Source organism: Streptomyces sp. NPDC001493 (assembly GCF_053597235.1).
Window position 1 is genome coordinate 171,387 of record NZ_JBSFHV010000013.1, and the last position, 57,671, is coordinate 229,057.

A 57,671-nucleotide genomic window follows, 5' to 3' on the forward strand; every position below is an offset into this window, starting at 1 on the left:
GCGGGCGACGACCTGGCCCGCGCCTTCGAGGGCGACCGCGAGACCCGCGCCCGGGCGCTCACCACCTGCTCCACCTCACCGGGGCCGCGCACCGGGGCCCTGGTCATCGACGCTCCCGGCTGGCTCGAATGCGCCCTGCGCGAGAGCCGCCGCTTCGGCGGCCACACCCTGCTCATCGGCGAGGTGCTGAGCACCGGCGGCCACCGCAGGCGGCCCCCGCTGGTCGCGCTCGACGGAGCCATGAGGGCCCTGGGCGGGGTCTGACCCCGCCTGTCCGACGCGGATCGTCGGACACCGCCCGGCTGAGGGTTGTCGCGCAATGCCTGGTGGGTGCGCGACGACAGCTACGGCACCTCGCCGCGTTGTCGGAACGTCCGCATACATCCAGTATGCGGACGCCCCTCCGCCTTGCGATGCACCGCATCTGACGCCGCGCACTGATCCACCACGCATTGCGGGACAACCCGTACCCCACGAACCCGTCCGCACCGCGTGACGGCCGACACCAAGGAGAACCGGTGAAATTCGGAATCTGGCTGGACTTCCGCAACCCCGAGCGCTGGCGGCAGCCCTGGGAGCAGGTGTACGAGGAGACCGTCGATCTGGCGGTCTCCGCCGAGGAGCTGGGCTTTGAATCGGTGTGGCTCTCCGAGCACCACCTGACGGCGGACGGCTATCTGCCCTCCCTCTTCCCCGCGCTGGCCGCCATCGCCGCCCGCACCCGGCAGGTCCGCCTCGGCACCGCCATGGTCCTGGCGAGCCTGGTCCACCCGCTGCGGCTCGCCGAGGACGCCGCCGTCACCGACCTGCTCTCCGGCGGCCGCCTCGAACTCGGACTCGCCCCCGGCTACCGCGAGGAGGAGTTCGCGGCGCTCGGCGTGGAGCGCGCCCACCGCGGCGCCCGCACCGAGGAGGCGGTGGGCATCCTCCGCAAGGCCTGGACCGGGAAGCCGTTCGCCCACAGCGGCGAGCACTTCACCTTCGACGAGGTCACCGTCACCCCGGTCCCCGGGCGTTCGGACATCCCGCTGTGGATCGGCGGCGGCGGCAAGGCCGCGGCGCGCCGGGCCGGCCGCCACGGGCTGCGCTTCCTGCCGGACCTCGGCACTCCGCCGGAGATCCTGGAGATCTACCGCGAGACGCTGGCCGCGCACGGCCACGACCCGGCGCTCTTCCCGGTCACCGCGATCGTCACGCCCGGCGTGCACATCTGCGAGGACGCCGACGAGGGCTGGGCGGAGATCAAGGAGCACTACCACTACCTGCTCAACACCTTCCAGGAGTGGTTCGGAGCGCCCGGCATCCCCTCGGCGGACGACCTCCCCCGCGAACTCTTCCTGGTCGGACCGCCCGACCAGGTCGCCGAGGAAATCCGCGAGCGCGTCAAGCCGCTGGGCGACGTCGAGCGGGTCATCTTCTTCGGCCGGGCACCGGGCCTGCCCGCCGAACGCGCGCGCCGCTCCCTGGCCGCGTTCGCCGAGCACGTCATCCCGCAGTTCGCGTAGGACCCGGCCGCCCCCGTACCCGTACCCGTACCACCCGATCGTGAAGGAGCACCATGCCAGACATCGCCATCGTCGGAGCGGGCATCTCCGGCCTCCACCTGGCCCTGCGCCTCCAGCAGGCGGGCGTCACCACGACCCTGTATGCCGAGCGCACGTCCGAGGAGGTGGCGGCGGGCCGTCCGCTGCACCTGCCGGTACGTTTCGGCCGCACCCGGCAGCGCGAGCGCGAGCTGGGCGTGTCCCACTGGGAGGGCCGGGAGAACGGCACCTACGGGGTCAACCTCGTGGCGGAAGGTGAACCGGACATCCGCTTCCTCGGCCGGCTCGACGAGCCGGCGTCCGGGGTGGACTTCCGGGTCTACCTGCCCCGGCTGACCGCGGACTACCTGGAGCGCGGCGGGCGGGTGGAGGTGCTGAAGCCGGAGCCCGCCGAGATCGACCGGATAGCGCCCCGCCACGACCTCGTCGTGGTGGCCGCGGGCCGCGCCGCCACCGGGCTCTTCGCCCGCGACGACGCCCGCTCGCCGTACCGGACCCCGCAGCGGGTCCTGACCGCCGGGCTGCTGCGGGGCATCGCCCCCGTCGACCCCGGGCACATCCACTTCCAGGTCACCGAGGGCGGCGAGATCTTCTCCACCCGCATCCTCACCGCCGACGGCCCGGTGCACGGCGTGGTGGTCGAAGCCCTGCCCGGCGGACCGCTGGAGCGGCTCGCCGCGTTCGACCACCTCGCCGACCCGGCCGGTTTCGCCGCGGAACTCCTCGGGCTGATCGAGAAGTACGCCCCCGACCTCCGGCAGCGCATCGACGCACGGGAGTTCGCCCTGGCGAAGCCCGGGGACGCCCTCCAGGGAGGCATCACGCCGGTGGTCCGGGAGAGCTGGACCACGCTGCCCTCCGGGCGCATCGCACTGGCACTCGGCGACGCCTGGGTGGTCAACGACCCGCTGACCGGCCAGGGCGCCAACCTGGGCTCCCGCAGCGCCTTCGAGCTGGCCGACCTGATCACGGAGGGCGGGCCGCTGGACGAGGACTTCGCCCGCCGCGCCGCCGCCCGCCTGTGGCGGATCGCCGAACCGGTGGTGGGGTGGTCGAACCTCAACATCGGGCCGCCGGCGGAGCACCTCGGCCAGATCTTCGTCACCGCCACGGGGGACCAGCGGGTGGCCGACGCCTTCGTCCGCAACTTCAACGCCCCGGAGGCGATGTGGGAGGCGGTCAAGTCGCCCGAGGCGACGGCCTCCTGGCTGAAGGGGATCACCGAGGGCGAGGAGACCGGCTGACGGACCACCGGGTGGCTTCCGCCAGGAGGCCACCCGGCGGGATCGGAACCGCCCGCACCGGCCGGGTCCCGAAGGGGCCCCGCCGGGCGCGCCCGGCAGGCGGAACCGCCCGGCAAACGGAACCGCCTGGCAGGCGGAACCGCCCGGCAAGAAGAACCGCCCGGCACCGGCCCGGGCCCCGACGAGGGGCCCGGGCCGGTGGCGTCAGTCCTCCCGCCGGGCCAGTCCGAGGTGCTCCCGCAGGGTGGTGCCCTCGTAGGCGGTCCGGTAGAGGCCGCGTTCCTGGAGCGCGGGTACGAGCCGGTCCACCAGGTCGTCCACGGTTCCCGGGATGACCTGCGGGGTGATGTTGAAGCCGTCCACCACCCGCTCCCGTACGTAGTGGCCCCAGGTATCGGCGATCTCTCCCGGGGTCCCGCAGAAGATGTCGTGCCCGGGACCCACCTCCCGCACCAGCCGGCGGATGCTGAGACCGCGTTCCTCGGCCATCCGCCGCCACCGCGCGATGGTCTGCAGCTTGCCGGTGCGGTGGGCCACGGCGATGGTGCCGCGCGAGGGGTCGAGCTCCTGCTCCACGGGCTCGACGTCGGGCAGCGGCCCGTCGGGGTCGTAACCGGACAGGTCCCGGCCCCACCACTGCTCCAGGAAGGCCAGGCAACGGGGGCCGTTGTACTCCTCGGCGCGCATCCACTCGTACCGCTCCCGCGCCTCGGCCGCCGTGTCCCCGATCACCACCACCGCGCCCGGCATGACGCGCAGGGACTCCCGGTCACGGCCGTAGGCGGCCAGCCGCGCGGTGAGGTCGCGGGTGTAGGACAGGGCCTTGTCGTAGGTGGTGTTGGAGGTGAACACCACGTCGGCGTGGCGGGCCGCCAGGTCCCGGCCGCCGGGCGAGTCGCCGGCCTGGAAGAGCACCGGCGCGTCCGGACCCGTGGGCAGGGTCGGTGCCGCCGCCATCCGGACCAGGGGCGTGTCGGCGCGGACCGTTCCGATCGCGCCGGGGCGGGCCCAGGACGGGGCCTTGCCGTCGTCGGCCACGGCATCCTCGGGCCAGGCCGACCAGAGGTCCCTCGCCGCGCGCACGAACTGCTCGGCCCGGTCGTAGCGGTCCTCGTGCGCGAGCCAGCCGCCGTGCCGGAAGTTCTCGCCCGTCCAGGCGTTGTCCGTGGTGACGATGTTCCACCCGGCCCGGCCCCCGGAGAGCAGGTGGAGCGAGGCCAGCCTGCGGGACAGGTCGGCGGGCTGGTTGTAGGTGGTGTTCTGGGTGGCGACCAGGCCGATCCGGTCGGTGGCCCCGGCCAGCGCGGAGAGCAGGGTGATGGCGTCGGGCCGACCGGCCACGTCGGTCTCCAGGACGCGCCCGCGCTTCTCGCGCACGCGCAGGCCCTCGCCGAGGAAGTACGCGTCGAACAGGCCGCGTTCCAGGGTCCGCGCCACCCTCAGGAAGGTGTCGCGGTGGTGATGGGGCGCCGAATCCGGTGCCGACCACAGCAGTTGCGGGCCCACTCCGGTGTGGAACAGCCCCAGGTGCACCTGGGCGGCGGGGTCGTACCCCAGTCCGGAGGGCGGGTACTCGGTTTCCATGGTCACCTCGACGGGGTGGGAGTGGACCCGGCGGTGAACCGGTTGGCGGGCTTCGGCAGTCCGAGGGTGTCGCGCAGCAGCGCCCCGGGAGCGGGCGGGCGGACGGTCCCGCGTGCGATCAGGGCAGGCAGCACCTCGGCGGCGAGTACGGGCAGGTCGACCGCGAGCACGGCCGGGTGCAGCCGTACGCCGTCCACCGTGTGCGCCAGCGTCTCCAGGAGGTCCCTGAGGCCCTCGGCCGAACCGGTGTGGCGCAGCCGCCCGTTCCCGGGCCAGGGCGTGAAGGCGTCCAGATCGCGCAGCCGTGCGTCCGCCGGCCGCTCCGGCGTGTCCAGGACGACGTCGACGTCGGCGAAGACCAGGGGAGCGCCCTCCCGGCGGGCCCGGCCGGCCCGCTCCTCCAGGGCCGCCCGCCCGTCCGCCGCGACGAACGCGATGTCCAGCAGACCGGTGACCCCCAGGGTGTCCGCACCGGCCACCACGAGCTGGCCCTGCGGAGGGCGGGGGGTGATCAGCGGACCGACGACCGAGAAGAACTCGCCCCGGAAGCCGATGTGGTGCACCCGGTCGGCGTCCAGATAGCGGGCCGAGTCGCGGTCGGCGATGACGGCGTCGTCCTCCCAGGAGTCCCAGAGCAGCCGGGCGGCCGTGATGACCTCGGCCGTCTCCCGCCGGGTCTCCTCGGCCGTACGGGGCGGCGCGTCCACCGTGGCGAGCGCGTGCGGGTCGTCGGTCGCGCCGACCACCCAGCCGCCACGCCCCAGCGAGAGGTGGTCGAGCCCGGCCAGCTGGGTGGCGAGGTGGAACGGCTCGGTGGTGGTGACGTGCAGCGTGGGGGCGAGGCCGACGGCGCCGGTCCGGGTGGAGAGGAAGGCCGCGCGCACACCGGCTTCGATCCGCCCGGCGGCGTCCGGTGACGGGTGCGGCGCGAGCGGGCCGTCGTCGAAGGTGACGAGGGCGAATCCGGCCGACTCCGCGAGCCGGACGTCGCCGGTCAGGGTGGCGGGCGAGAGGACGGCGGACGGCGCGCCGGGAACGGCACGCCAGGCGGCGGGGTGCGCCCCGTCGCCGTCCGCTTCGAGGGCCAGATGGAGCGAGGGCGGGGGGAGAGACGGAACCACGGTGCCTCCACGGGGTGTCGTGGCAGCGCTGCCCGGACGGGCGCGCGAGGTGCCGTCCGGGCGAACCGGGGCGGTGGTGGTGTTGTTCCGCGTACCGCCGTCGTCTCACACTGCGATACGCGCCGCCCCGTGACGTCAACTCGCCTTGTGGGACTGCCCGGTTCGCCTCGTGGTACGACCGCTGGTCACCTTCCGGCGGCCGCCCCCGCCGGTTCCGGCACGAAGTCCCAGGTGGCCATCGCCATGTCCACCAGGACGTGCAGCTGGGCGCCCTCCGCGCCGTCCCGGGCCTGCACCGAGACGCCGTTGAGGAAGGTGGTGTAGAAGGCGGCGGTCCGGTCGGTGTCGGCGCCGGCCGGGAGTTCACCGGCCGCCACCGCCGCGTCCAGCCGTTCCTTGAGGACGGACTTGGTGCGGGCGCGGCAGCGCAGCGCGAAGTCGCGGACGGACTCGTGGTCGTCGGTGCAGTGGGTGGCGGCCTGGACGATCATGCAGCCGCGCGGCTTGCCCTCGGCGGTGAACTGGTCGACGCTGCGGTGCAGCAGCGCGGCCACCGCCTCGCGGGCGGTCGGCGCCGCTTCCATGGCACTGCGCGCGCTCCGCGCCTCGGTGCGCTCGTACAGGCCGATGGCCTCGCGGAAGAGCTGCTCCTTGTTGGTGAACGCCGCGTACAGACTCGGTGGGTTGATGCCCATGGCGGCGCTGAGCTCGCTGGTCGAGGCGGTCTCGTAGCCGCGCTCCCAGAACAGCAGCATGGCGGTGTGCAGAGCCGCTTCGCGATCGAACGAACGGGGACGTCCGAGCCGTGCCACGGGGCCTCCTTGACGGCTGGTCAGCCGGTCGATAGCTTTATGTAGAGGTTAGTACAGAAGTTGGATGTGTGCTGCCCGGGGCATCCGTGCGTCGTCGGAACGACGCGCCCCCTCCGTGTACGAGGCGCCCTCCGCATGAGCGGCGTCCTCGGGGTGTGAGGTGTCCTCCGCGTGTGCGGCGCCCGCTCCGACCGGTGCGCACGGCATCCCCGATCGACCATCATGACAAGGAGAGTTGTTCATGGCTATCCCGGACGAGACCTCGGCCAACGGGACATTACGGGCGACGGGGGAGGAGACCGTCCGCTGGGGGCTCCGGGCCTGGCTGATGCTCATCGTCGTCTGCGGAGCCTTCTCCCTCGACGCGCTCGACAACATCATGGTCGGCATCGCCACTCCGCAGATCAAGGCGGAGTTCGACCTGAGCAACTCCGCGGCCCAGTGGGTGGTCAGCGCCTACGTCCTCGGATTCGGCGGGTTCCTGCTGCTCGGCGGCCGGATGTCGGACCTCCTCGGCAGGCGCCGGGTCTTCCTCACCGGGCTCGTCGTGCTCATCGTCGGCTCCCTCGCCGGCGGCATCGCGAACGACGGCACCGTCGTCGTCGTGGGACGCCTCGTGATGGGCATCGGCGCCGCCCTCACCGCGCCGTCGGCCCTCTCCATCGTGGTCGGCAACTTCCCGGAAGGCCCGCAGCGCAACCGGGCCCTGGGCATCTACACCGCCTGCGGCGCCGTCGGGTACTCCATCGGCGTGGTGGTCGGCGGCTCGCTGACCCAGGTCAGCTGGCGGTGGACGTTCATCCTCTCCGTGCCGGTGGCCCTCGCCGCGCTGATCGGCGCGCTGATCCTGGTCCCCAAGGACGCCCCGCACGACGGCTCCAAGCGCCACTACGACGCCGCGGGCGCCATCACGGTCACCGCCGCCATGCTGCTGCTCGTCTACACGATCGTGCGCGCACCGGAGACCGGCTGGCTGTCCGGTGCCGCGCTGGGCGGATTCGCCGCGGCGGCCCTGCTGCTCGCCGCTTTCGCCGTCATCGAGACCCGGTCTCCCCAGCCGCTGCTCCGGCTGGGCCTGCTGCGGAACCCTTCGCTCGTGGGGGCCAGCCTCATCGCCGCCGCCATTCTCGGCACCTACATGAGCTACCAGTTCGTCGGCAGCCTCTACCTACAGTCCTACCGGGGCTGGTCGCCGCTGGAGATGGCCTTCGCCTTCCTGCCGGTCGGCCTGATGATCCTCACCTTCGCGCCGCGCGCCGGCCAGTGGCTCGGCCGCCTCGGTATCCGCCTGATGATCTTCGGTGGAATGCTCGCCTACGCGGTGGCCTTCGCGCTCTTCCTGCGAGTCGGCGCCGATTCCTCCTACTGGTACGTGGTGCTGCCCAGCATGGTGCTGATCGGCGTGGGCTTCCCGTTCGCCTTCACCGCGGCCAACGTCCAGGCGACCGCGGGCGTCGCGGAGTCCGAGCAGGGTCTGGCCGCGGGAATCCTGCAGACCGGCTACCAGGTGGGCGCCGCGGTGGTGCTCGCCGTGGTGACCGTACGCATGGGCGACGACGGGACCGGATCGGCCCGCGCCCGCGAACTCACCGGATACCACCAGGGAACCTGGGTGATCCTCGTCATCGCCGCCCTCTCCGCCCTCGCCGTCGTCGCGGCTGCCGCCTACGGGCGGCTGCGCCGCCGGGACGCCGACCCGGTCGCCGCTCCCGGTGATGCCCCGGCCGTCGCTCCCGAGGCCACCGCGGCCGAGGAGTCTCCCGCGGGAACTCCCGTCAGCTGACGGGGTGTTGCCCAATCCCCTTTCCCTGCCCAGCCGTTCGGGCAAGGGGAAGGGGATTCGGCGTGTCCCGGGGCCCACGGCACCGGAGGCCGTCCCGTGCGCCGGGAACGCCAGGAGGCCGCCCCCGCGGGGGCGGCCTCGGCGGAGCGGTTGCCCGGCGGGCGCGGGCGCTATTCCTCCAGCAGGTCGGGCTGCTCGTGGGTGATCTCGTCCCACAGCAACTGGAAGCTGAACCAACCCAGTTGACGGTCACCGAATCCGTCGCGCGCGGCCAGCGCCTGCTTGTGGTCCAGCGGCTTCGGCGTGCCGGCGGCAGCGGCCAGCAACTGCACCTGGGCCGCGCTCTCGTAGGTGAAGAACCAGTGCACCGCCTCGTCCAGCGAGCCTCCGACGGTGATCAGCCCGTGGTGGCGCAGGAGAATGGCGCGCTTGTCGCCCAGTCGCGCGGCGATGTCCTCGCCCTGGGCGACGTCGATCGAGGGCCCCTCGTACTCCTCGTAGAGAACCTGGTCCTGGTAGAAGGCCGCGGACTCCTGGTCCAGGGGCTCCAGCAGCCGGCCCAGGGAGCCCAGCGCCCGGGAGTACGGAGTATGGCCGTGCGCCGCGGCGGTGGCGTCCGGGTTGGCGCGGTGGATGGCCGAATGGATCACGAAGGCGCTCGGATTGACCCGGTGCCGTCCGCTGACCACCTGGCCGGTGCCGTCGACCAGGATCAGGTCGCGGACCTTGACCCGGCTGAACGCGACGCCGAAGGGGTTCACCCAGAACCGGTCCGGGTCCTCCGGGTCCCGCACGGAGATGTGCCCGGAAATGCCCTCGCCGTAGCCGTACTTGCCGAACAGCCGCAGGGCGGCCGCGAGGCGCTGCTTGCGGTGCCTGCGCTCGTCGTCGACGGACTCGAAGACGGGTTCGGTCGGCAGCGGCAGCCCGGTGTGGGTGTCCGCCAGATAGCCGGCCCGTTCCTGTGTCACGCTCTCGGTCATGCGTACTGCTCCTTGGGATGCGGGATGCGGGATGTGGGACGCGCAGATGTGCGGATACGCGGATGCGCGGATGCGGAAGTGACGGCGGCGAGGGGCGTCAGGGGCCTGCCGGGCGGCGCGCGGGCGCCGCGCCGGGCGGGCACGGTACGGCCGTCGGTCACGCGGCCGGAACGGAGCCGGTACGCCGCCCGGCGGCCGGGTCCTCCTGGCGGAGGACGGCGCCCGCTATGTCGACAGCGCGGTCGACCAGGGACGGCACCCCGAACGTGAAGAACAGCGAGCCCGCGGCCAGATCGCCCAGGGCGTGGATGCGACGGCTCGGTACGCCGTCGGTGACCAGCCCGCTCGTGGCCCGGTCCACGTGGAGACCGCCGCGCGGATGGGCGGTGGCCAGGCCGCGCCGGATCAGCGAGGAGACGAGCGGATCCGCCGCCGGAGGGACGCGGTGCGCCGGGGGATTCACCGCGTTGACGACGACGTCCGCACGCCGCGTGCCGCCGGCCGCGCGCACGTCGAACCCCCCGCCGGGCCGGGCGGTGATCCGCTCCAGTCCGCCGGAGAACTCCAGCAGCCCCTTGTCCGCCCGCCCCAGCAGAACCTCGGCGCTGGACGGCGGCATCGGGCAGCACAGGCTCATGATCGTGCGGTAGTGCCGGCGCAGCACGGCCGCCCGGTCCGCTTCGGGCAGCAGCGTCCAGATGTCCGGGCCGGTGTCCGGCACGGCGCGCTGGAGGATGCGCAGCCCGGGGTCGCGGTCGCGGACGGACCCGAGCTGCCTGCGGAGCCGGTCGAGGGGGTCTTCGGCCGCCACCGCGCTGATCTCCCGGTCCACCGCGGCCATCGAGGAGCCGGCGTCGGTGAGTTCGGCCTCCATCAGCGCGACCGCCTCGGCGAGGGTGCAGGTCTCGCCCCGGGCGGCCATGGAACGGAACCGTTCGGCCGTGAAGTGGCGCAGGGAGTGTTCCAGCGGCTGCTGCCGCACGCTGGGCAGCACGCCTCTTCTGGACGCCAGGACCACGGGCCCCTGATGTCCGCCCGCCGCCAGCGACAGGACCACGTCGACGGCGGTCAGGCCACTGCCCACCACCACCACGCGGTCCTGGGCGCCGATGCCGTCGAGGCGCCGTGCCACCGGATAGGGGTCGGCTACGAACCCGGGAGCACCCGCCAGCCCGTGCGGATCGGCCGGCACACCGGTCCCCACGCAGAGCACCGCGCGGTCCAGCGCGTACCGGTCCCCGGTGCTGGTGACGGCCGTCAGCGCCCCGCCGTCCGGGACGAGATCGGTCACCGCCTCGCGCACCAGGCCGATCCGGCAGCCGCGGGAGGCGAGCCGCCCGAGCGCGCCGCGGGCCGACTGCTCCAGGTAGTCCCCGTAGAGGGAGCGCGGCGGGAAGGGTATGCCGGAGAGGGGGTCGGTGTGGTCGGTGGTGTCGCCGAGGACGGCCTGGCGGGCGCTCAGCCAGCCGATGAAGTGCTCCGGGCCGTCCGCCCGGACCGTCATGTCCTCGGGCGGCGCGTTGACCCGCAGCGCGGAACTGTCGGGCTGGTAGGCCCGTCCGCGCCACAGGTGCGGCGACGGGTCGAACACCGTGACCGCTTCCGGTGCTCTTGGGCCACGGCTCAGCGAGTCGAGGAGGCACACGGCGGACGCGCCGCCCCCGATGATCCCGATTCCGGGCGGAGTGGACATGGAGATAACTCCGTTCGTCACAGTGCGTGAAGGGCATGGCGAGACGGATCGATGGCGAATCGAGCGGCAGCATGACGGGCGATCACAGCGATCACGGCGATCGCGGCGATCGGCACGATCACGGCGATCACCGGAAAAAGGGAAGCGCCGTCACGGCAATTGCGCCGGGGAAATCCCTCTGCCGATCGGGAACAGTCTCGTACGGAGGAAAGGGCGTTCCTGGCATGCGTACGCACGCGAACTGACGGGATGGCGCACATGGCCCGGGCGCTCGACGCACGGCGCCACCCCGCCCGTTCGCACGGTCAGCCCGTCGGCTGCAAAGGCGTCCTGCGCCACTCCCTCGGCGTCACGCCATAGCGGTCCCGGAAGAGCCTGCTGAAGTGCGACGCGCCGTGCATGCCCCACCGTTGCGCGATGTTGGCCACGGTCAGGTGGGCGCTGCGGGGGTTGCGCAGCTCCTCGCGGCAGCGTTCCAGACGTTCGTTGCGGATCCACTGGGCCGGGCTGGTCAGCTCCTCGTGGAAGAGTAATTGGAGGTAGCGGATGGACACGTGGTGCGCCCGGGCCAGCTGCTGCGGCGTCAGGTCCGGGTCGTCCAGACGTGCTCGCGCATGGGCCTGCACGCGGTGCAGCAGGGCACGGCGTGCCGCTGCGGGACCTCCGTCGGCGTCGGCCAGCCGCTCCCCGCACACGGCGCTGACCAGGCTGGCCACGCTGCTGCCCAACTGATCCGCCACCGGGTCGAGTTCGGTCATGTGGTGGGCTGTCGTGCGCAGCAGGCCGGCCAGCAGCGCACCGGAGCCCTCCTGGCCGGACCAGACCGCCGGCCTCAGCATGTGCTCGCCGCCTGCGGAGAGACCGAGCAGCCGGTGGTCGAACTTCACGGACATCATGTGCACGGGGTGCCTCATCCGGAGGGTGAACGGGCGCGCCGGATCGTACGAGAAGAGCCCGCCCCCGCGTGCCACCGCGCTGGTACCGCCCTGCTCGACCCGCACCTCACCGTCGAGGACACAGGTCAGGGACAGCTCGCCGGAGACCACCCCGCCGGCCCGCGAAGCGGTCAGCTCGACCGCGTGCGGTTCGGCCCTCACCGAGGCGAGCTGAACCGCCCCGAACCTGCCGGAGGTGATCGTCCCGTCGAACCCGTCCGCGCGCGACGGACGGACCTCCAGCGGGCCGCAGGTGGTGGCGACCAGCTCGGCCCAACTGTGCGCGGGCCGTTCTCCTTCGGGTTCGAGGGTGCGCAGAATCCGCACCCGGCGAGGTGGTTTCGCCCGGAGCGCGCTCATATCGTTCCTCCGCGGGAAACGGCAAATCGCCGTCGGCGCCGGGCACGGTTCTTCTGCGACGTATCCGCCACCGCGTCGAGGCGGTGAGCCGGCCGTCCGGGCCGGCCGGCCGTGGCCGTCGCGGGAGAATTGTGCAGCGTTAAAACAGTCATTGGACTGGTCATTGGATCGAGCCCCGATTCACCTTGCTCCGACAGTCACTTCAGCCTGTATAAAAACGCGGTGCAGGAGCAGAAGCCTTTCGGACATCATCGGTACGCAATGATGACACTCGGTGACCGTGCACGGCCGCGCCGGAAAGTGCCCGGCCGGGGCAAGGGAGCAGGGAGTGCGCCGTGGCCGGGTGGTCCGGCCGCCCCTGGAGAACGGCTGACGGTTCGTCACAATCGGCTATGGGAACGGATTCACAAATAGTTCATGCCGCTGTGACGGCTCCGCTGCCACTCCGTCCGCTGGGCGGACGGTCGGACAGGTGGGCACGTCAGCGCTCCTTCACCGGAGCCGGCGTGCGGGGATGTTGCGCGCGGACGAATGTCTCGTCACGCCGAGGGGCGCCGCTTCGCCCGGGGCGGCCCGGGAAAGACGCGCTTTGGGCCCCGCGCGGCACGTCGGGCTGAAACGAGGCTCTTGACCCCGGCCGGAGGGGGCCCTCGCGCCGTCCCGGGTGCACCCGCGCACGCCGGTTCTCGCGGGCGCACGCACCCCGGCCCCGCGAGCGCACGCGCTCCGGTTGCCGCGTGCGGGGCGGGCCCGCACGCGGCCGGCGGCCGACTCCCGTCAGACGGCGGGCCGTACGCCGTGCACGACCTCGTGCTGCCAGCGCTCGCGCGGCTGGAGGTGCAGCCTCCAGTAGTGCTCGGCGATGTCGTCGGGGTCGTGGTCCGTGCCGGGGACGACCCGGTTGGGTACGGTCACCGACGCGACGTGGACTCCGGCGGCCCCGTAGGCGCCGTCCAGCAGTTCGACGAGATTGCGCACCCCGAGCTTGCCGAGCGACAGGCTGATACGGGTGGGATTGGCGCGGGGCATGCCGCCGGTGATGAGGATGGTCCCGCTGCCCCGGGCGGCCATGCCGGGAGCCAGGTGCGCGGCGGCGGTCAGCGCGCCCACGACGTTCACCGCCCAGGCGTCGAGCTGTCCCTGGGCGTCGAGTTCCCCGGGCGCGTCCTGGCGGATCAACGCCGCGTTGTACACCAGGAGTTCGGTCGGCCCGTTCTCGGCGGCCGCCGTGTCCAGCGCGTCCCGCAATCCCGCCTCGTCCGTGCTGTCGGCGGTCAGCCCCAGCGCCTTCCGTCCGCTCCGTTCGAGCCGGTCGGTGACCCCCCGGACGGTCTCACGGTTCCGCGCGACCACCGTCACGGACATGCCCTCGCGGGCCAGCCGATCGGCCACCGACGCCCCGATTCCGGGCCCCGCCCCGATCACCACTGCTGCCGACATCTCTGTCCCTTCGTTCGTCCGGCGGCTGTTCCCGCACGCCGGTACGTCCGGACCGAACACCCACCGCCGGTACGCCATTCCCCCCGGGCGCGCCGGGAGTTGCGGAGCCCGACGCCTTCGGCCGGGGTGCACCGTTCGGTGCGCCGGATGTCCAACGGCTCAGGCCCTCCTACGTCACGCGAATCGCCGGTCCGATCCGGCTGTGCGGCACCTCGGTTCCGGCCGCAGGGCGAACTCCGCCTTATCTTCGTCGACTTGCTCCCGGGAGGCCCTTCGGGCGCGCTGTGCCGCGTACGAACGCCGGTGATCCGTCGCCACGTTGCGGCCGGGTGCTGAAAGACCCCACGGGGTGTCACCCGGCCCGGCCGAGGCCCGATCGTGTTCCCGCAGGGCGCCGCACACCAGGTCCGTACCGAGGCGAGATGGCGCCGGCAGTGCTGAAGGCCAGTCCCGGGCGTTGCGCCGCGCTCAGGGGACCGGAGCTGTATGTGACCCCCGGCCGGATCGATCCGTACGTGACCCCCGGCCGGATCGATCCGTACGCGGCCCCTGACCGGCCCCGGATACGGCCCCGCAGACCGGGCCACCTGCCCCGCCCGCCCGGGGTGCCCCGCTCGAAAGGGTGAACCTACCCCCGAATACGGCGTGTCCCGACATCGCAGGCAGCACGGTACGGAAGGGGCGGGTGGTGCCGTCACCTCCGCGCCGGGCGCGGGCAGCGCGGGAGCGGGCGTGAGGGGAGTGACCGTGGAACCAGTCAAGGGGAGGCCACCGGCACCGCTGCGGGACCGGGCGCGCTACCGGTTCGACCGGACACTGGCACGGTCCACCGGCACCCTGATGGGCTGGCTGGTCCTCATCTGCCTGGCCGTCGTGGTCCCGGTCAGCACGGTGCTGGTGTGGACCGACCCGGCCGCGCCCCGGACGCTGGCGGACCGGCTGACCGCGGTGTGGCGGACCAGCGCGGAGACGCTCCGCCTGGGCTCGGCCACCGGCGCCCCGCTCCGGCTCGCCCTGTCGGCCCTGCTCGGGCTGGTCGCCCTGCTCGGCGTGTCGACCCTGGTCGGGGTGGTCACCACCGGCCTCGCCGACCGCATGGCGGAGCTGAGCCGGGGCCGGTCGCGGGTCCTGGAGCACGGGCACGTCGTCGTACTCGGCTGGTCGGACCAGGCGACCACCGTGGTGAGCGAACTGGTGGCGGCCCAGGCGCCGCACCGGCCCCGGGCCGTCGTCCTGCTCGCCGACCGGGACAAGGCGGAGATGGAACGCGCGCTCGCCGCCCACCTCCCGCCGTCCGCCCGCGGACGGATCATCTGCCGCAGCGGCCCCGCGAGCGATCCCGAGGTGCTGGCTCTCGTCAGCCCGCACACCGCGAGCACCGTCCTGGTGCTGCCCTCGGGGGAACCGGCGGCGGACGCCGAGGTGCTCCGGGTCCTGCTGTCGCTGCGCGCCGTGCTTGGCGAGGACACCGAAGGACCGCCGGTGCTCGCCGCGGTGCGCGACGACCGGTACCGCGCCCCCGCCCGCCTGGCAGCGGGCCCGCGCGGCACGGTCCTGGAGACCGATACCGTCACCGCCCGGCTGATCGCCCAGTGCGTCGGCAGGCCGGGACTCTCCCTCGTACTCCGCGACCTCCTCGACTTCGCGGGCGACGAGTTCCACCTCGCCGACGCCACCGCCTTCCACGGGGACACCTTCGGCACGGCCCTGCTGGGCCACCCGGACTCCTGCGCCGTCGGTCTGCTCACGCCCGACGGCCGTACGCTGCTCAACCCGCCGGCCGACACCCCGGTCGAGCCGGGCAGCCGCCTGATCGTGCTCGCCCTCGACGACGGCAGCACGTATGCGGAGGACTGCCGGCATCTGGTCGATCCCGCCGCCATCGCGACGGACGACCCCCCGCCCGACGACCCGACCCGCCTGCTGGTGCTCGGCTGGAACCGGCGCGCCCCGCTCGTCGTCGGCCAGTTGCGGGACACCGCCCGCCCCGGCTCCGTCCTGGACGTGATCACCGACAGCGCCGTCCCCGCGCCGAGGGAACCCTGGAGCGGAGCGCCGACGGCGACCGCGTCCGCGAACGGCACCCCCGCGGGCGCGGCCGTGCGGTTCCGCTCCGCCGCACTGTCTCGGCCCGAGGCCCTGCTCGGACTCGACCTCACCCCGTACGACGGACTGGTCGTCCTCGGACCCGATCCGGGCGAGAGCCCCGACCGGCCCGACGACTGGACCCTGGTCACCCTGCTGGCCCTGCGGCTGCTGGAGGAGCGCGCCGGACGGGAACTGCGCGTGGTCACCGAACTCACCGACGACCGCAACCGCCCGCTGGCCCCCGTCAACCACGGCTCCGACGTCATCGTCAGCGGCAAACTGACCGGACTGCTGATGGCGCAGATCACCCAGAACCGGCATCTGGCCCCGGTGTTCGACGAGCTGTTCTCCGGCGACGGCGCGAACGTCCTGCTGCGCCCCGCCGGCAGCTACGTCCGTACGGGCACCGAAACCACCTTCGCCACCGTCGTCGCGGCCGCCCGCGACCGGGGCGACTGCGCGATCGGCTACCGCTGCCACGACCGGTCCGCCCCCGGTACGGACCACGGCGTCCGGCTCAATCCGCCCAAGGGCGAGCGGCGCGTGTGGAGCGCCGGGGACCAGGTGGTCGTGGTCGGGACGCCCCCGGGGAACACCGCCGCCCCGTCCGGACCGCCGCGCCGGGGCGCGTACCAGGACACTCACCGGGACACTCACCGGGCCGGTCCCCCGACCGGGCCGCTCGATCCCCTGGGCAAGAGCCGCCCTTAAAGGCTGTCCCGCACCTCCTGGCGGGTGTGCGACGACAGCTACGGCACCTCGCCGCGTTGTCGGTACGTCCGCATACATCCAGTATGCGGACGTACCTCCGCCTTGCGATGCACCACATCCGACGCCGCACACCGATCCACCAGGAGTTACGGGACAGCCTTTAAACTTGCCGGGTGGACGGGTCTATGGGGTTGCGAGAGCGCAAGAAGCAGCGGACGCGGGAGACCATTTCCGAGGTCGCGATCGCGCTCTTCCTGGAGCACGGATTCGACCAGGTCTCCGTCGCCGACGTCGCCGCCGCCGCCGAGGTCTCCAAGCCGACGCTCTTCCGGTACTTCCCCACCAAGGAGGACCTGGTCGTCCAGCGGTTCGCCGACCACCAGGACGAGGCCGCCGAAGTGGTGCGGAACCGCCCGGCCGGAGTGAGCCCGCTCGACGCTCTGCACCGGCACTTCGTGGAGGGGCTGGAAGCCGGTGACCCCGTCACGGGACTCAGCGACCACGAGGCCGTCCTCGCCTTCCACCGCCTCCTGTACTCCACCCCCGGCCTGGTGGCGCGTTCCGCGCAGTACCTCGCCCGGGCCGAGGAGGAGCTGGCCCGCGCCCTCGCCGAGACCCTCGGCGAGGGGTCCCGGGAGGTCACACCCCGGCTGCTGGCCGGCCAACTGGTCGCCACTCAGCGCATCCTGGCCATGGCGAACTGGCAGCGGATCGTGGACGGCAGGTCGGCGGAGGACGTCCGCCCCGAGGCCGTCGCGGACGCCGACCACGCCTTCTCCCTGCTGAGCCGAGGACTCTCCGCCCTCGGAGCCGCGCGGGAGACGGTGCGGGGCACCACGCACGGAGCGCCGGCCGACAGCGGCGACGCTCCCACCACCGGCTGACGCCCACGGCGCCCGGCCGGCTCTCCCCACCCAGGGCACGCCGCCTGTGGCGTCGGGCACAGCCGCCGCCCCGCACCGGGCACTCCTCGGGGCACCGCCCCTTGTGCCCGCTGGTCCGTCCGTTCCGGGAGGCCGGTGCGCGTGGGCCACGGTGACGGGGATCTCCTTCCGCAGGACGCCGGCTCTCGGGCACTGTGGTGCGGTCGGGGGACACTCCACTGCCGTACGACCGAGCGAGATGCCATGACCGCGACCACCGCAGCCGCCGAACACCTCCACCTCTCCCGCCGCGCGCGTCGCGCCCGTACCGGCGGTCCGGGGGAGAGGGGACCGAAGGTCCTGGAACACGTCCTCGGCTGGACCCTCGTCGTCGTCCTCGCCCTCCTCGTCACCCGGGCGGGACTCATGTGACGCACCCGGGCGGACGGCCGTGACGCACGCGCCGGGCCGGATGTGACGCATGCGGGCCGCCGGGCGGCCTCCCTGACGGATGATCAAGGCCTCCGCGACCCCGTGACGGCGACGCCCCGATCGGGCATACTCGACGCGCCGCAGCCGCTGACCGGCATCTTCCGCGATCCGGAAGGGCAGGATCGGCTGGGCACGCACCGCTTGTGCCGGGCCCCGCCCGGACCACTCGGCGACGCGGCTCCCCACCCCGGGCCCGTCCGCCGTCACGCCCGACAGGGAGGAGAGCGCCGTCATGCCCGACCGAGCCCCGCAGCAGGTGGAACGCCGTCTGCCCACCGAGGAATCCCGGCAACTGCTCACGCTGGTCCGCGACATTGTCGCCAACGAGATCGCGCCCCGGGCGGCGGACGAGGAGGAGTCGGGCCATTTCCCGCGCGAGCTCTTCTCCCTCCTGTCCGAATCGGGCCTGCTGGGTCTGCCGTACGACTCCGATTTCGGCGGCGGCGATCAGCCCTACGAGGTCTACCTCCAGGTCCTGGAGGAACTGGCCGCCGCCCGGCTGACCGTGGGACTCGGCGTCAGCGTCCACTCGCTCGCCTGCCACGCGCTCGCCGGGTTCGGCACCGAGGAGCAGAGGAAGGCGCACCTGCCCGCGATGCTCTCCGGCGGACTCCTGGGTGCCTACTGCCTCTCCGAGCCCGCGTCCGGCTCCGACGCCGCCTCGCTGCACACCAGGGCCGTGAAGGACGGCGACGACTGGGTCCTCACCGGCACCAAGGCGTGGATCACCCACGGCGGCATCGCCGACTTCTGCACGGTGCTGGCCCGCACCGGCGTCGACGGCCCCAGGGGCATCACCGCCTTCCTGGTCCCCGGCGACGCGGAAGGGCTGAACGCGGCCGCCCCCGAGCGGAAGATGGGCATGAAGGGATCGCCCACCGCCCAGCTCAACTTCGACGGCGTACGGGTCCCGGACGGCCGCCGGATCGGCGAGGAGGGCCAGGGCTTCGCGATCGCACTCTCCGCGCTCGACTCCGGCCGCCTGGGCATCGCGGCCTGCGCGGTCGGCGTCGCCCAGGCCGCACTGGACGAGGCTGTCGGATACGCCACGGACCGGCGGCAGTTCGGGCGTCCGATCGCGGACTTCCAGGGACTGCGCTTCCTGCTCGCCGACATGGCCACCCAGATCGAGGCCGGCCGGGCGCTCTACCTGGAGGCCGCCCGGCTCCGCGACGCGGGACAGCCCTTCTCCCGGCAGGCCGCCATGGCGAAACTGTTCTGCACGGACGCGGCCATGCGCGTCACCATCGACGCCGTGCAGGTACTGGGCGGCTACGGCTACACCCGTGACTTCCCCGTCGAACGCCTCATGCGGGAGGCCAAGGTGCTCCAGATCGTGGAGGGCACCAACCAGATCCAGCGGATGGTCATCGCCCGCCACCTCGCCGGCCCCGAATCGCACTGATCCGCTGGGGCAGCCCCGACCACACCGGCGTGGTCACGATCCGGGTCCACTCCTGGTCGTGACCGCCCGGCAGGGTGCGCCCGGATCCCTCCCAGTCGCGAAGCAGCGCGACGTAGATGGGGGGATCGGAGGGCGGCGTGGCGGGCGGGGTCCCGACCTCGGGCGGTAAGACCCCGCGACGCGTCCCCGCCGGGGGAGCGCCCGTGCCGGGGCGTCCCGCGGCCACGCGGGGCACCGGCTCCGGGCGCAGCGGTGCCGTGGGCCGGGTAACCGATTCTTCGGATGGCGGTGCGACGAGACGGCGACGACCGGGGCCCGCCGCGGTGTCCGGGATGGTCATACCGGACCAACGTCCGGGGCGGCGCCGGGTCACCGTACGAAAGATGCGCGCGGATGTTCGAGCCGGTTCGTGGACCGGTACCCGCACCACGCCGGCGGCGCCGTCGCGGTGCGCGGGGTACGGGATCGGCGGACCCGGGAACTCAGGCGGCGCGGCGCATCTGCGGCATGCGCATCGGGCGGGAGCCGGGGCCCCCGGCGTGCGAGAACGGCTGCATGCGCCAGTCGAGCCCCTGGGGGAGCGTCAGCAGCAGCGCGGTCTCCTGCTCCTGCACCTCCAGCGTTTCGTCGGCGGGCTCGGCCTCGGCCGCGTCGCGGCCCGTGCCGGCGCAGACGGTGAGCACGAACGGGTTCCAGGGGGTCGGGCAGAGTGCGTGCTCGGGGAACACGTCCTCGTCGGCGAGGAGCGCGATCGGCTGCTCGCAGTCCGGGCAGAAGACCCGGTACATCTCAAAGGTGTCGTACGCGTCGGACACGCTGTCCTCGTCCGTATCGACGGGCTCCGGTTCGCTGTGACCGGTGAGCTTCAGGCTCTGCATGGGAAGTCCCCCCTCAGTGGGCCGGTGAGGCACTGTGGCCTCGACCACAGCAAGCACTTCCCTCCGTGACTCCGACGTAACCGCCACCGGGGTCGACAACAGGCGGTAAACATGTGGCCTTGGTCACACAGGGTCCACAAGGGGCCTCCCGGCCTTCTCCGGGCCGCCCCCGGAGCGGCCGGTGCCGTGTCCGCAAAGTCACGCCCAGCCCGCTGAACCCGGCGCGCCCGAGCGTCGATTACCCGTACATATCCACACATGTCCCATGCGGATGCGGTCCTCCGCCCCGCGTCCGCGCGCACCGGGCACCCCGTCCTGGTCCCGCCGGGCGTGTCGCGGGACTTTGCGGACAGGACCCTGGGCAATAGGTTGACCGCATGGAGGAGCTGGACCGTCAGATCGTGGAGTTGCTCGTCAAGGACGGGCGGATGAGCTACACCGACCTGGGCAAGGCCACGGGCCTGTCCACATCGGCCGTTCATCAGCGTGTCCGCAGGCTGGAGCAGCGCGGGGTGATCCGGGGTTACGCCGCGGTCGTCGACCCCGAGGCCGTCGGCCTGCCCCTCACCGCGTTCATCTCGGTGAAACCGTTCGACCCCAGCGCCCCGGACGACATCGCCGAGCGGCTCACCGGCGTGCCCGAGCTGGAGGCCTGCCACAGCGTCGCCGGGGACGAGAACTACATCCTGAAGGTGCGGGTCGCCACGCCGCTGGAGCTGGAGCACCTCCTCACCCGCATCCGCTCGCTGGCCGGGGTCTCCACCCGGACCACCGTCGTCCTGTCCACCCCGTACGAGGCACGGCCCCCGCGCATCTGAAGCGTGTCCGGCCCAACGATCCGCCCCGTACGAGGCCAGGCCCCGCGCATCCGACCGGTCCGCGCCGGTCCGCGCCGGGCGCGCGCCGGCTCCTGCGGTGCGCCGTTTACGGGAGGGGCGCGGACCGGTGCCGCGGGGGGACGCGGGAGACTGGTCCCATGACCCAGAGCACCGCCCGTCGAAGCGCCCCCGAACACCGCACCGTGCTGCTGCGCGGTGGAGACGTCCACAGCCCCGCCGACCCGTTCGCCACCGCGATGGTCGTCGAACGGGGGCATGTCGCCTGGGTGGGCTCCGAGGGGGCCGCCGACGCGTTCGCGGGCGCGGCCGACGAGGTCGTCGACCTGGAAGGCGCCCTGGTCACGCCCGCCTTCACCGACGCCCACGTGCACACCACCTCCACCGGTCTCGCGCTCACCGGGCTCGACCTGTCGGGCGCCCGCGGCCTCTCGGAGGCGCTGGACCTCGTCCGCGCCTTCGCCGACGGCCGGCCCGCCGACGCGGTCCTGCTCGGCCATGGCTGGGACGCCGCCCGCTGGCCCGAGCGGCAGCCCCCGTCGCGCCGTGAGCTGGACGAGGCGGCAGGCGGCAGGGCCCTCTATCTGACCCGCATCGACGTGCACTCCGCGGTCGTCACCACGGCTCTCCTGGACCGCGTCCCGGGGGTCACGGCGATGTCCGGCTACCGCGCCGACGGCCCGCTGACCGGCGACGCCCACCACGCGGTACGCGCCGCCGCGTACGCCTCCGTGACCGTGCCGCAGCGGGCCGAAGCCCAGCGCGCGGCCCTGCGCCACGCCGCCTCGCTCGGCATCGGTACGGTCCACGAGTGCGGCGGCCCCGACATCTCCGACGAGGACGACTTCACCTCGCTGCTGGCCCTGGCCGGCGCCGAGCCCGGCCCCCGGGTCCTCGGGCTCTGGGCCGAGCACGTCGAGGACGAGAAGGGGGCCGCGCGCATCCGCGAGCTCGGCGCCCTCGGCGCTGCCGGCGACCTCTTCGCCGACGGTTCGCTGGGCTCGCACACCGCCTGCCTGCACGAGCCGTACGCCGACGCCCCGCACACCGGCTCCGCCCACCTGGACGCCGCGCGGATCGCCACCCACGTCGCGGCCTGCACCGAGGCGGGGCTCCAGGCCGGGTTCCACGCCATCGGCGACGCCGCGATCACCGCCGTCGTGGACGGCATCCGCGCCGCCGCCGAGCGGGTCGGCCTGGCCCGCGTCCGGGCCGCGCGCCACCGCGTCGAGCATGCGGAGATGCTCACCCCGCAGACGATCGCCGCCTTCGCCGAACTCGGCCTCACCGCCTCCGTGCAGCCCGCCTTCGACGCGGCCTGGGGCGGCGAGGACGGCATGTACGCCCGGCGCCTGGGCGCCGAGCGCGCCGCCACGCTCAACCCCTACGCGGCCCTGCTGCGCGCGGGCGTACCGCTCGCCTTCGGCTCGGACAGCCCGGTCACCCCGCTCGACCCGTGGGGCACCGTGCGGGCCGCCGCCTTCCACCGGAACCCGGAGCACCGGATCTCCGTACGCGCCGGATTCACCGCCCACACCCGGGGCGGCTGGCGCGCCGCGGGCCGCGACGACGCGGGAATCCTGGTACCCGGAGCTCCGGCCGACTACGCGATCTGGCGTACCTCGGAACTGGTCGTCCAGGCGCCCGACGACCGGGTCGCCCGGTGGTCGACCGATCCTCGCTCCGGCACCCCTGGCCTGCCCGATCTCTCTCCGGAGGCCGATCTCCCGGTCTGCCTGAGCACCGTCGTGGGTGGACAGACTGTCTACGTACGACCGAACGAGTGATGAGACGATCTTCCGTACCGCCGATCGATGGGGGGAGCGGTCGCACGCGACCTGCGGATCTTCGCCGCTGACCAGGCAATATGAGACAAGACCGCTGGTCAGGCCGTTGTTGACAGAAAGCGGTCACCGGCCGGTAGGTTCGGCCGGGTCCACCACAGGACGTCCACCGGTCGAACCTCCATGCAGTCGTCGAACGCCGCTGGGTCACGGGGTGGTGAGCCGCACCGGCCCACCGTCACTGACAGCCAGGTTCAGCGCCCGCGCCTCGGGGGCGAGGGAAGGTTTCGCCGGTCGGCGGGTGCGACCCGGGTGGGGCCCGGACGTCCAGTAGACAACGGCTTTCGGTCGACTCGCAGCCAGCGGGCGCCAGGTCGGCCCGAAGGGCGCCGGGCCCCGATCCGCAGGACCGCCGTCGGTGTGCGGAACGGGACCCGATCGGTGTGCGGGCCGGGACCCCTTCGGAGGTTCGCCCCGCGTTCACCGGAAAGCCACCGCGGTCCGGCTCTGATCTGTCCTCACTTCCACGGGTCTGTCCCGCGGTCCGGGCGCCGTCGTGCGCCCGGGGCGCACGACGGGTCCCGGACGGTCGATATGGTGTGCATCTGCGTACGGACCTTTAAGGGGCAGTTAGTGAACGACGGCGGTCAGCGGCGGTACGACCCGCTCGGCAGAGTCCTGGTGATCATCCCGACCTACAACGAGGCCGAGAACATCAAGCCGATCGTCGACCGGGTGCGTTCCGCCGTCCCGGAGGCCGACATCCTGGTCGCCGACGACAACAGCCCCGACGGCACCGGCAAGATCGTCGACGAGATCGCGGCCGAGGACGGCCACGTGCACGTGCTGCACCGGAAGGGCAAGGAAGGGCTGGGCGCCGCCTATCTGGCCGGATTCGCCTGGGGCGCCGAGCACGGCTACGGCGTCCTCGTCGAGATGGACGCGGACGGCTCCCACCAGCCCGAGGAACTGCCCCGCCTGCTCACCGCCCTCAAGGGTGCCGACCTCGTCCTCGGCTCGCGCTGGGTGCCGGGCGGCCGGGTGGTGAACTGGCCCAAGAGCCGGGAGGTCATCTCCCGCGGCGGCAGCCTCTACTCGCGGCTCGCACTCGGCCTGGACGTACGCGACGTGACCGGCGGTTACCGGGCCTTCCGTACCGCCACCCTCGCGGGGCTCGGCCTGGACGAGGTCGCCTCCCAGGGGTACTGCTTCCAGGTCGATCTGGCCCGCCGCGCGGTGGAGGCCGGATTCCACGTGGTGGAGGTGCCGATCACCTTCGTGGACCGGGAGGTCGGCGACTCCAAGATGAGCCGCGACATCCTGGTCGAGGCGCTGTTCCGGGTCACCGGCTGGGGCATCACCGCCCGGACCAGCAAGGTCACCGACAAGGTGCTGGGCCGCAAGCCCGCCCGCCCGGCCGGCGCCGACGCGGCCGCCGCGGCCGAGGATGTTCCGGCCGAGGCCGCACCGAGCGCCGCCACCCGGGACGACGCCACCCCGGAAGCCCCGGAAGCCCCGGAAGCCCCGGAAGCCCCGGCCGCCACCGCCCCTGACGCCGACCCCTCCTGACGCGCGCACGCCCCGGGGGCGCGGGCCCGGGGCGTGGAACCCGGCGCGGAGGATCCCCGGGGCATCCCGGGCCCGGACCCCCCGCCCGCGCCGCTCGTACCGCCGTGCAGGCACACTGGGGGCATGACGACCGGCACACCGCCCCCGAACCGTCCCCGGCGCTCGCGCGTCCGCAGATTCCTGCCGCTGGGCATCGCAGCCTGGCTGGTGCTGGAGATCTGGCTGCTGATCCTGGTGGCCGACGCGGCCGGCGGGTTCACCGTTCTGCTGCTCCTGGTGGCGGGCTTCGTGTGCGGCGCGGCCGTGGTCAAGAAGGCCGGGCGCCGCGCCTTCTCGAACCTCACCGAGACCCTCCGGCAGGCGCCGGGGCAGCCCGGTGGCGGGACGGAGCCGCCGGAGCCGCAGCCGGCGTCCCGGGGCAACGGCTTCCTCATGCTGGGCGGGATCCTGCTGATGATCCCCGGCATGCTCTCGGACCTGGCCGGTCTCCTGCTCCTGGTGCCGCCCGTCCGCAAGGCCCTCAGCGGGTTCACCGAGCGGGCCCTGGAGCGCCGGATGAGCGCCGCCGCCCCGGGAAGCCTCTCCGGCGCGTTCCAGCAGGCCCGTATGCACCGCCCCGACGGCAAGGTGGTCCAGGGCGAGGTCATCCGCGAGGACGGCACGCAGCCGCCCCCGCGCGGCGACGACGGTCAGCGCGGCCCCCGGCCCCCGCTGACCCCCTGAGTACATCCACCCACCCCTCGGCGGGGGTGCGCGAACACCCTGCCGAGGGGCGCGCTACCTACCGGACCACGCACCACGCACAAAGCCGCGGGCCGTGACACAGAAGATGTGTCACGGCCCGCGGCTGTAGTGGCCGCATGCGGTGCGGCCGTCCGTTCGGTGCTTGCGCGGATCAGGCGGACTTCCTGCTGTCCCGCGGATGCACGGCGATGTTCATGGCACCGGAGCGCAGGACCGCCAGCCTCTCGGCCAGCACCTCCTCCAGCTCCTCGCGGGTGCGCCGCTCCATGAGCATGTCCCAGTGCGTACGCGCAGGCTTGCCCTTCTTCTCCTCGGGGCCATCCCCGTCCACCAGGAGTGCCATGGCGCCGCACGCCTTGCACTCCCACTCCGGCGGAATTTCCGCCTCTACCGAGAAGGGCATCTCAAATCGATGCCCGTTCTGGCATGCGTACTCCACCGCCTGGCGCGGGGCCAGATCGATGCCGCGGTCCGTCTCGTAGCTGGTAACCACGAGTCGCGTGCCGCGGAGAGCTCGCTCACTCATGAATCGTGCCTCCCGGGCTTGTCGCCCACAGGACAGGTGTCGCTGTCGTCGTCATCCGGTCAACGTCCGCTCGGCGGTAAAGATTCCCGTTGCCGGCCATGCGTCGCCCGTCTTGCCGCTGCTGTATCAGGGTTGAATACCCACCGCTGCCCGGTTTGTCACTTTTGAACGAATGTGTCACCCAACAGCTTGACGTCATCCACACGCAGTAACGGTCTTTCCGGGCAGGCCAAAGGCGTACACTACCGGCCTTTTACTTCAACGTCTAAATCCGCTCCGGTACGGGATTGCCCGCGGCGGCCACGGCGGCCCGTACCGGCACCCTGGCGAGCAGCACCGAACCGATGACGAAGAACACCACCAGCGAGATGATCGCCTGCCGATAGCTGCCGGTCAGCTGGTACGCCAGGCCGAACACCAGCGGGCCCAGCCAGCTGAGTCCGCGATCGCTCATCTCGTACGCCGAAAAGTACTCGGCTTCCTTGCCGCGCGGGACCAGATGCGAAAAAAGGGAGCGGGAGAGGGCCTGGCTGCCGCCGAGGACGAGCCCGATCGCCGCCGCCAGGACGTAGAAGAAGACCGGCGCCCCGGACGGCAGGAACCAGGCGGCGACCAGGATCAGCGTCCAGACCACCAGCGACGCCAGGATCGTGCGCTGCGCGCCGTACACCCGGGCGAGCCGCCCCATCCAGAGCGCGCCCGCCACCGCCAGGATCTGCACCAGCAGGACGGCGGTGATCAGCGTCGTCTGGCCCAGGCCGAGCTCCTCGGAGCCGAACACCGACGCCTGGGAGATGACGGTCTGCACCCCGTCGTTGTAGATGAGGTACGCCAGCAGGAACGCGAGCGTCAGCGGATGGCGCCGCATGTCGCGCAGGGTGGCGAGCAGCTGCCGCCAGCCGGAGCCGACGGCCCCCTCGCCGCCCGGCGCCGTCCGGCGGTCGCGCAGCCGGCGCAGCGGCACCACCGTGAAGGCGCCCCACCACAGACCTGCGGAGGCCAGGCAGATGCGCACCGACTCCGACTCGGTCAGGCCGAAGGAGTCGTGCCCGGAGTAGAGGATCAGGTTGAGCACGAGGACGAACGCGCCCGAGGTGTAGCCGAACGCCCAGCCCCGCGAGGAGACCGCGTCCCGCTCGTCGGGTTCCGCGATCTGCGGCAGGTAGGAGTTGTACAGCACCATCGACACCGAGATCGCCGCGTTGGCCACGATCAGCAGGAGGGCGCCGAGCAGATACCGGTGGCCACCCAGGAAGAACATCCCGGTCGTGGCCGCCGCGCCCGTGTAGGCGGCTGCCGCGAGCAGCGGCTTCTTGCGGCCCGAACGGTCCGCCGCCGCACCCACGATCGGCATGAGCACGACCGCGAGGATCACCGACGCGGAGACCGCGTACGCGAAGAGTGAACCGGCCCGCACGGGTATGCCGAGGGGATGCACGAACCCCTCGGAGTCGGAGGCCGCCTTCGCCACCGAGGTCAGATAGGGGCCGATGAAGACGGTGACCACGCTCGTGGAGTAGACCGAACACGCGAAGTCGTAGAAGTACCAGCCCCGTTGCTCCCGTTTGCGGGCGACGGCCTCCGCCGGGTCCGCCGGCCGCCCGGCCGGTTCCGTCGGCTCCGCCGTTCCTGTGGTTCCGGTGCTCAACCCGCGCCCCCTGCTCGGTCTGTTCCGTTCGTGTCCGGCCGGACCGGCGTCAGGACCAGGTCCCGCGCTCGCTCAGCACCGTACGCAGCGTTCCGATGTGATCGGTCATGATGCCATCCACGCCCAGGTCGAGAAGGGCGGTCATCTCGGCCGCCTCGTCGATCGTCCAGACGTGGACCTGGAGGCCCAGCGCGTGCGCGGTACGGACGAAACGGCGGTCGACGACCCGGATGCCGCCCTGGCTCACCGGTACCTGCGCGCACACCGCGCCCCGGCGCAGCGGCGCCGGGATCCCGAGCGAGCGCAGCCGCAGGGCCAGTACGCCCCGCACGCCGTACGACGTGGCCAGGCGGGGGCCGCCGAGCCGCTGCGCGCGGGCCACCCGGGCCTCCGAGAACGAGCCGACGCACACCCGGTCCCAGGCGTCCGTCCGGCGGATCAGCGCGAGGAGGGGCGCGAGCGAGGACTCGGCCTTCACATCGACGTTCCAGCGGGCCCCGGGGAACTCCTCCAGCAGGTCCTCGAAGAGCGGCAGGGGTTCGCGGCCGTCCACCCGGGCCCGCCGGACCTCGCTCCACGGCAGGTCCGCTATCCGGCCCCCGGCGTCGGTGACCCGGTCCAGGGTCGGATCGTGGAACGCGACGAGCCGGCCGTCCGCCGTGGTGTGCACATCGGTCTCGAAATAGCGGTACCCCTCCGCCGCCGCCCGGCGGAAGGCGGCGGCGGTGTTCTCCAGTCCGCCGGCCGCGCCGCCGCGGTGGGCGAACGGGATCGTCGACGGATGGTCGAGATACGGGTGGCGTCGTGAGGTCACTGCGGAAGTATGGCCGCCTCCGGTGACTGCCCGGCAACGGCCCCGGCCGCTCCCGGCGACCCGGGGGTGGCGAACAGGCGCAGGAAGAACTGGGCGAGCGGCCCGATCGCCAGCGCGTACACGACGGTCCCGATCCCGAGCGAGCCCCCGAGCGCGAACCCGGCCGCCACGACGGTCACCTCGATCACCGTGCGCACCAGGCGCACCGACCGGCCGGTCACCCGGTGCAGACCGGTCATCAGCCCGTCGCGCGGCCCCGGACCGAACCGGGCCGTGATGTAGAGGCCGGTCGCCATCCCGTTCAGGACGACCGCCACCAGCATCACCGCGGTCCGGACCACCCAGCCGTGCGCCTCGGGGACGATCGCCAGGGTGGCGTCCATCGTCAGGCCCAGCACGAAGACGTTGGAGACCGTGCCCAGCCCCGGGCGCTGCCGCAGCGGAATCCACAGCAGCAGCACGATCGCGCCGATCCCGATCGACACCGTCCCGATGGCGACGCCGGTGAGCTCCGAGATCCCCTGGTGCAGCACGCCCCAGGGCTCCAGCCCCAGCCCGGCGACGACCAGCAGCGCCGAACTCACGCCGTACAGGACCAGGCCCGCGTAGAGCCGCACCAGTCGGCGGAGGAGAGAGGAGTGGTGCGGGACGGCGGTGGCGGACACGAGGTACCCCCTGGTGTGATGGTGGTGGACTTGCTCGTGTCACTCTGTGGCGGGAGATTGGCCGCCAGCCATGGCCAATCCGAGGAAGGTGGACTGATTTCATGGCTCAGTGGACTTCGACCGTGGGGGCCGCCCAGCTCGCGCGCCAGCTCCAGGCCCCGCTCTCCCGCCCCAGCCTCCCCGGCGCTCGGAGACCGCCCGCCTACCGCGCCCTCGCGGACGGGGTACGGCTGCTGGTGCTGGAGGGCCGGGTACCCGTCGCCGCGCGCCTCCCCGCCGAACGCGAGCTCGCCCTCGCCCTCGCCGTCAGCCGCACCACCGTCGCCGCGGCCTACGAGGCGCTGCGCGCCGAGGGCTTCCTGGAGTCCCGGCGCGGCGCGGGCAGCTGGACCGCCGTCCCCGCGGGCAACCCGCTGCCGGCCAGGGGTCTGGAACCGCTGCCCCCCGAGGCGCTCGGCTCGATGATCGACCTGGGCTGCGCCTCGCTGCCGGCCCCGGAACCCTGGCTGACCCGGGCCGTCCAGGGCGCCCTGGAGGAGCTTCCGCCGTACGCCCACACGCACGGCGACTACCCCGCCGGGCTGCCGGCCCTGCGCCGGATGATCGCGGACCGCTACACGGAGAGCGGCATCCCCACCATGCCGGAGCAGATCATGGTGACCACCGGCGCGATGGGTGCCATCGACGCCATCTGCCACCTCTTCGCCGGGCGCGGCGAACGCATCGCCGTCGAGTCGCCGAGCTACGCCAACATCCTCCAGCTGATGCGGGAGACGGGCGCCCGGCTGGTGCCCGTCGCCATGCGGGACGGGCTCGGCGGCTGGGACATGAACCGCTGGCGCCAGGTCCTGCGCGACGCCGCCCCCCGCCTCGCCTACGTCGTCGCCGACTTCCACAACCCCACCGGCGCCCTCGCCGACGAGCAGCAGCGGCGCGGCCTGGTGGAGGCGGCGCGCTCGGCCGGCACGGTCCTGGTCGCCGACGAGACGATGCACGAACTGGCCCTCGACGAGGACGTGGAGATGCCCCGCAGGGTCTGCGCGTTCGACCCGGCCGGCTCCACGGTGATCACCGTGGGATCGGCCAGCAAGGCGTTCTGGGCCGGTATGCGGATCGGCTGGGTCCGGGCGGCGCCCGACACCATCCGCAGCCTCGTCGCCGCCCGCGCCTACGCGGACATGGGGACACCCGTCCTGGAACAGCTCGCCATCAACTGGTTGCTGCGCACCGGCGGCTGGGCCGACGCGGTCGGGCTCCGGCGCGAACAGGCCCGGGAGAACCGTGACGCCCTGGTCGCCGCGGTGCGCCGGGAGCTGCCCGACTGGGAGTTCCAGGTGCCGCGCGGGGGCCTGACCCTCTGGGTGCGTACCGGCGGCCTCTCCGGGTCGCGCCTGGCGGTGGCGGGCGAGCGGGTCGGTGTACGGGTGCCGTCCGGGCCGCGCTTCGGGGTGGACGGGGCGTTCGAGGGGTACGTCCGGCTGCCGTTCACGGTGGGCGGGCCGGTGGCGGACGAGGCGGCGGCGCGGCTGGCCGCGGCGACGGCGCTGGTCCGGGCCGGCGCGGGGGCGGGCGCCGACGCGCCGCGGACCTTCGTGGCCTGAGGCACGCGAAGGGCGGGCGCGGACCTCCTGGTCCGTGCCCGCCCTTCGTGTCGGCGGTCGCGCCCGGGTCAGCCCTCCGCGACCGCCGGCTGCGGCGCGCGGAACGCGTCCCGCTTCCGGAAGGGGTCGTCCGCCGGAGCCTCGGGCGCGGCCTCCCCGGCGGTGCGCTCCGGGAGCAGGGCGAGCACGGCCGTGCGGTCGGCCTCGCCTGCGGCCTCGTCGTACGGGTCGGGAGTGGCCGGGACCTGGAGCCTCAGCACCTCGCCCGCCCCCAGCCGGGCGTAGCCGCGTCCGGCGGGCACCCCGGGCACGGGCGTGGTGTGCGGCTCGGCGCCGAGGACGGCCGCCACCTGCTCGCGCGAGGCGGCACCGAGGACGGCACGGGCCCGGGTGTGGGCCAGTACGGCGTCCGGGAGGCCGTCCACGGCGTCGAACTGGTCGGCGAGCACCACGGTGACCCCGGCCGCCCGGCCGTGCCGCAGCGGCACCTGGAGGAGGTCCCGCGGGTCGGGCCGCCCGTCCGCCGCCGCCAGGTGCCCGAGGACGGACGGGCGGTCCAGCAGGATCCAGAGGGGCCGCCCGGTGGTCTCGGAGGCGGGGCGTCCTGCCTGGCGTTCGCGGTTGGTGTCGATGAGCCGCCGTTCCGTCTCGTGCGCCGCCCATTCGAGCGTCGCCAGCGCGCCCGCCAGCCCGCTCTCGACGGTGAGGACGCCCTCGCGGCCGGCCAGGAAGCCGTACTCGCCGGTGCCGCCGCCGTCGACGACCAGCACGTCGCCGTCCCGGAGCGCCTGCAGCGCGATGGAGCGCAGCAGCGTCGTCGTACCGCTGCCGGGCGTCCCGACGGCGAGCAGATGCGGTTCCGCGGAGCGGGGGCCCGTCCGCCAGACGACGGGGGAGGCGTCGTGGTGCGCGTCACCGTCCTGGACCGGTACCGTGCGCCCGACCGAGCCCGGGTCGGTGAAGCCGAGGACGGTCTCGCCGGGGGCGGTGACGAACCGCTGGGCGCCGATCGTGGCCGGGAGCGGGTCGAGCACGGTCATGGCGAGCTGGTTGGCCTCCTCGTCCCACACGAAGTGGTACTCGCGGCCCCGGCCGGACTTGGCGTGCACCACCTGTTCGATCCGGGTCCGGGCCTCGCTCTCGCCGTCGGTGAACCAGGCCGGATAGGTGACCCGGAGCCGGACGAGCCGGCCGTCGCCGTCGAAGGCGTAGTCGCCGAAGGACTGCTCCCAGTCGCCGCCGTGGGCGAAGAGCGGTGCGGGGTCGTCCGCCACCGAGAAGTACGGGACCAGCGCCTCGTACAGGGTGCGCAGCCGGCTCTCCTCCGCCTCGCCGGGGCCGGTCTTCGCGGGGGTCCGGTCGCGGCCCTTCCAGGCGGCGGCGCCCATCACCGCGATCAGGGCCAGCACCGGCCCGTGCGGGATGAGCGCCACCGCGGTCAGGCAGGCCGCGACGAGGAACAGCTTGGAACCGCGCCGGTCCTTGGGCGTCGCGGCCCATCTCTGCCGTCCTGCGACGGCCAGCAGCCGCAGACCACGGGTGATCGTGATCAGCGGGTGGAGGACGTCGGTGGCGCTGTCGGCGGCCGTGCGCGCGAGCTCGCGACCGCGAGTGATCGAAGCGCCGCCGCTGCTCAGAATGCGGGGAAGTGGTCGCCGGGCCACGTCTGTCTCCTGGGTGGGGGGTGTGGGTTCGGTGTGGAGGGTCAGAACTTGATCCCGCCCAGCAGGCCGGCGAGGCTCGCCCCGCCCGCCGTGATGCTGGGCGCGATGGCGGTGCCGGCGAGGTAGAAGCCGAACAGGGCGCAGATCAGCGCGTGGGACGCCTTCAGCCCGTCCTTCTTGAAGAACAGGAAGACGATGATGCCGAGCAGTACCACGCCCGAGATGGAAAGGATCATGAGCGGTTCTCCTGGGTGAAGAGGGACGGTCACCATGAGTCCTTCCAGGCTCACCCGGTGTATCTATACGATAAAAGATGCATTCGGGTGAGAAGGTGGTGTTTTCACCCGACCGGTCCAGGAAAGGTGGCCACTCGGCCGTACCCCGTGAGCACCGGAACCCCGCCCCGGATGTGAGGAAGACCGCACCGCGGGACCGCGGCCGCGCGCTCGGGTCGGGGCCCCGCCGAGCCCCCGGACCCCTCCCTCCAGGTGTCCCGGACCCGCGCGGTTGCGGGGCAGTACCCTGTCGGTTTACCCGCACGGCCCCCGGCCGTACGCCCCGGCGGGGCAGCGGCGACGACAACGGCAACGACAGCGGTCAAGGAAGGCGGTCCGGCCCATGAGCGAAACCCCCGACCCCGAGGTGGTCGAGCTGGCCACGAAGGTCTTCGACCTCGCCCGCCGCGGCGAGACGGACACCCTCGCCGCCTACGTGGACGCGGGCGTGCCCGCCAACCTCACCAACGACCGGGGCGACTCGCTGCTCATGCTCGCCGCGTACCACGGCCACGCGCCGGCCGTCACCGCCCTCGTCGCCCGGGGCGCGGACCCCGACCGCGCCAACGACCGGGGGCAGACCCCGCTGGCCGGAGCCGTCTTCAAGGGCGAGAGCGCCGTCATCGAGGCGCTGCTCGCCGCGGGCGCCGATCCGGCCGGAGGAACCCCCTCCGCGGTGGACACCGCGCGCATGTTCGGCAAGGCCGACCTGCTGGAACTCTTCGGTGCCCGCTGAGACGGCCGCCCGCGCGGGCGGCGCGGCCCACGACGACCGGTCCGTCGGAAATGTGGTCGCGGTGGCGAAATGGCTGGGTCATCATGACGTCGCGGGTCCGCTCCGGACCACCGACGAGAGGCAGAGGAAGATGCTCTACACCAGGCAGAAGACGGCGGTCGGCCGATCATGTCGCTGCGCGGCCTAGTGCTCCGGCACCAGGCGGTGTCCTTCCGGATCACGGACGGGGCCCACGCCCTTCCCGGCTCCGGTCCCCGGACACCACCCAGGAACTGCACAGTCCCGGTTGCGTCGACAGCTTGATGTGAGGCTTTCTCCATGTTCGATCCATTCATAGCGCCGAGCGGCACCCTGCTCGGCCTGCTGCAGAGGGGCCGCGGCGACGGCACGCTCCACGCGCTCGCCGCACCCCGTACCGAGGCGCTCGCGGCACTCAACCACTGCGTTCTGAGCGATCCCCGCCACGACTGGCAGGTCGAGAACCGCTCCCTGTACTACGCCCGGCTCTACATCGACCTCGACGGCGGTCTGGAGGAGATCGAGCGCCACCTCGCCGATCCCGAGGACCACCTCGACACCGACGACTCGCGTACCGGCCTGGCCCTCGCGGTCCTCGGCCACCTCGCCTCGTACGGACGCGGCGACGCCCTGGCGCTGCTGCGGACGTACGCCGCCACCGGCGCCAACTGGGCCTGGGCGCTCGACGAGCTCGCCCTGCGCGACGACGACGCGGGCCTGCGCTCCCTCGCGCTGCCCGTCCTCGCCCGGTTCGCCGACACCCCCGAAGGCGCCGCCGAACTCGCCGCCGCCGTACGCGACGCCTTCGAACCGCGCCCCTGGCGGCTCTGGGCCGACGACCCGCGCGCCGCCGTCGGCGCCCGCATCCGCACCGCCACCGAGCGCGGCTCCTTCGACCGCTGGCAACGCCAGATGTCACCCGGCGGCCCCCGCCCCGGATGGAGCGTCCAGGCCGTCCTGGACTGGGCCCAGCAGGCCCTGGAACGCGGCAAGGCCCTGCACGTGCCCGCCGCCCGCTGCCTCGCCGCCGTCGCGGGCGCCGAGGACCGGCCCGCGATCGTGGCGGCGGCCCGCAGCGGACCCGAGGGCGCCCGCTGCGCCGCCCTGCACTACCTCGCCGAGGCCCAGGACCCCGCCGTGCTCGACCTGATCGACGCCGCGGCCGCCGACCCCTCGCGCACGGTCGCCGAGGCCGCCGTCGCCGCCTTCGAGCGGATGCCCGGCGACGCCGCCGTCGAACGGGCCCGCCGCTGGGCCCACCGGCCCGACGCGCTCGGCGCCTCGGCCGCCGGCACCCTCGCCCGCCGTGGCACCCCCGCCGACGCCCCCCTCGTCCTCGGCGCGCTGCGCGAGGCCGTCCGCGCGGGCCGGCCGGACACCCTGCGGCTCGGGCCGCTGGTGGACGGAGCGGGCCGCCTCGGCATCGCCTGCGCCGCCCCCGTCCTGCGCCACGTCTACCGGGAGACCCCCTCCTCGCACCTGAGGGGCCGCGCCGCCCGCGCGCTCGCCGCCACCGACCCGTCCTTCGCGACCGGCTTCGCCGTCGAGTGCCTGTGGGACTGCGAGGAGACCACCCGCGAGATCGCCGCGCTGCACGCGGAGACCGGGGACGTACGCGTCGCCGAGCGGCTGCGGCGGCTCGCCGCCGACCCCGCCGAGGAGGCCGAAGTGCAGACCGCGGTGCGCAGCCGCATCGAACCCGAGGCGACCGGGGTCTGACCCGGCCGGTACGCGCGAAGCGCCCCCGGGGACCGTGACACCCCCGGGGCGCGCGGCGGCCCGTACCGCGGCCCGGCCGGGCACCGGTACGTGCGCCCTGCACGGGTGCGAACGGCCACAGGACGTTTTCCGGCCGGACAGATCCTTGTCGGCCCGCTCACGCCCGCGGTGAGAACAACCCCCGTATGCGTGTCGTCATCGTCACCGAATCCTTCCCGCCGGACGTCAACGGCGTGGCCCACACCACCCTGCGGACCGCACGGCATCTCGCCGCCCGCGGCCACCAGCCGCTCGTCATCGCCCCGGCCACGGCCGGCGCCCACGCGGCGGAAACCTCCCCCGACGCCGACGCCCCCTGCCCGGTGGTCCGCGTCCCCTCCCTCCCGCTCCCCGGCTACCCACAGGTCCGGGTGGCACTGCCCGGCCGCGGACTCGCCGCCGCCCTCACCGCCCACCGCGCCGAACTCGTCCACCTCGCAAGCCCGTTCGTGCTCGGCGTCCGCGGCATGAACGTCGCCGGACGGCTCGGACTGCCCGCCGTCGCCGTCTACCAGACCGACCTCGCCGGCTATGCCCGCACCTACCTCAGGACCGGCGAGCAGACCGCCTGGCGCCGCCTGCGCGCCGTCCACACCGCCGCCGACCGCACCCTCGCCCCCTCCACCGCCGCACTGGGCGACCTCGTCGCGCACGGTGTTCCGCGCGTCCACCTCTGGCCCCGGGGCGTCGACTCCGTGACGCTGCGCCCCGGCCTGCGCGACGAGCGGCTGCGCCGGACGCTCGCCCCGGGCGGCGAACGCCTCGTCGGGTACGTCGGACGGCTCGCGCCCGAGAAGCACGTCGAACTCCTCGCCGGCGCCTGCACCCTGCCCGGCGTCAAGGTCGTCGTCGTCGGCGACGGACCCAGCGGTGCCTCGCTGCGCGGAGCCCTCCCCGGAGCCGTCTTCCTCGGCCGCCTCACCGGCGACGAACTCGCCCGGCTCTACGCCTCGCTGGACCTGTTCGTCCACACCGGCCCGTACGAGACCTTCTGCCAGACCGTCCAGGAGGCGATGGCCTCCGGGCTGCCGGTCGTCGCCCCCGCCGCGGGCGGGCCGCTCGACCTGGTCGACCACGGCCGCACCGGACTGCTGGTCCCGCCGCTCGACGCCGGAGCCGTCCGCGACGCCGTCCACGCGCTGACCACCGACCCCGGCCGCGCGGCCGCGTACGGGCGGGCCGGCCGCGCGTCGGTGCGCGGCCGCACCTGGGAGGCCGTCGGCGACCTGCTCCTGCACCACTACGACGAAGTACTGCGCGACCGCGCGGCGGTGGCCGCGTGAACGGGCTCAGGATCGTCCGACTCGCCAACTTCGTCACCCCGTCCTCCGGCGGACTGCGCACCGCCCTCGACGAACTCGGCCGCGGCTACCGCGAAGCCGGACACGACCCCGTCCTGGTCGTCCCCGGCGCCGTGGCGGCCGACCGCCGCACCCCGGCCGGCCGGGTGATCACCCTGCCCGGACCCGTACTGCCCGGCAGCGGCGGCTACCGCGTCCTGCTCGGCCGCCGCCGGCTCACCGCCCTGCTGGAGGAACTGCGCCCCGACCGGCTGGAGGTCTCCGACCGCACCACCCTGCGCTGGACCGGCGAATGGGCCCGCCGCGCCCGGGTCCCCGCCGTCATGGTCTCCCACGAGACCGCCCACGGCGTCCTGCGCACCTGGGGCGTCCCGGACCGCACCGCGGGGCTCGCCGCCGACCGCCTCAACACCCGCAGCGCACACGCCTTCACCCGGATCGTCTGCACCACCGAATGGGCCGCCCGCGAGTTCCTGCGGACCGGCGCCGGCAACGTGGTCCGCGCCCCGCTCGGCGTCGACCTGCGGCGCAGCACCCCCGAACGCCACGACCCGCGGCTGCGGGCCCGGCTGCTCCGGGGCCAGGACGTCCTCCTCCTGCTCTGCTCCCGCCTCTCGGTGGAGAAGCGCCCCGGGCGCGCCCTGGACGCCCTCGCCGCGCTCCGCGCGCACGGCGGGATCCGGGCGAGCCTGGTGGTGGCCGGGGACGGCCCGCTGCGGACCGCGCTGGAACGCCGCGCCAGGAACGAACGCCTCCCCGCACTGTTCCTCGGGCACATCGCCTCCCGCGACCGGGTGGCCGGCCTCCAGGCGTCGGCCGACCTCGTGCTCGCCCCCGGCCCCGCCGAGACCTTCGGTCTCTCCGCGCTGGAGGCCCTCGCCTGCGGCACCCCGGTGGTGGCGAGCGCCGCCTCCGCGCTCCCCGAGGTCCTCGGCGGCGCCGGCCTGGCCGCCGCCGACACGGGCGAGGCCTTCGCCGCCGCGGTACGGGAGCTGCTCGCCCGCCCGGAGAAGGACCGCCGGGCCGCCGCCCGCGAACGGGCCGGGCTCTACGGCTGGGACCGCTCGGTCGCCGCGTTCCTGGAGGCGCACGACGTACCGCGCCACGACGGGGCCCGGGAGGCCCGGACATGAGCGCGCCCACCGGTGTCACGGCCCGGGACGACGTCCCCGTCCCCGGCGGCGCGGGGGCCGTGCCCGCCCCGCTGCGGTACGCGGCACTCGGCGACTCGTTCACGGCCGGGGTCGGCGACCCCGTCGCCCAGGGGCGGCGGGGATGGGCGGGCCTGCTCGCGGACTCGCTCGACGACGGATCCCGGGGCGTGGAGTTCCGCAACTACGCGGTCAGCGGCTCGCTCTCGGCCGACGTGCACGACCACCAGGCTCCGGCCGCCGCCGCGTTCCGCCCGCACCTGGCCTCCGTCGTCTTCGGCACCAACGACACCCTGCGCCACCCCTTCGACCTGGACCGCCTCGCCCACCGCATGGACGAGGTCTGCGGGCGGCTGGCGGCGGGCGGAGCCGTACTCCTGACGGCCTGTCTCCCGGACCCGGGAGCCGTCCTGGGGCTGCCCGCCACCCTCGGCCGCCCGCTCGCACGCCGCCAGAGCGGCGTGAACGCGGTCGTGCACCACCTCTCGGCCCGGTACGCGGCGGTCCACCTCCACGCCTGCGACCCCGCCTGGGTGACCGACCGTTCGCTGTGGAGCCCGGACCGCCTCCACCCCGCCGAACGCGGCCACCGCAAGGTCGCCGCCGACTTCCACGGGCTGCTCACCGCGCGCGGCCTGGCGACCGGAGCGCCGCCCGGCCCCGAACCCCGGCTGCCCCGCCCCGGCCGGGCCGCCTCCGCCCGGCTGCTCGTCACCGGGGGCGCGGGGTGGCTGGCCCGCCGCTCCACCGACCTGCTGCCCCAGCTCCTCCTGCTGGCCGCCCGGGAGGCGGGCCACGCCGCCCTCGGCACCACCGCCCGCCTCGACCAGGAGCACCGGCGTACGGTGCTCGCCGCGCTGACCTCCGTACGGCAGCCCCGGTAGAACCGGCCGTTCCCGCGCGGCCCCCGGCTCCGCCTCCGCTCACCGTGCGTGGGCGAGGAGCCGGACCGGGGGCGGCCCGCCACCGGTCCCGGCCGGTCCCGAGGGCGCCGTCGGCGGCGTCCGCGGCCACCGGGAAACCGGTGCCGGGCGGTGTCGGACGGCGCCCGCCGGTGCCCTCCCCCGGGGGCGGACACGTCCCGGACGGGGCGGTCGGATCTGCGCCGTTTCGACCGTTGTCAGGGTGAGGACCTAATCTGTGACGCGTGACTTCGCCTGCCGATACGGACAACGCCGCGCCCCAGCTCAGCGCGGGCCCGCGGCCCGCACCCGGCCCGGCCGCCGACGAGGGGCTCGCGCGGCGGCTCCGCGCGCTCGCCTGCACCGCGCCGCTGCACGATCTCGACGTGCGCAAGGCGAACCTCGCCGGTGAGTACACCGTCTACTCGATGGCCGAGGTCGCCCTCGCCGCGATCGACGTGGTCACCCTCCACATGGACTTCGACACCGGCGCCGACCACGAACAGATAGTGACCAGGCTGATGCCCCGGGTCCACGCCCAGGCACCCGACCGCCCCGCCGCCGAGCACGAGCGGGTCGCCCGCTGGGTCCTGGACAACCTCATCAACGTCGGCAGCGTCGACCGCGGATTCCGCGCGGTCTACGGCACCTTCGGACCCGACGGCGTGTACGTCCGCAGGGACTACGACTTCAAGCTCGTCGAAGAGGTCCCCGGCCACGGCGGCACCGTCTTCCTCCGCGCGACCGACGAGGCCGTCAACGTCCTCGTCGGCGCCCTGGACACCGACGTCACCAGCGCCCAGATCGCCGCCGAGGTCAAGCTGGAGGTGCTGGTCAGCCGCGGCCGCCTCGCCGACGCGCAACTCGCCGCCGAACAGGCCCGCTACCGCACCGTGCAGTACGCCGAGACGCTCCGCCGCACGCTGGAGGCGACCCGCCGCAACGTCCGCGCCGTCGACTGGCTCAACGCCGTCCCCGACATGATCGCCGAGGCGCTCGACCACGTCGCCGACCGCTACCGCCACGAGAACGCGATCCTCACCAACATCCGCAAGGCGCGCGACGAGGCCGAGGAACCCGAGAACAAGCGCCGCGCCGCGGAACTCGTCGACATCGTCAAGGACTGCATCCGCCGCCACACCCAGCTCCAGTCCCGGCTCCTCGAAGCCGGCCCCCTCTTCCGCGCCGAACAGGACCGGCAGGCCTTCGCCACCCCGGCCTCGCGCACCGGCCTCGACCTCTACGGCCAGCTCCTCGCGCCGATCCTGCCGCTCCCCGTCGAACAGTCCATCCGGGCCACCGACGCCTTCTTCGCCCGCGGCACCGGACTGCGCACCCCCACCTCCGTACGCGTCGGCGACCTCGTCGACCTGCTGCTCGCCCCGCCCGTGGAGCGCGAGCACCTGGGCGCCGAGATGCCCGAGCCCGACCTGATCGCCACCCCCGACGACAGCCGGTTCAGCGAGGACCAGCTCGCCAGTGCGATGGCCCTGCTCGACCTGGAGTACGACGCCCCCCGCCGGCTCTCCGGGCTGCTGGCCGAGGCCCGCGCCACCGGCGGCAGCGACCTGTCGTACCTGGTGGCGCTGCTGGCGGTGCACGCCGCGAGCCCGCCGGTCGGCACCGCCTACCGCCAGGGGGAGCGGCGCCTGCTGTTCGCCGTGGACGACGGCACCGAACTCGACGACCCCGAGTTCGGCGGCGCCGACCTCATCGTGGGGACCGCCCTGCTCGACGCGGTGGGCATGGCCGCCGACCGCAAGGAGGCGTCATGAGCGCCTCGCCGGGGGACAGCGCCCCCGCACCCGTACACACCCCCGTACCGAAGCAACTCCGCACCGAGGAGCCCCAGCCGTGAGCGACCACCGCGCCGAGCACACCGACGCGTGGGACGAACCCGCCGTCACCCCCGCGGCGGAGCCCGCTCCCGCCCCGGGGCAGCCGGCCGTCACCCCGGCCGACGCCGCCGACGCCGCACGCCTGGTCTCCTTCGGACTCCAGCCCAAGCTGGTGCCCGCCCGGGACGCCGGGTACGCCGACCTGCTCCGCCGCTACCGCGAGGAACCCGCCTTCGGACGGCTCGCGGACGCCGTCGCCACCGGACTCGGCCTCGTCGTCCTGGAGGTCTCCACCCGGGCCGGGATGGCCGTCACCGCCGACGAGGACTCGGTCTTCGCCGTACGGATGGGCGACTACGCCCGCCGCGCCTCCTCCGACGCCGCCGACCGCTTCCTGCACGGCCTCGCCCACCTCGCCGTCGCCGCCATGGCGTTCCCCCGGCCCGAGGACCTCGCCGACGACGCCTACATCGGCCGCATCACCGTCAACGGCGTCGACGCCTTCGTCCGCCAGGCGTGCCTGCGGCTGGAGGAACACGCCGCCGAGCAGGGCGAGAACACCGACCCCACCAGCGACGCCCCCGGCCTCGAAGCCGGCTGGCGGGTCTACGCACGCCGCAGCGCGACCGGCGCCACCAAGGACGCCCGCCGCCTCGCCGGATCGACCACCGGCATCATCGGCAAGGCCGTCGCCTTCCTCACCGACTCCGGCTTCCTCCAGCGCACCGGCGACGACGCGGGCGGCACCTACCGCACCACCGCGCGCTACCAGCTCCAGGTCCGCGACATGGCCGGCAGCGCCGCCATGGCCGAACTCCTCGAACTCGGAGTCGTCCCCGTCACCGACGGCAGCGCCACCCTGCTGCCCCCGCGCGACACCGAAGACCTGGAACTCGCGGCCGACGCCGGCCTGCCCTTCCACGGCTGACGCGCCCGGCGCGCCCGCCCCTCCGCTCCACCTGTTCTGCCCGTTCCGCTTCACGAACGACGAGAGTCCGCCGCCATGTACGAGTTGTCCCGGGTCCGCCTCTACTCCATCGGACCGGCCGGTGCGCGCTATGCCGACACCGTTCTCGATCTGCGCGGCGTCGGAGCGCCCGTACCCGAACCCGCCCCGGCGCAGGCCGAGTTCTTCGAGGACGAGCCGGTCGGCCCGCCGCGCCGGCCCGCCCCCGCGGGCGTCCTCTTCCTGGAGAACGGCGGCGGCAAGTCGGTCCTGCTGAAGCTGATCTTCTCGGTGATGCTGCCCGGCCACCGCAACACCCTCGGCGGCGCGAGCTCCGGCGTACTCCGCAAGTTCCTGCTCGCCGACGACTGCGGGCACGTCGCACTGGAGTGGCAGCACACCCTCACCGGCGAGTGCGTCGTCGTCGGCAAGGTCAGCGAGTGGCGAGGCCACCAGGTCTCCAACGACCCGCGCCGGTTCGCCGAGGCCTGGTACTCCTTCCGCCCCGGACCGGGGCTCAGCCTCGACAACCTCCCCGTCGCCGAGGCCACCGCCGTCGGCCGCCCCGCCGAAGGCACCTCCGGCGCCCGCGGCAGGCGCCGCACCATGAAGGGCTTCCGCGACGCCCTGATGGACGCCGGGAAGTTCTACCAGCACCTCGACGTGCACTGGGAAGAGATCCACGACCGCTGGAACGAACACCTCGGCGACCTCGGGCTCGACCCCGAACTCTTCCGCTACCAGCGCGAGATGAACGCCGACGAGGGCGAGGCCGCCGGACTCTTCGCGGTCAAGAAGGACTCCGACTTCACCGACCTGCTGCTGCGGGCCGTGACCGACACCCGCGACACCGACGGCCTCGCCGACCTCGTCAGCGGCTTCGGGAACAAGCTCGGCCGCCGCGCCGAACTCACCGCCGAACGCGACTTCACCGCAGGCTCCGCCGACCTCCTCGGCCGGATCGTCGAGGCCACCGCCGCCCGGTCCCGCAGCCGCGACGTCCACGCCGGAGCGGAACGCCGCACCCGCACCCTCGCACGCAGGCTCTCCGCCCGCGCCGCCGAGGAACGCGGCCGTACCGCCGAGCTGGCCCAGCACGTCACCGCCGCCGCCCACACCGTCACCGAGGCCGAACGCACCCGGGGCCACCGCGCCCTCGTCGCCGCCGAACTCGCCTACCGCAACGCCTCCCTCGCACTGGCCGCCGCCGAGAAGTCGGCCGCCGCCCAGCGCCGCGAGCTGGGCGACGCCCGTACGCTGCACTCCGCCTGGCAGGCCGCCGAGGCCGTGCTGCGCCACCGCGCCGCCGCCGACCGCTCGGCACGCGTCGCCGCCGCCATCCGCGAGGCCGAACGCGACGCGGCACCCGCGCTCGCCGCCCGCGCCACCGCCGCCGCCGACCTGGTACGCGCCCTGCACACCGCCGCCGAGGACGGCGAGCGGGTGGCCAACGAGGAGGAGGAGCGCTCCGACACCCTCCAGGCCGAGGGCGAGCGCGCCCACCGCGACGCCACCACCGCCGCCACCGAAGCCCAGCGCGCCCGCAGCGAGGCCGGCCACCTGCGCCAGCGCCTCGCCGAGGTCGAGCAGGAGACCGCCGAGGCCGTACGGGCCGGCTGGCTCGACGACACCGCCCCCGACGCCGACCCGGCCCGCGCCGCGCTCGCCGCGAGCGACGCCGAACAGGCAGCGGTCGCCGCCTGGGACACGGCCCGCGACGCCGCACGGGCCTCCGCCGACCACGCCCGGGAGGCCGCCGCAGCCGAGAGCCGCGCCGAACTCGCCGCCGCCCGCGCCGCCGACGCCGCCCAGGCCGCCGAACAGTCCTGGGAGGACGAGCGCGCCGCAGCCGACGCCCTCGCCTCCGAAGGCCGCCTCGCCGACCTCCTCGGCCTGCCCTCCGCCACCGGCGTCCCCCAGCCCCGCAGCGGTACCGGCCCCGACGAACCGCACGGCACCGCGCCGGGAGGCACCCGCACCCCCGGTGAGGCCGGGTCCGCCCAGCACGGCACCGACCGCCAGGTCGCCCTGGCCGACCGCCGCACCGCCACCGCCCGCGCCCTCACCACCGAGGACTTCGACCGCGGCGCCGACGAACTGCGCGAACTCCTCGACCAGGGCATCGCGACCGCCGAACGCCGCCTCTTCGACCTGCGTACGGCCGCCGCCGACGACTCACGCATCCTCGGCGCCCTCGGCGACGGCGGACTGCTGCCGCCCGGCCCCGACGTCCTGGCCACCGTCGAGTACCTCGGCGAGCACGGCATCCCCGCCCTGCCCGGCTGGCGCTACCTCGCCCAGGCCGTCGACCCCGCCGACCACGCCCGCGTCCTCGCCGCCCGCCCCGAACTGGTCGACGGCGTCGTCATCACCGACCCCGGCGCCCACGCCCGGGCCCGCGAGGTCCTCGGCGGCGCCGCCCTGCTGCCCCGCTCCACCGTCGCGGTCGGCACCGCCGCCGCACTGCTCGCCCCGGTGCCCGACGCGGGCACCGGCACCGACGACGTGTTCCTCGTACCGCCGAACCCGGCCATGCACGACGAACTCGCCGCCGACGAGGAGCGCCAGGCCCTGCGCGCCCGGGCCGCCGACCGCGACGAGGACATCCGCGCCCTCGCCGCCCGGCTGGCCGGCGACCGCGCGCTGGCGGCACGTATCGGAGCCTGGCGCGCCGACTGCCCGCCCGGCATGCTCGCCGAACTCGCCACCGCCGCCGCCACCGCCCGGACGGTGGCCGGGGCCGCCGAGGAAACCCTCGCCGAGGCCCGGACCGTCCGCGCCGAGGCCGACGAGGCGGCCGCCGACACCGCCCGGGTCCGCGAGGAGCGCCAGGAGGCCGCCCAGCGCGCCCGCCGCGCCGCCGACGTCCTGGCCGGCCTCGCCCACCGGCTCCGCGAACGCGCCGGCTGGCAGATCCGGCTCCGCGAACTCATCGACGAGGGCGCCGAGTCCGAGGCCCGCGCACAGACCTTCCTGGACCGCGCCCGCGCCGCCGACGAGGACCGCCGGGCCGCCCAGCGCGCCGCCGACGACGCCCGCCGCACCGCCCGCGCGCTGCGCGCCGAGCGCGCCGAGATCGCGGGCGCCCCGGAGACCCTGCCCGAGCCCGACGAGCACACCGCCCGCCAGGCCCTGCCCACCCTCCGCGAGGCGTACCGCGCCGCCTCCCAGCTGTACGAGAAGGTCGGCGTCGGCGCCGACCTCCGCGCCGAACAGGCCCGCGCCGAGAGCGACGAGAGCGCCGCGCTCTCCGAACTCGACCGCCTCAGCAACAAGGTGCGCACCCGCGCCGCCCAGCTCCTCGAAGGCACCGACGGTGCCGACGGCCCCTCCCGGCAGGCGGCGGCGGCCCGCGCCGAATCGCTCGTCCAGCTCCTGGAGACCCGCGCCTCCACCGCCAGCGAGCAGCTGGGCCGGCTGCGCGGCGAGGCCGAACGCCTCGCCCCCGAGGACGAGTCGCCGCACCACACCGAACTGCCCGAGGAGCTCGTTCCGGCCGACGCCGAAGCGGCCCAGACCCTGCTGCGCACCGCCACCGGCGAACTCTCCGCCGCCACCGCGGCCCTGGAGACCGCGCGCGCCGCCCACGCCGAGCTGCTGCACGCCCACCGCACCGCCGAGGACTCCGCGGGCGGCTTCGACGAGACCGCCGCCCTGCTGCGCGACCTCCTGCGCGACCACGGCCCCGAGGACGAGGACGAGGGCCCCGAGCCCCACCCCGGCACCCTCGAAGAGGCCCGGACCTCCGCCGCCGAGGCCCGCCGCTCCCTGCGCGGCTGCGCGGCCGACCTCTCCGCCGCCGAAGCCGCGGTCCGGGAGGCGAGCGACATCCTCGTACGGCACGCCAACTCCACGCGGTACGAGCAGGTACGCACCCCCGCCCGCCAGCAGATCCGCGAACTCCCGGCCTCCGCCCTGCCCGAGCACGCGCAGAAGTGGGCCGACGCCTTCGCCCCCCGGCTCCGCGTCCTCACCGACGAACTCGCCCAGCTGGAACGCAACCGCGACTCCATCGTCGACCGGCTGCGCGGTCTGGTGGAATCCTCCCTCGCCACCCTGCGTTCCGCGCAGCGGCTGTCCCGGCTGCCCGCGGGACTGGGGGAGTGGTCGGGGCAGGAGTTCCTCCGCATCCGCTTCGAGGAACCCGACCAGGCCACCCTGACCGAGCGCCTCGGCGAGGTCATCGACGAGGCGACCCACTCGGCCCTCAAGAAGAACGCCGACCTGCGCCGCGACGGCATGTCCCTGCTGCTGCGCGGGGTCGAGGCGGCGCTGCGGCCCAAGGGCATCGCCGTGGAGATCCTCAAGCCCGACGCGGTGCTCCGCGCCGAACGCGTACCCGTCGGACAGATGGGGGACGTCTTCTCCGGCGGCCAGCTGCTCACCGCGGCGATCGCGCTGTACTGCACCATGGCAGCGCTCCGCAGCAACGACCGGGGCCGCGACAAGCACCGGCACGCCGGCACCCTCTTCCTGGACAACCCCATCGGCCGCGCCAACGCCACGTACCTGCTGGAGCTCCAGCGCGCGGTGTCGGACGCGCTGGGCGTCCAACTGCTCTACACGACCGGGCTGTTCGACACCACGGCGCTCGCCGAGTTCCCGCTGGTGATCAGGCTCCGCAACGACGCGGACCTGCGGGCCGGGCTGAAGTACATCAGCGTCGAGGAGCACCTGCGGCCGGGACTGCCCCAGCAGGACCCGGAGGGCGAGACCGTGCACGGGGAGATCACGGCCACCCGGATGTTCAAGCGGAGCACGGAGCAGGCCACGGCCTGATCCGGCGGGACGGCACGGGGCGCGCCCGTACGGCGGCAGGTGCGCCCCTGCGGTGCTGGGCTCTCCCGGCCCCGGAATCACACCCGGGAGAGCCGCCCCCGGCCCGTCCCGCTGTGTCCGTGTCCTCCTATGCCCGCGCCGCCCTCGCGCGCGGCCCGGCGCTCCGAGCGGCGGGCCCGCCGGCGCTCGCGGCGCATCTGCCGGGCGGTGCTGCTCGGCACCGACACCACACCGTGGCGCTGGTTCCACACCTGGCGGGTCACCCATACGTCCAGCACCGACCAGGTCGCCCCGACCGTGCCGGCCACCCCGCCGAGCACCATCGGGAAGGCGAGCCAGGACCCCGCCATGGTGCACAGGAACGCCACCATGGCCTGGATGAGCGTCAGCGACACGATCAACACGGCGCGCACCGCCGCCGTGCGGACGGGATCGGGCATCCGTCTGCGGACCGCCGGCTCCTCCACCCACAGCTGCCGAGGCACACGCACGTCCTGCACCGGCATGGCGTCCGACGACGCGGCGCCCCGGCGTTCCCGAGTGCTCAAAGGACCTTCAACTCCCCACCGCTGACCGACTTGAGGGTGACTGCCCGGCTTGCCGCCGTTCTACGCGGACCGGCCGGGCCAACCGCACGGCGGACCCCCGCCGTCCCGCCGCACCGGCCTCCGGCGTGACTCCTGCCCCGTACGTACGGACGAATACGTGGGTACGAAGATTCCCGCGAGTTGGCAACGATCAGCCCGGTCAAGGGTCACGAAACACGTAATTCCGGCCAAGTGTCCGGTACCGGATTTCCGGGTGTCCGGCGTCTGTATTTCTGCCGCACGCCGAGTTCCGCGACCGGAAACGCGGGAATGATTCGCGTCAACTCCGAGTGGGAAGGCCGAAAATCGCCCGGACGGTCCTTCGAGTTGTCAGAGTGTCAGTAGTAGGCTCGCGCCGTTTGCAGAGGCGGGACCGACGGACACACCCCCGCGTGCGGGGGTCGAGCTGGGGGAGGCCATGCGCTTTCGCGGGAAGTCCATCCGCAGGAAGATCGCGGCACTGCTTCTCGTGCCCCTCGTCTCCCTCACCGCGCTCTGGGCGTTCGCCACTTACGTGACCGGGCGCCAGGCGAGCCAGATGATGGACGCGGGCGCCATAGTCGAAAAGGTCGGCCACCCGCTGGAGCAGGCGGTCCGCTCCCTCCAGGACGAACGCCGCCAGACCCTCGTCTTCCTCGCCGACCCGCGCGCCTCCGACGCGCTGCCGCTGCTCCGCCGCCAACAGGCCATCACCGACCGGACGGTGGCCGAGATCAGGGACGGCGCCGGCCGCGGCGGCATCCGCGACGAGCTGAGCAGCGACGCCCAGGGCCGTCTCGACGCCGTGCTCAGCGCGGCCGACGGACTCCCCGCACTCCGGCAGTCCGTGGAGAACCGCGGCATCACCCGGCTGCGCGCCATGGACTTCTACGACGGCCTCGTGGACCCCGCCTACCGGTTCCTCAACGGCCTGAGCACCATGGAGCACGTCTCCCTGGACAAGCAGGTCCGCGCCCTCGTCGGTGTCTCCCGGGCCCGCGAACTCCTGTCCCGCGAAGACGCGTTGGTCGCCTCAGGACTCCTCACCTCCCGGCTCACCGACGCCGATCTGCGCCAGCTCGCCGCCCTCGTCGCCCAGCGCCAACTGCTCTACCAGGTCAACCTGGACATGCTCCCCAGCGACGAACGGCTGCGCGTCGAACGGTTCTGGGCCAGCCCCGAGACCGAACCCCTGCGCACCGCCGAGAACGCCCTCATCGCGGGCGGCGAGGCACGGGACCGCGCCGGGATCGACACGGCGCGCTGGCAGCGGGCCGCGCCCCCCGTGCTGGACCGGCTGGCCAACGACTACACGGAGATGACCAACCGCTTCCAGGACCGTGCCGATCCCGCCGGCTACCGGGTGCTCGCCCTCGCGGGCGTCGCGGGGGTCCTCGGCTTCCTCGCCCTGCTCGTCTCCGTCTTCGTGTCGGTACGCATCGGCCGCGAGCTGGTCCGCGACCTCTCCCGTCTCCGCAAGGAGGCCCACGAGGCCTCGGGCGTACGCCTGCCGGGCGTCATGCGGCGGCTCGCGGCGGGGGAGCAGATCGACGTGGAGACCGAGGCCCCGACCCTGAGTTACGAGCCCGACGAGATCGGGCAGGTCGGCCAGGCGCTCAACACCCTCCAGCGGGCCGCGGTCGAAGCCGCCGTCAAACAGGCGGACATGCGGCGCGGCGTCTCCGAGGTCTTCGTCAACCTGGCCCGCCGCAACCAGGTGCTGCTGCACCGCCAGTTGACCCTGCTCGACGCGATGGAACGGCGTACCGAGAGCGACGAGGAGCTCGCCGACCTCTTCCGTCTCGACCACCTCACCACCCGTATGCGACGGCACGCCGAAGGCCTGGTGATCCTCTCCGGAGCCGCCCCCTCCCGCCAGTGGCGCAAGCCGGTCCAGCTCATGGACGTGGTGCGCGCCGCCGTCGCGGAGGTCGAGGACTACGAACGGATCGAGGTCCGCAGACTCCCGCGCATCGGCGTCGGCGGACCCGCCGTCGCCGACCTGACCCACCTCATCGCCGAACTCCTGGAGAACGCCACGGCGTTCTCCCCGCCGCACACCGGTGTACAGGTGCACGGGGACCGCGTCTCCAACGGCTTCACCCTTGAGATCCACGACCGCGGACTCGGCATGACCCCCGAGATCCTGCTGGACGCGAACCTCCGGCTCGCCGAGACCCCCGACTTCGAACTCTCCGACACCGACCGCCTCGGCCTCTTCGTCGTCAGCCGGCTGGCCCAGCGCCAGAAGGTGCGGGTCTCCCTGCAGAAGTCCCCGTACGGCGGCACCACGGCGGTCGTCTTCATCCCGGCCAACCTGCTCACCGAGGCACCGGAGACCCACGGCACCGGCTTCCGGCTCGACCGCAGGACCGAGCGCGCCCTGCCCGGGCCGCGTTCCGAGCAGAACGCGGCCGGTGCGGCGTCCTCGCTCCCGCCGGGCCCGATCGACGGCCCGGTCGAGCTGGAAGCGCCGATGGGCCCGCGCGAGCGCGCGGCCTTCGAACGTGACCGCGACCGGGCGCTCGACCCGGCCCTCGCCCCCGTCCTCGGCAGCCTCGGCGATCTGGAGGACAGCGACAGCGAGCGCGGCGGCCTCTTCCGTGCCCGCGACACGCGCCGGGGCGACGGGCCGGAGCAGCACCAGCAGGCGGGCGACGAACGCGAGGGCCCGGTGCCGCCGGTCCGCCCGATGCGGTTCGACGGACCGGCGCCGCTGCCCCGCCGTACGCCCCCGACCCTCGTCGCCGAGCACGGCCGACGCATCGGCGCCCCCCGGTCCGGCGGGCCGACCCGCTCGGTCCCCCGGCAGGCCGACCCGGCGCCCGCACCCGCCTCCGTACCCGCACCGGTCCCGGCGCCCGCGCTCCCGCAGCCGGACGCCGAGCCCGTGACGATCCGGTCCGTGGACACCGTCGGCGGCCTGCCCCGGCGCATCCGCCAGGCGAGCCTCGTACCGCAGCTCCGCGAGGAGACGGAGGCCCGCACCGAGCCGGAGCCTCCCGCACTCGAACGCGACGACATCCAGCGCGAGGCCGAACAGGTCCGCGACCGCATGGCCTCGCTCCAGCGGGGCTGGCAGCGCGGACGCCGGCAGAACGCAGGCGAGACGACCGACACGGGCGACTCAGACCCAGGAACACCACCGGGAGGGGACGGTCGATGACCGCACCGCACGCTGCCGCACACGACTCCGAACGCAGGGGGTCGGGCGAACTCAACTGGCTGCTCGACGAACTCGTGGACCGGGTGTCCAGCATCCGCCAGGCCCTGGTCCTGTCCAGGGACGGCCTCGCGACCGGCACCTCCTGGGACCTGAGCCGCGAGGACGGCGAACACCTCGCCGCCGTCGCCTCCGGCTTCCACAGCCTGGCCAAGGGTGTGGGCCGCCACTTCGACGCCGGCCAGGTCCGCCAGACCGTCGTGGAGCTCGACGAGGCGTTCCTCTTCGTCACCGCGGCAGGCGACGGGAGCTGTCTCGCCGTACTGGCCGACGCGGACTCCGACGTGGGCCAGGTGGCGTACGAGATGACGCTCATGGTCAAGCGCGTGGGGGCCCACCTGGTCAACGCACCCCGTACGCCCGGTATGTCCGCCGGAGGGTGAGGGGATGGCATGAGCGCAGAACCGGCCCGCGACACCGTCCCCGGATCGCCGGGCGCCGCCTCCGGCGCCCGGCCCCTGCCCTGGTTCGACGCGGACGCGGGGCCGGTCGTACGCCCGTACGCGATGACCCGCGGACGCACCGGCGGCGCGGTCAGCCTCCGGCTCGACCTGATAGCGGTCGTCGTCCCCGAGCCCGCCGCCGACGACCCCGACCGGGACGCGGCCCTCTCCCCGGAGCACGTGGAGATCGTCGAACTCTGCTGCGCCGTGCCCCAGTCGATCGCCGAGCTCGCCGCCGGCCTGGACCTCCCGGTGGGAGTGGTACGGGTCCTGGTGGCCGATCTCGTCGAGGAGGAGCTGGTGCAGGTGACCCGACCCGTTCCGCCGGCCGAACTGCCGGACGTGAACCTTCTGCGCGAGGTGATCAATGGCCTTCGGGCGCTCTAGCCGCCGCAAGCGGGCCGTCGCGCCCGTCACCCTGAAAATCCTGGTGGCGGGCGGCTTCGGCGTGGGCAAGACGACGCTGGTGGGCGCGGTCAGCGAGATCAGACCGCTGCGCACCGAGGAGCACCTCACCGAGGCCGGGCGGCCCGTCGACGACATCGCCGGGGTGGAGACCAAGCGGACCACCACCGTGGCGATGGACTTCGGGCGCATCACCCTCCGCGAGGAGCTGGTGCTCTACCTCTTCGGCACGCCCGGACAGGAACGTTTCTGGTTCCTCTGGGACGAACTGGCACAGGGCTCCCTGGGCGCGGTCGTCCTCGCGGACACCCGCCGCCTGGAGGAGTGCTTCGCGGCCGTCGACTACTTCGAGCGCAGGGCGATCCCGTTCGCGGTGGCCGTCAACTGCTTCGAGGGCGCGGAGACCTACCCCACCGGCATCGTGCGGGCCGCCCTCGACCTCGGGCCGGACACCCCGGTCCTGCTCTGCGACGCCCGTGAGCGGTCCTCGGTCCGGGACGTCCTGGTCGAGCTCGTCGAACACGCGCTGGCACGGACCGGGCGGCTCCGGGAACCCGCCGGCACCTGAGGGGTCCGTCCGCGCCGGTCACCCGGCGGCGGGCCGGTCCGCGTTCTCCGCGAGCCACTTCGCGGCGGTCTCCGCCAGCTCGGCGTCGCGCCCGGCGAGCATGGTCAGGATCATCTGCGCGTCCCCGCGCAGCGACCAGGCGGGGTGCCCGAAGGTCGCCGGGTTGTTCCCCTCGATGAGGAAGTGCGCCGGCCAGGCGGTCCCGTACCCGATGAGCGGGAGCGCCGCCGCATACCGCTTCCGGCCGCGCGCCAGCCCGTAGGCGGTGATCGCGAGCCCGGTCAGGGTCCCGGTCAGATGGACCCAGCGGGTCGCGGCCTTGGAGTGCATCGCGACGTAGTAGGGCCAGAATTCCTCGTACGAATCGAACGTCTGCTGCGTCATAGAGGCAACGTAACGGTTCCCGTAGCGCCGGGAAACGGTCCCGCCCCAAGCGGTCCGCGCGGGGGAGCGGTGGCGGGACCGTCCTGTGCCGTCCGCCGTCAGCGACCGCTGACCGAGCGCCCGTCCACCGGGAAGTCGAAGTACGTGTCCGGGAAGAGCTCCGGTGTGAAGGTGTAGTGCCACCACTCCTCGGCCAGGTTGACGAACCCGAGGCCGGTGAGCGTCCCCTTGAGCAACTGCCGGTTGGCCCGCTGGGCGCCCTGGACGCGCGGATCGTCGGTGTGCGCGAGCGTGTCGAAGCAGTCGTAACCCGTTCCCATGTCCACCGAGTTGTCGGGGAACCGTGCGTCCCGGGGCCCGTAGCAGGGGGCGAGCGGCTCGCCCGGCCGGTACGCCCTCGTCGGTACGGCGGGCAGCCTCACCAGGGTCAGGTCGACCGTGCTGCCCCGGCTGTGCCCGGACTTCTCCGCGATGTAACCGTCCTCGAACAGCCGCGTCTTGTCGACGCGGGGATAGAACTCGTCCTTCATGGTCTGGTCGTCGAGGTCCTTCGCCCAGCGTACGAAGTGGTCCACCGCCCGCTGCGGCCGGTAACAGTCGTACACCTTCAGGGAGTAGCCCTCGCGTCGCAGTGCGGTCTGCGCCCGGTGCAGGGCTTCGGCGGCGGGGCGGGTCACGAGGCACACCGGCTTCCGGTAGCCGTCCACCGGGACACCCATGAAGGTGTGCGGGGTGGCGTACCGGATCTCCTCGACGATGGTTGGGTCCACGGAGCGCAGCGCGACGAAGCCGTCCGGCGCCTTCGGCTCGGGCCGAGCCCGCGCCAAGGGGGTGGACACGGTCGCGGCGAGCAGGGCGGCGGCGACGACACTGAGGGTGCGGAGCATAAAACCGGATGCCGTTGTTGTTGTCATGTGCACATCGCTATCAGGTTCCGGCCCCCCGGGGAAGCGTGATCGGATACAGTCCCGCCCGTGTCCGAGCCCACCGCACCGCCCGTACGCGACTCCCACTGCGCCGCCTGCGGAGCCCCGTACGCCGCATCCGTACTCCGCGCCGACGCCTGGCCCCGCCCCTGCGCCGCCTGCGGTACGACCGCCTACCGCAACCCGCTCCCCGTCGCGGTCGCCCTGCTCCCGGTCACCGACGACGCGGGCGGCGGCCTGGTCGTCATCACCCGGACCATCGCACCCCGGCGCGGCGGACTCGCCCTGCCCGGCGGGTTCGTCGACCACGGGGAGGACTGGCGGCACGCCGTCGTCCGCGAACTCCGCGAGGAGACCGGCATCGAGGCCACCGCCGACCAGGTGACCCTCGCCGACGCGCTCAGCTCCCCGGACGGCCACCTCCTCCTCTTCGGCCTCCTCCCCGCCCGCCCCGCCGACCGGCTCCCACCGTCCGTACCGACCGACGAGACCACCGGATACGACGTGCTGCGCGCGCCCCGGGAGCTGGCGTTCCCGCTGCACACCGAGGCCGCCCGCGCCTGGTTCGAGGGCCGGTACGCCTGAGGCCCGGCAGACGGCCGGGACAGCGGCCGCCGGCACGCGGCAGCCGGTCACACGCCCCGCACGCGGCAGCCGGTCACACGCCCCGCACCCGCACCGGATACGGCACCGGCCCCGCGTGGCCGTCCCGCTCCACCACCACCCGCCCGTCCTCCCACCGGGTGCGGAAACGCTCCACCACCGGCTTCCCCCGCCCCGTGCCGGAGCCCCGCACCAGCACCCCGCCGCCGCGCCGCCCCGGGCGCGGCGCCCACGCCTCCAGCTCCGTCCCCCCGCCGTCGCCCCGCACCGGAATCACCACCCCCGCCCGCGCCAGCACCGGAATCCGCGACAACGGCGCCTCCACCGTCACCCGCCCCGGCCCCTCGTACGACCGGCCCGTCCCCGTGTCGTACCAGCGCCCACGCGGCAGCCGTACCGTCCGCCGGACCATGCCCGGCTCCAGCACCGGCGCCACCAGCAACCCGTCGCCCAGCAGGAACGCGTCCTCGCAGTCCCGCAGCGCCCGGTCACGGGGAGCGTCCCACCAGAGGGGCCGTACGTACGGCGCGCCCGTCAGCCGCGCCACGTACGCCAGCGTCAGGAAGTACGGGTCCAGCCGCTCCCGCTCCAGCAACGCCGCTCGCGCATGCGCCCCCACTTCCTCCCCGAGCCCCCCGGCACCGTTCCAGTCTCCGGCCCCGACGCGGAACAGCGGCAGCCGCGCGCCCAGTTGGAGAGACCGCAGATACAGCTCGGGCGAATCCGCGTCCTCGAAGAAGCCCAGGTCCGGCCCCGAGTACGGGACCCCGCACAGACCGCGCCCGATGACCGTGGCCAGCGCCGCACGCAACCCCGGCCAGCCCTCCGCCGCACCCCCGGACACGATCCGCCGCACGTGAGGATCGTCGTCCCCGCCCACCTCGTCCTCCCCGGCGGGCCGCGGTCCCCACACCCCCGGCGGCGGCAGCGCCGGAGCACCCGTGAGTCCGGTCCAGCCGCGCAGCACCCGGGCCGGCGTCCCCGCCACCGCCCAGCACCGCAGCGGCCCGCCGTCCATCCGGACCTCGCTGCCGCCCGGCCGGTCGTGCCCCGAGCCCGCGCCCTCCTCCCCCTCCCGGACGGTCATCCGCCCCGTCCCGGTGCTGTCGTAGAACACCAGATGCGTCCCCGCGTCCGAGACCACGAACTGCACCGGCAGCACCGGCGCCGACGGGCCGCCCGCCCCGTCCCCCCGGCCCGCCCGCCCCGTGCCGGGGGCCTCCAACGGGTACGCGCCGCTCCGCAACCGGGGGCCCGACGGCGGCCCGCCCAGCCCGAAGAACCGCGCGTCCGCGGGGAGTTCCGCCCGCTGCACCCACCGCGCGGGACCCCCACCGGGCGCCTCCCACCAGCGCGGCGGCAGCTCCCGCCGCAGCCGGACGCCGCCCGGCGTCCGCAGCTCCACCGCCCCGATGCGCGACACCGACACCGTCAGACGCTCCGAGACCACCTGCCAGCCACCGTCCGTGCCCGGCTCCAGATGCGCCCGCGGATCGGGCGCCGGCTCCGTCCCCGGCAGGCCGTACGAAGGGCGCCCCCCGGCCCCGTCCCACGCCCAGAACACCGCCCCGCCCGCCGCCACCCGGATGCTCAGCTCCGAACGGGCGAACCGCACCACGCCGCCCCCCGGCCCGGGTTCCGCCCCCAGCAACGCCCCGGGCACCCTGGCCAGCTCCGGACCCCGCTGCTGCGGCGCCCAGGAGTCCCCGCGCCACGACCGCCAGGCCGTCCGCACTCCACCGACCGAACCCATCAACTTCACCGAGCGCACCAGGCCATGACCGTCCATGGCGCACACCTTGCCACCAGCCGAACCCCGCGGGCATTTCGTTCAACTTCCGTTCACCCGGGGCCCAGAGGCCGTACACGAACACCCCGCACCGTGCGCCCCCACCGCCCGGCGGACGCCACGCCTTGGTGCCGCCCCGCGGACCCTGGTGCCGGGGACGATCACATGGCATCGTCCTCAGTGCTCGCGCGCACCACCCCTGCCCGTGCGCGCCGACGCCCACCCCGCGCACCCGCCAGCCAGGAGCCGCCCCATGACCGCAGCAGCCGACGAAGCACCCCTCTGGCAGCCCGGCCCCGAACGCGTCGCCGCCGCGGCCGTCACCCGCTTCCAGAGCTGGGCGGCCGAACGCCACGGGGCTCCCGCCGAGGGGGGATACCCGGCACTGCACCGCTGGTCGGTCGAGGAGCTCGACACCTTCTGGCAGGCGGTCGCCGAATGGTTCGACATCCGGTTCTCCACCCCGTACGAGACCGTCCTCGCGAGCCGCGCCATGCCCGGCGCCGAGTGGTTCCCCGGCGCCACCCTCAACTACGCCGAACACGCCCTGCGCACCGCCGAGGACCCGCTCCGTGCCGACGCGCCCGCGCTCTTCCACGTCGACGAGACGCAGGCCCAGGCGGTCATGAGCTGGTCCGAACTCCGCCGCCAGGTCGGCTCCCTCGCCGCGGAGCTGCGCGCCCTCGGCGTCACCCCCGGCGACCGGGTCAGCGGCTACCTCCCGAACATCCCGCAGGCCGTCGTCGCCTTCCTCGCCACCGCGGCCGTCGGCGGGGTCTGGACCTCCTGTGCCCCCGACTTCGGCGCCCGCAGCGTCCTCGACCGCTTCCAGCAGGTCGAACCCGTCGTCCTGTTCGCGGTCGACGGATACCGCTACGGCGGCAAGGAGCACGACCGGACCGCCACCGTCACCGAACTCCGCCGCGAACTCCCCACCCTGCGCGCCGTCGTCCACGTCCCGCTGCTCGGCACCCCCGCCCCGGAATCCACCCTCGCCTGGGCCGACCTCACCGGCGCCGACACCGAACCCCGCTTCGAACAAGTCCCCTTCGCCCACCCGCTCTGGGTCCTCTACTCCTCCGGCACCACCGGACTGCCCAAGGCGATCGTGCAGTCCCAGGGCGGCATCCTGCTGGAGCACTACAAGCAGCTCGGGCTCCACTGCGACCTCGGCCCGGAGGACCGCTTCTTCTGGTACACCTCCACCGGCTGGATGATGTGGAACTTCCTCGTCTCCGGCCTCCTCACCGGCACCACCGTCGTGCTGTACGACGGCAGCCCCGGACACCCCGACATCAGCGCCCAGTGGCGCGTCGCCGAACAGACCGGAGCCACCTTCTTCGGCACCTCGGCCGCCTACGTCATGGCCTGCCGCAAAGCCGGCGCCCACCCCGGACGCGACTTCGACCTCAGCCGCGTGCAGTGCGTGGCCACCACCGGCTCGCCGCTGCCCCCGGACGGCTTCCGCTGGCTGCACGGAGAGATCACCGACGACCTCTGGATCGCCTCGGTCAGCGGCGGCACCGACGTCTGCAGCTGCTTCGCCGGCGCCGTGGCCACGCTCCCCGTCCACATCGGGGAGCTCCAGGCCCCCTGCCTGGGCACCGACCTCCAGTCCTGGGACGCCGACGGCACACCGCACCTGGGGGAGGTCGGCGAACTCGTGGTCACCGCGCCCATGCCCTCCATGCCGCTGCGGTTCTGGAACGACCCGGACGGCAGCCGCTACCACGACAGCTACTTCGCCACGTACCCCGGCGTCTGGCGCCACGGCGACTGGATCACCCTCACCGGACGCGGCTCGGTGATCATCCACGGCCGCTCCGACTCCACCCTCAACCGCCAGGGCGTACGGATGGGATCCGCCGACATCTACGAGGCCGTCGAGCGGCTGCCGCAGATCCGCGAATCCCTCGTCGTGGGCATCGAACAGCCCGACGGCGGCTACTGGATGCCGCTCTTCGTCCACCTCGCCGACGGAGCCGTACTCGACGACGACCTGCGCACCGCGATCGCGCGCACGCTCCGCGAGAACCTCTCCCCGCGCCACGTACCCGACGAGGTCATCCAGGTCCCCGGCGTCCCGCACACCCTCACCGGCAAGCGCATCGAGGTCCCCGTCAAGCGACTCCTCCAGGGAACCCCCCTGGACCAGGCGGTCAACGCCGGCTCCATCGACGACATCGGCCTCCTCGGCTTCTACGCCGAGCTGGCCCGCACCCGCCACTGAGACGGACCGCGGCGGGCCACGGACACTCCGTCGAACGAGGTCATGAGGGTCGGACGATTCGACGCACCGGTAGCCGACGGCGGGTCGGACCGCGAGTCGGCCCCGGGCGATGCCGCCCCCATCCGCACTGTCAGACCCTGCGACTACGCTGAGTGAACACAGTTCCACCGTGCGTCCGCGTGCGCGAGCCGCATGCGGACCGCCGTACTCAGACCGCCGTAACCAGGGGGAGCACCGCTCATGAACCACACCGGACGCAACGGACGAACCGACCGCGCGACCGACCCGACCCGCCGTACCCGCCGCACCGGGGCCCCGCCGGACCGGCGGCCCCGGTCCACCCGCCGCGCCCTGCGCCGCGAAGTCCCCGGCACCGTCGGCGTCCTGGTCGACCCCCAGGACTTCGCGGCGATGCGCGCCTACCGCACCTTCCCCTTCGACGACCACGCCGCCTATCTCCACGAGGTCGAGGGCCTGCTGAAAGGCTTCGAGGCCGAGGGACTCCACACCAGCCTCGCGCTCTTCGACCCGTCGGAGTTCGGCGAGTTCTGCGCGGAGCACCGGCTCGACCCCGACAGCGCCGACGCCCGCACCCGCTTCACCGCCGAGATCGCGGCCGCCGGCGCGACGGTCCCCTACACAGGGCAGCCGCTCGACCGGATTCTCCCGCTCCTCGTCTCCCGCGTCGTACGCCGCGCCACCTGGGAGTACGCCACCGTGCTCCTGGCGGACCTCGGGGCCTGCGCGGACTGCGGCCAGGACATCGGCGGGGCCGCCTTCGACCGGGCCTCGCACCTGCTGCTCCGGCTCCTGGAGTCCGCCGGTGCCGGCACGCACCACATCGTCTGCTCCATCCGCTCCACCGACGACCGGCTCCTCGCCGTCCTCCACACCCGCCAGGACGGGGCACGTCCGCCCGTTCTCTCACCCGCCGAAGGGACGGAGCTGGCGACCGTACTCGCGGTGGGCGTCGCGCTGGAGGCTCCCGGAGGCGTCGTCCTGCGCACCACCACTCCCGACGCCCCGGACCGGGTCCACGGCTG

General features: G+C 73.9%; 46 protein-coding genes (2 of these 46 cut by a window edge). 28 read left to right on the plus strand and 18 right to left on the minus strand.

Annotated elements, in window-relative coordinates:
- The 3 genes from ACWCWD_RS20135 to ACWCWD_RS20145 form a co-directional block, all read left to right on the plus strand.
- Positions 1-264 carry the 3' portion of a flavin reductase family protein gene (locus tag ACWCWD_RS20135; protein ID WP_450774137.1) on the plus strand. It extends 228 nt beyond the left edge of the window, so only the last 264 of its 492 coding nucleotides appear in the window; the start codon falls outside the window, past its left edge; the stop codon is at positions 262-264.
- Between the two features lie 254 nt (positions 265-518).
- Positions 519-1,505 (plus strand): LLM class flavin-dependent oxidoreductase, encoded by a 987-nt coding sequence (locus ACWCWD_RS20140; RefSeq protein WP_450774138.1) that lies wholly within the window; start codon positions 519-521, stop codon positions 1,503-1,505.
- A 53-nt stretch (positions 1,506-1,558) separates the two neighbouring features.
- Positions 1,559-2,788 (plus strand): styrene monooxygenase/indole monooxygenase family protein, encoded by a 1,230-nt coding sequence (locus tag ACWCWD_RS20145; RefSeq protein WP_450774139.1) that lies wholly within the window; start codon positions 1,559-1,561, stop codon positions 2,786-2,788.
- Between the two features lie 204 nt (positions 2,789-2,992).
- On the opposite strand, the gene ACWCWD_RS20150 is transcribed toward ACWCWD_RS20145, so the two are convergent.
- The 3 genes from ACWCWD_RS20150 to ACWCWD_RS20160 all read right to left on the minus strand — a co-directional run bounded on the left by ACWCWD_RS20150 (position 2,993) and on the right by ACWCWD_RS20160 (position 6,305).
- Complete coding sequence (locus ACWCWD_RS20150; RefSeq protein WP_450774140.1) at positions 2,993-4,372, minus strand: NtaA/DmoA family FMN-dependent monooxygenase; 1,380 nt, start codon at positions 4,370-4,372, stop codon at positions 2,993-2,995.
- 2 nt (positions 4,373-4,374) lie between these two features.
- A complete protein-coding gene (locus ACWCWD_RS20155) occupies positions 4,375-5,493 on the minus strand; it encodes an LLM class flavin-dependent oxidoreductase (RefSeq protein WP_450774141.1) in 1,119 nt (372 codons plus the stop codon).
- 185 nt (positions 5,494-5,678) lie between these two features.
- Positions 5,679-6,305, minus strand: coding sequence for a TetR/AcrR family transcriptional regulator (locus ACWCWD_RS20160; RefSeq protein WP_450774142.1), 627 nt, complete (start codon positions 6,303-6,305; stop codon positions 5,679-5,681).
- A 241-nt stretch (positions 6,306-6,546) separates the two neighbouring features.
- Between ACWCWD_RS20160 and ACWCWD_RS20165 the strand changes: the two genes are divergently transcribed.
- The gene (locus ACWCWD_RS20165) at positions 6,547-8,088 is read left to right on the plus strand and encodes an MFS transporter (RefSeq protein ID WP_450774143.1); all 1,542 of its coding nucleotides are present in this window, start codon (positions 6,547-6,549) and stop codon (positions 8,086-8,088) included.
- A gap of 170 nt (positions 8,089-8,258) precedes the next feature.
- On the opposite strand, the gene ACWCWD_RS20170 is transcribed toward ACWCWD_RS20165, so the two are convergent.
- From ACWCWD_RS20170 to ACWCWD_RS20185, 4 genes are all read right to left on the minus strand, one after another.
- Positions 8,259-9,071, minus strand: a complete 813-nt coding sequence (locus ACWCWD_RS20170; protein WP_450774144.1) for a class II aldolase/adducin family protein — start codon at positions 9,069-9,071, stop codon at positions 8,259-8,261.
- Between the two features lie 157 nt (positions 9,072-9,228).
- Entirely contained in the window at positions 9,229-10,764 is a 1,536-nt protein-coding gene (locus ACWCWD_RS20175; protein ID WP_450774145.1) for an FAD/NAD(P)-binding protein, read from the minus strand.
- 305 nt (positions 10,765-11,069) lie between these two features.
- Positions 11,070-12,059: an AraC family transcriptional regulator gene (locus ACWCWD_RS20180; RefSeq protein ID WP_450774146.1), complete on the minus strand. Its 990-nt coding sequence runs from the start codon at positions 12,057-12,059 to the stop codon at positions 11,070-11,072.
- 777 nt (positions 12,060-12,836) lie between these two features.
- The gene (locus ACWCWD_RS20185; RefSeq protein WP_450774147.1) at positions 12,837-13,499 is read right to left on the minus strand and encodes an SDR family NAD(P)-dependent oxidoreductase; all 663 of its coding nucleotides are present in this window, start codon (positions 13,497-13,499) and stop codon (positions 12,837-12,839) included.
- Positions 13,500-14,246: 747 nt separating this feature from the next.
- On the opposite strand from ACWCWD_RS20185, the gene ACWCWD_RS20190 reads away from it, so the two are divergent.
- The 4 genes from ACWCWD_RS20190 (at position 14,247) to ACWCWD_RS20205 (ending at position 19,058) form a co-directional block, all read left to right on the plus strand.
- Positions 14,247-16,298, plus strand: coding sequence for a CASTOR/POLLUX-related putative ion channel (locus tag ACWCWD_RS20190; RefSeq protein ID WP_450774148.1), 2,052 nt, complete (start codon positions 14,247-14,249; stop codon positions 16,296-16,298).
- 185 nt (positions 16,299-16,483) lie between these two features.
- Positions 16,484-17,182, plus strand: a complete 699-nt coding sequence (locus ACWCWD_RS20195) for a TetR family transcriptional regulator (protein ID WP_450774149.1) — start codon at positions 16,484-16,486, stop codon at positions 17,180-17,182.
- A gap of 243 nt (positions 17,183-17,425) precedes the next feature.
- The gene (locus tag ACWCWD_RS20200; RefSeq protein ID WP_450774150.1) at positions 17,426-17,593 is read left to right on the plus strand and encodes an SCO1431 family membrane protein; all 168 of its coding nucleotides are present in this window, start codon (positions 17,426-17,428) and stop codon (positions 17,591-17,593) included.
- A gap of 292 nt (positions 17,594-17,885) precedes the next feature.
- A complete protein-coding gene (locus tag ACWCWD_RS20205) occupies positions 17,886-19,058 on the plus strand; it encodes an acyl-CoA dehydrogenase family protein (RefSeq protein WP_450774151.1) in 1,173 nt (390 codons plus the stop codon).
- 482 nt (positions 19,059-19,540) lie between these two features.
- Here ACWCWD_RS20205 and ACWCWD_RS20210 read toward each other — a convergent pair whose 3' ends face one another.
- Complete coding sequence (locus tag ACWCWD_RS20210; protein WP_450774152.1) at positions 19,541-19,936, minus strand: hypothetical protein; 396 nt, start codon at positions 19,934-19,936, stop codon at positions 19,541-19,543.
- A 377-nt stretch (positions 19,937-20,313) separates the two neighbouring features.
- Here ACWCWD_RS20210 and ACWCWD_RS20215 point away from each other — a divergent pair, with 377 nt between their 5' ends.
- The 4 genes from ACWCWD_RS20215 to fxsA all read left to right on the plus strand — a co-directional run bounded on the left by ACWCWD_RS20215 (position 20,314) and on the right by fxsA (position 24,848).
- Positions 20,314-20,754: an Lrp/AsnC family transcriptional regulator gene (locus tag ACWCWD_RS20215; protein WP_327174629.1), complete on the plus strand. Its 441-nt coding sequence runs from the start codon at positions 20,314-20,316 to the stop codon at positions 20,752-20,754.
- Positions 20,755-20,912: 158 nt separating this feature from the next.
- Positions 20,913-22,559 (plus strand): amidohydrolase, encoded by a 1,647-nt coding sequence (locus ACWCWD_RS20220; RefSeq protein WP_450774153.1) that lies wholly within the window; start codon positions 20,913-20,915, stop codon positions 22,557-22,559.
- Positions 22,560-23,189: 630 nt separating this feature from the next.
- A complete protein-coding gene (locus ACWCWD_RS20225) occupies positions 23,190-24,125 on the plus strand; it encodes a polyprenol monophosphomannose synthase (RefSeq protein ID WP_450774154.1) in 936 nt (311 codons plus the stop codon).
- Between the two features lie 123 nt (positions 24,126-24,248).
- The gene (fxsA, locus tag ACWCWD_RS20230) at positions 24,249-24,848 is read left to right on the plus strand and encodes an FxsA family membrane protein (protein WP_450774155.1); all 600 of its coding nucleotides are present in this window, start codon (positions 24,249-24,251) and stop codon (positions 24,846-24,848) included.
- Positions 24,849-25,020: 172 nt separating this feature from the next.
- On the opposite strand, the gene ACWCWD_RS20235 is transcribed toward fxsA, so the two are convergent.
- The 4 genes from ACWCWD_RS20235 to yczE all read right to left on the minus strand — a co-directional run bounded on the left by ACWCWD_RS20235 (position 25,021) and on the right by yczE (position 28,522).
- Positions 25,021-25,395 (minus strand): RNA polymerase-binding protein RbpA, encoded by a 375-nt coding sequence (locus ACWCWD_RS20235; protein WP_007262928.1) that lies wholly within the window; start codon positions 25,393-25,395, stop codon positions 25,021-25,023.
- A gap of 265 nt (positions 25,396-25,660) precedes the next feature.
- On the minus strand, positions 25,661-27,043 hold the full coding sequence (locus tag ACWCWD_RS20240; RefSeq protein WP_450774156.1) for an MFS transporter: 1,383 nt from the start codon (positions 27,041-27,043) through the stop codon (positions 25,661-25,663).
- Positions 27,044-27,092: 49 nt separating this feature from the next.
- Positions 27,093-27,857: a glycerophosphodiester phosphodiesterase gene (locus ACWCWD_RS20245; protein WP_450774157.1), complete on the minus strand. Its 765-nt coding sequence runs from the start codon at positions 27,855-27,857 to the stop codon at positions 27,093-27,095.
- On the minus strand, positions 27,854-28,522 hold the full coding sequence (yczE, locus tag ACWCWD_RS20250) for a membrane protein YczE (RefSeq protein ID WP_450774158.1): 669 nt from the start codon (positions 28,520-28,522) through the stop codon (positions 27,854-27,856). The genes ACWCWD_RS20245 and yczE overlap by 4 nt, the downstream gene beginning before the upstream one ends.
- Before the next feature lie 101 nt (positions 28,523-28,623).
- Here yczE and ACWCWD_RS20255 point away from each other — a divergent pair, with 101 nt between their 5' ends.
- Entirely contained in the window at positions 28,624-30,123 is a 1,500-nt protein-coding gene (locus tag ACWCWD_RS20255; protein WP_450774159.1) for an SCO1417 family MocR-like transcription factor, read from the plus strand.
- 68 nt (positions 30,124-30,191) lie between these two features.
- On the opposite strand, the gene ACWCWD_RS20260 is transcribed toward ACWCWD_RS20255, so the two are convergent.
- Positions 30,192-31,787 carry a hypothetical protein gene (locus tag ACWCWD_RS20260; protein ID WP_450774160.1) on the minus strand — a complete coding sequence of 532 codons (1,596 nt, stop codon included), beginning with the start codon at positions 31,785-31,787 and terminating at the stop codon, positions 30,192-30,194.
- Positions 31,788-31,828: 41 nt separating this feature from the next.
- Positions 31,829-32,023, minus strand: a complete 195-nt coding sequence (locus tag ACWCWD_RS20265) for a hypothetical protein (protein WP_073722514.1) — start codon at positions 32,021-32,023, stop codon at positions 31,829-31,831.
- 382 nt (positions 32,024-32,405) lie between these two features.
- Here ACWCWD_RS20265 and ACWCWD_RS20270 point away from each other — a divergent pair, with 382 nt between their 5' ends.
- The 8 genes from ACWCWD_RS20270 to ACWCWD_RS20305 all read left to right on the plus strand — a co-directional run bounded on the left by ACWCWD_RS20270 (position 32,406) and on the right by ACWCWD_RS20305 (position 45,491).
- The gene (locus ACWCWD_RS20270; protein ID WP_450774161.1) at positions 32,406-32,798 is read left to right on the plus strand and encodes an ankyrin repeat domain-containing protein; all 393 of its coding nucleotides are present in this window, start codon (positions 32,406-32,408) and stop codon (positions 32,796-32,798) included.
- 318 nt (positions 32,799-33,116) lie between these two features.
- Positions 33,117-34,535 (plus strand): HEAT repeat domain-containing protein, encoded by a 1,419-nt coding sequence (locus tag ACWCWD_RS20275; protein ID WP_450774162.1) that lies wholly within the window; start codon positions 33,117-33,119, stop codon positions 34,533-34,535.
- A gap of 185 nt (positions 34,536-34,720) precedes the next feature.
- Entirely contained in the window at positions 34,721-35,857 is a 1,137-nt protein-coding gene (locus ACWCWD_RS20280) for a glycosyltransferase family 4 protein (protein WP_450774163.1), read from the plus strand.
- A complete protein-coding gene (locus ACWCWD_RS20285; RefSeq protein WP_450774164.1) occupies positions 35,854-37,008 on the plus strand; it encodes a glycosyltransferase in 1,155 nt (384 codons plus the stop codon). Before ACWCWD_RS20280 ends, ACWCWD_RS20285 begins: the two co-directional genes overlap by 4 nt.
- Positions 37,005-37,910, plus strand: coding sequence for an SGNH/GDSL hydrolase family protein (locus tag ACWCWD_RS20290; protein WP_450774165.1), 906 nt, complete (start codon positions 37,005-37,007; stop codon positions 37,908-37,910). The genes ACWCWD_RS20285 and ACWCWD_RS20290 overlap by 4 nt, the downstream gene beginning before the upstream one ends.
- Positions 37,911-38,173: 263 nt before the next feature.
- Complete coding sequence (locus ACWCWD_RS20295; RefSeq protein WP_450774166.1) at positions 38,174-39,703, plus strand: hypothetical protein; 1,530 nt, start codon at positions 38,174-38,176, stop codon at positions 39,701-39,703.
- Positions 39,704-39,782: 79 nt separating this feature from the next.
- Positions 39,783-40,694 carry a hypothetical protein gene (locus ACWCWD_RS20300; protein ID WP_450774167.1) on the plus strand — a complete coding sequence of 304 codons (912 nt, stop codon included), beginning with the start codon at positions 39,783-39,785 and terminating at the stop codon, positions 40,692-40,694.
- A 75-nt stretch (positions 40,695-40,769) separates the two neighbouring features.
- Positions 40,770-45,491: a hypothetical protein gene (locus tag ACWCWD_RS20305; RefSeq protein WP_450774168.1), complete on the plus strand. Its 4,722-nt coding sequence runs from the start codon at positions 40,770-40,772 to the stop codon at positions 45,489-45,491.
- Positions 45,492-45,568: 77 nt separating this feature from the next.
- Here the strand turns inward: ACWCWD_RS20305 and ACWCWD_RS20310 are convergent, their stop codons facing one another.
- Positions 45,569-45,976, minus strand: coding sequence for a hypothetical protein (locus ACWCWD_RS20310; protein WP_450774169.1), 408 nt, complete (start codon positions 45,974-45,976; stop codon positions 45,569-45,571).
- A 520-nt stretch (positions 45,977-46,496) separates the two neighbouring features.
- On the opposite strand from ACWCWD_RS20310, the gene ACWCWD_RS20315 reads away from it, so the two are divergent.
- The 4 genes from ACWCWD_RS20315 to ACWCWD_RS20330 are packed head-to-tail and all read left to right on the plus strand — an operon-like array spanning position 46,497 to position 50,696.
- Positions 46,497-49,223: a sensor histidine kinase gene (locus tag ACWCWD_RS20315; protein ID WP_450774170.1), complete on the plus strand. Its 2,727-nt coding sequence runs from the start codon at positions 46,497-46,499 to the stop codon at positions 49,221-49,223.
- Entirely contained in the window at positions 49,220-49,663 is a 444-nt protein-coding gene (locus ACWCWD_RS20320; protein ID WP_450774171.1) for a roadblock/LC7 domain-containing protein, read from the plus strand. Before ACWCWD_RS20315 ends, ACWCWD_RS20320 begins: the two co-directional genes overlap by 4 nt.
- Before the next feature lie 9 nt (positions 49,664-49,672).
- The gene (locus ACWCWD_RS20325) at positions 49,673-50,110 is read left to right on the plus strand and encodes a DUF742 domain-containing protein (protein WP_450774172.1); all 438 of its coding nucleotides are present in this window, start codon (positions 49,673-49,675) and stop codon (positions 50,108-50,110) included.
- Positions 50,091-50,696, plus strand: a complete 606-nt coding sequence (locus tag ACWCWD_RS20330) for a GTP-binding protein (RefSeq protein ID WP_386893060.1) — start codon at positions 50,091-50,093, stop codon at positions 50,694-50,696. Before ACWCWD_RS20325 ends, ACWCWD_RS20330 begins: the two co-directional genes overlap by 20 nt.
- A gap of 18 nt (positions 50,697-50,714) precedes the next feature.
- Here ACWCWD_RS20330 and ACWCWD_RS20335 read toward each other — a convergent pair whose 3' ends face one another.
- Positions 50,715-51,080, minus strand: a complete 366-nt coding sequence (locus ACWCWD_RS20335) for an Mpo1-like protein (protein WP_450774173.1) — start codon at positions 51,078-51,080, stop codon at positions 50,715-50,717.
- Positions 51,081-51,178: 98 nt separating this feature from the next.
- Positions 51,179-51,967, minus strand: coding sequence for a M15 family metallopeptidase (locus ACWCWD_RS20340; protein ID WP_450774174.1), 789 nt, complete (start codon positions 51,965-51,967; stop codon positions 51,179-51,181).
- An 87-nt stretch (positions 51,968-52,054) separates the two neighbouring features.
- Between ACWCWD_RS20340 and ACWCWD_RS20345 the strand changes: the two genes are divergently transcribed.
- The gene (locus ACWCWD_RS20345; RefSeq protein ID WP_450774175.1) at positions 52,055-52,591 is read left to right on the plus strand and encodes an NUDIX domain-containing protein; all 537 of its coding nucleotides are present in this window, start codon (positions 52,055-52,057) and stop codon (positions 52,589-52,591) included.
- A gap of 73 nt (positions 52,592-52,664) precedes the next feature.
- On the opposite strand, the gene ACWCWD_RS20350 is transcribed toward ACWCWD_RS20345, so the two are convergent.
- Positions 52,665-54,398, minus strand: a complete 1,734-nt coding sequence (locus tag ACWCWD_RS20350) for a TIM-barrel domain-containing protein (protein WP_450774176.1) — start codon at positions 54,396-54,398, stop codon at positions 52,665-52,667.
- A 253-nt stretch (positions 54,399-54,651) separates the two neighbouring features.
- Between ACWCWD_RS20350 and ACWCWD_RS20355 the strand changes: the two genes are divergently transcribed.
- On the plus strand, positions 54,652-56,628 hold the full coding sequence (locus ACWCWD_RS20355; protein ID WP_450774177.1) for an acetoacetate--CoA ligase: 1,977 nt from the start codon (positions 54,652-54,654) through the stop codon (positions 56,626-56,628).
- Between the two features lie 240 nt (positions 56,629-56,868).
- Positions 56,869-57,671 carry the 5' portion of a hypothetical protein gene (locus ACWCWD_RS20360; protein WP_450774178.1) on the plus strand. Its footprint extends 160 nt past the window's final position, so only the first 803 of its 963 coding nucleotides appear in the window; its start codon is at positions 56,869-56,871; its stop codon lies beyond the right edge, outside the window.

Bases quoted from the DNA above. Each gene is read 5' to 3' on its own strand.
- ACWCWD_RS20145 (WP_450774139.1), top strand. From the start codon at position 1,559: ATGCCAGACATCGCCATCGTCGGAGCGGGCATCTCCGGCCTCCACCTG.
- ACWCWD_RS20305 (WP_450774168.1), top strand. From the start codon at position 40,770: ATGTACGAGTTGTCCCGGGTCCGCCTCTACTCCATCGGACCGGCCGGT.
- ACWCWD_RS20215 (WP_327174629.1), top strand. From the start codon at position 20,314: ATGGAGGAGCTGGACCGTCAGATCGTGGAGTTGCTCGTCAAGGACGGG.
- ACWCWD_RS20150 (WP_450774140.1), bottom strand. From the start codon at position 4,372: ATGGAAACCGAGTACCCGCCCTCCGGACTGGGGTACGACCCCGCCGCC.
- ACWCWD_RS20280 (WP_450774163.1), top strand. From the start codon at position 34,721: ATGCGTGTCGTCATCGTCACCGAATCCTTCCCGCCGGACGTCAACGGC.
- ACWCWD_RS20350 (WP_450774176.1), bottom strand. From the start codon at position 54,398: ATGGACGGTCATGGCCTGGTGCGCTCGGTGAAGTTGATGGGTTCGGTC.
- ACWCWD_RS20335 (WP_450774173.1), bottom strand. From the start codon at position 51,080: ATGACGCAGCAGACGTTCGATTCGTACGAGGAATTCTGGCCCTACTAC.
- ACWCWD_RS20235 (WP_007262928.1), bottom strand. From the start codon at position 25,395: ATGAGTGAGCGAGCTCTCCGCGGCACGCGACTCGTGGTTACCAGCTAC.
- ACWCWD_RS20195 (WP_450774149.1), top strand. From the start codon at position 16,484: ATGGGGTTGCGAGAGCGCAAGAAGCAGCGGACGCGGGAGACCATTTCC.
- ACWCWD_RS20340 (WP_450774174.1), bottom strand. From the start codon at position 51,967: ATGCTCCGCACCCTCAGTGTCGTCGCCGCCGCCCTGCTCGCCGCGACC.
- ACWCWD_RS20210 (WP_450774152.1), bottom strand. From the start codon at position 19,936: ATGCAGAGCCTGAAGCTCACCGGTCACAGCGAACCGGAGCCCGTCGAT.
- ACWCWD_RS20205 (WP_450774151.1), top strand. From the start codon at position 17,886: ATGCCCGACCGAGCCCCGCAGCAGGTGGAACGCCGTCTGCCCACCGAG.
- ACWCWD_RS20200 (WP_450774150.1), top strand. From the start codon at position 17,426: ATGACCGCGACCACCGCAGCCGCCGAACACCTCCACCTCTCCCGCCGC.
- ACWCWD_RS20165 (WP_450774143.1), top strand. From the start codon at position 6,547: ATGGCTATCCCGGACGAGACCTCGGCCAACGGGACATTACGGGCGACG.
- ACWCWD_RS20265 (WP_073722514.1), bottom strand. From the start codon at position 32,023: ATGATCCTTTCCATCTCGGGCGTGGTACTGCTCGGCATCATCGTCTTC.
- ACWCWD_RS20355 (WP_450774177.1), top strand. From the start codon at position 54,652: ATGACCGCAGCAGCCGACGAAGCACCCCTCTGGCAGCCCGGCCCCGAA.
- ACWCWD_RS20315 (WP_450774170.1), top strand. From the start codon at position 46,497: ATGCGCTTTCGCGGGAAGTCCATCCGCAGGAAGATCGCGGCACTGCTT.
- ACWCWD_RS20220 (WP_450774153.1), top strand. From the start codon at position 20,913: ATGACCCAGAGCACCGCCCGTCGAAGCGCCCCCGAACACCGCACCGTG.
- ACWCWD_RS20185 (WP_450774147.1), bottom strand. From the start codon at position 13,499: ATGTCGGCAGCAGTGGTGATCGGGGCGGGGCCCGGAATCGGGGCGTCG.
- ACWCWD_RS20330 (WP_386893060.1), top strand. From the start codon at position 50,091: ATGGCCTTCGGGCGCTCTAGCCGCCGCAAGCGGGCCGTCGCGCCCGTC.
- ACWCWD_RS20255 (WP_450774159.1), top strand. From the start codon at position 28,624: ATGGCTCAGTGGACTTCGACCGTGGGGGCCGCCCAGCTCGCGCGCCAG.
- fxsA (WP_450774155.1), top strand. From the start codon at position 24,249: ATGACGACCGGCACACCGCCCCCGAACCGTCCCCGGCGCTCGCGCGTC.
- ACWCWD_RS20170 (WP_450774144.1), bottom strand. From the start codon at position 9,071: ATGACCGAGAGCGTGACACAGGAACGGGCCGGCTATCTGGCGGACACC.
- ACWCWD_RS20180 (WP_450774146.1), bottom strand. From the start codon at position 12,059: ATGAGCGCGCTCCGGGCGAAACCACCTCGCCGGGTGCGGATTCTGCGC.
- ACWCWD_RS20275 (WP_450774162.1), top strand. From the start codon at position 33,117: ATGTTCGATCCATTCATAGCGCCGAGCGGCACCCTGCTCGGCCTGCTG.
- ACWCWD_RS20325 (WP_450774172.1), top strand. From the start codon at position 49,673: ATGAGCGCAGAACCGGCCCGCGACACCGTCCCCGGATCGCCGGGCGCC.
- ACWCWD_RS20290 (WP_450774165.1), top strand. From the start codon at position 37,005: ATGAGCGCGCCCACCGGTGTCACGGCCCGGGACGACGTCCCCGTCCCC.
- ACWCWD_RS20175 (WP_450774145.1), bottom strand. From the start codon at position 10,764: ATGTCCACTCCGCCCGGAATCGGGATCATCGGGGGCGGCGCGTCCGCC.
- ACWCWD_RS20270 (WP_450774161.1), top strand. From the start codon at position 32,406: ATGAGCGAAACCCCCGACCCCGAGGTGGTCGAGCTGGCCACGAAGGTC.
- ACWCWD_RS20320 (WP_450774171.1), top strand. From the start codon at position 49,220: ATGACCGCACCGCACGCTGCCGCACACGACTCCGAACGCAGGGGGTCG.